A 57,671-nucleotide genomic window follows, 5' to 3' on the forward strand; every position below is an offset into this window, starting at 1 on the left:
TAGCCGCAGCCTAAGTCACGGTACGTATCTTACGCATTGTGGACTGCGTGGCGGCGAATGAAAATCGCGGACATCAGTTCAACAAGAATCTCCCGATGATCTCTTCGTTTGCGAGTCCGTTTGCAAGTCCGTTTGCGATGCATGCCGGCGTGGTCGCCACGACTTTCGTGGTGGCCGGCTTCGTCAAGGGCGTGACCGGCATGGGTCTGCCGACCGTCGCAATGGGCGTGCTCGGCACGCTGATGCTGCCAGTGCAGGCGGCCGCCTTGCTGCTGTTGCCGTCGTTCGTCACGAACTTGTGGCAACTGTTCGCCGGTCCGAGCGTGAGCGCGCTTTGCAAGCGTTTGTGGCCGATGATGGTGGGCATCGTCGGCGGCACGCTTGCGGCGGCATCGTTCATTGCCGGGGCGGGCGGCGCTTGGGCAGTGGTCGGCCTCGGCGCCGCGCTGGCGCTCTACGCGGTGGCCGGTTTGCTGGCGTGGCACTTTGCTGTGCCGGCCCGGCACGAGCGCTGGCTGTCGCCGGCCATCGGCGCGCTCACTGGCGTGGTCACGGGCGGCACCGGTGTGTTCGTCGTGCCGGCGGTCCCTTATCTTCAGGGGCTCGCGTTGAAGAAAGAGGACCTGGTGCAGGCGCTCGGTCTGTCGTTCACCGTGTCCACCATCGCACTCGCAATCGGTCTCGCGAGCGAGCATGCGTTCGCCGCCGACGATCTCGGTGTATCGCTTGCCGCGGTGGTGCCGGCGCTGATCGGCATGTGGATCGGGCAGCGCGTGCGCGGACGCATCAGCGCGGAGAGCTTTCGCCGCTGGTTTTTTATCTGTCTGCTCGGACTTGGTATTCAATTGATGGCACGTGCGTTCGTCTAGTCGGAACGGGATGGCAGCGAGCAAAGGAGGACGACATCGTGTGGCACGTCATTCTGGATACCCTCGGTGCGCTGGCGGTGCTGGCGAGCGTGGCCGCGCAGATCGCGCTGCTGTGTAAGCGTTGAATTCATGAGCGGCGTTCGTCTGGTTGCATGAGGCTGTCAACCGTCTCGCGCGCGTGCGGACCTGCATTTGCGCCCTCGCTGTATTCGCCGGCGTGGCGCGCCGCGTCGTCCCATTCGCGATTGTTCGTCTCACCCGACGTATCTATTCGCCGTCTGCCGCTTTATCCGCACGGCTGAGATGCCTACATTGTGTCCAGTGACAGCGCCACTGCATTTCCGGCTTCATCGACGCGGCCTCGCGAATCTCCGCGGCAACGCGTCGGCGCAAAACCCATTTAAAGGACATGATCATGAGCAAGCTCACAGGTAAGGTTGCGGTTGTAACCGGCGGATCGAAAGGCATCGGCGCGGCCATTGCGAAAGCATTGGCGGCGCAGGGCGCATCGGTGGTGGTGAACTACGCGTCGAGCAAAGCGGGCGCGGACAGCGTGGTCGACGCGATCACCCGCGCGGGCGGCAAGGCGGTGGCGGTGGCGGGCGACGTCTCGAAGGCAGCGGACGCGAAACGCATCATCGATACGGCGGTCGAAACCTATGGCCGCCTCGACATTCTCGTCAACAACTCGGGCGTGTATGAATTCGCGCCGATCGAAGAGATCACCGAAGAGCATTTCCACAAGCACTTCAATGTGAACGTGCTGGGTCTGCTGTTGACCACGCAGGCAGGGGTCAAGCATCTCGGCGAAGGCGGCAGCGTCGTCAACGTCAGCTCGGTGGTGAGCCGCATCACGCCGCCGGGCAGCTCGGTCTACACGGCGACCAAAAGCGCGGTGGACGGCATCACGGGCGTGCTCGCGAAGGAACTCGGGCCGCGCAAGATTCGCGTGAACTCCGTGAATCCGGGCATGGTCGCGACCGAAGGCACGCATACCGCAGGCATCATCGGTTCGGATTTCGAAACGTGGGCGGTCAGCACGACGCCGCTCGGACGCGTGGGCCAGCCTGACGATATCGCGGATGTCGTCGTGTTCCTCGCCTCCGACGACTCGCGCTGGATGACCGGCGAAAGCCTGATTGCCAGCGGCGGATCGCGTTGAGCGCAGTGGTGTGTTCCCACGTGAACGCGAGCGGTACGGCGATGCGCTAGCAGCCCGTATCGCCCGGCTTGCAGCGCAACCCATCTAAACCGCGCAAACCGCACGAGCAAAGAGGTGAAGTAAACCGCCCCGCAGGCTCCGCCAGCGCCTGCGGGGCGGCTCGCGTTTCTATCCGGCAGGCGCCGTAACGGGGCCCGGCAACTGCACCGCGAACAACGCGTCCAGCAGATTCGATCCCGGCCGCTCGGCGAGCCGCGTCAGCGATTCGATCATCTGCACCTGGCAATCGTGCAGCGGAATCATCCTGATGCGCCGCGACTCGTTGAACTCGGCGCGCGCGATCACACCCACCCCCATGCCTTGCGCGACCGCTTCTTCCAACGCCTCGCGCCCGTCGACGTACATCACCGGTTCCACTTGCAGCGACTCGCGCACCAGTTCGATTTCGAGCAGCTGCTGCGTGACGGATTGCGACTCGCGGAAAATCATCGGCTGCCTGACCAGTTCCGCGTAGCTCAGCTTGCGTTTCTTCGCGACCGGATGGCCGGCCGGCACCATCGCCACCAGCGGATCGCGCCGGAGCACACGCGACACCAGCCGGCTGTGCACTTGCGGCGCGGCGGTGATGGCCACATCCACCGCGCTCGACAGCACGCGCTGCATGCAGTCCGCGGCGTTGGCGATCGACAGCGTCACGACGATCCCCGGATGCAGCTTGCGAAACGCGCCGATCAGCGCGACCGCCAGATCGGGCGCGTCCGCGGCGAGCGACAGCGAGCCGGTCTCCAGTCCGCCCGCCGACTCCAGCAGTTGCCGCGCGTCGCGCTCGCAACTGAGCATGTGCCGCGTCACGCCAAAGAGGCGCAAGCCCAGCTCGGTGGTCGTTACGCCGCGCGGCCCGCGCTCGAACAGCTTGACGCCGTAGTCCTGCTCCAGCCGCCGCACATGATCCGACACCGCTGGCTGGGTCAGCGACAACGCCTGGGCCGCTTTGGAAAACCCGCCATGCTCCGCGACCGCATGAAACGCCCGCAATTGCGCGTATTGCACGTATGCCTCGCCCTGAATAAGTTTTTACGATACCGGCATCGATTATATTGATTTTACCGATGCTCGTGCTTTCTGTACTGTGTTGCGCATCGACATTGCGAGATCGGAGTTTCGAACATGGAAAGCGCGCTCGGCCATTCAGCGGCAGCGTCTTCAATCGCGACGTGCGCCGCGCCGGCCGGCGGCGAGCCGTATCTGCTGACGCCGGGGCCGCTCACCACCGCGTTCTCGACCAAGCAGGCGATGCTGCGCGACTGGGGCTCGTGGGATGGCGACTTCCGCGCGATGACCGCGCAGTTGCGCGCGAGCCTGCTGGACATCGCGGGCGACAGCGCCGGCGAATACGACTGCGTGCCGCTGCAAGGCAGCGGCAGCTATTGTGTCGAAGCGATGCTGGGCAGCCTGCTGCCGCGCGACGGCCATGCGCTCGTGCTCGTCAACGGCGCGTACGGCAAGCGCATCGCTGCCACGCTCGGCTATTTGGGCCGTGCCTGCACGCTGCTCGACAAGGGCGACTACCTGCCGCCGCGCGGCGCCGAAGTGGAACGCATGCTGGACGCCGATCCGAGCATCACGCACGTGGTCGCGGTGCACTGCGAAACCAGCTCGGGGATTCTCAATCCGCTCGAAGAGATCGCCGCCGCCACCGCGAAGAAGGGCCGCAAGCTGCTGATCGATTCGATGAGCGCATTCGGCGCGGTGCCGCTCGACGTGCGCGAGATCGTCTGCGAGGCCTTCGTGTCGTCGGCGAACAAGTGCATCGAGGGCGTGCCCGGCTTCGGCTTCGTGATCGCCCGCAAGCGCGCGTTGCAGGAAGCGAAGGGCCGCAGCCACTCGCTCGCGCTCGATGTCTACGATCAATGGGAGGTGATGAACCGCACCGGGCAGTGGCGCTTCACGCCGCCGACCCACACGGTGGCCGCGTTCCTCGAAGCGCTGCGGCTCTATCGGCTCGAAGGCGGCCAGCCCGCCCGTCTCGCGCGTTACGCGAACAATCGCGACGTGCTGGTGGCGGGCATGCATGAACTCGGCTTCGAGCCGCTGCTCAATGCGCGCTGGCGCTCGCCGATCATCGTCACGTTCTTCGCGCCGGCGCATCCGTCGTTCGAATTCGCGCGCTTCTACGAGCTGATGAAGCAGCAGGGCTTCATCATCTATCCGGGCAAGCTGACGGTGGTGGACAGCTTCCGCATCGGCTGCATCGGTCAGGTGGACGAGCACGTGATGCGCCGCGTGGTGCAGGCGTGCGCGAGGTCGTTGCAGACGATGGGCGTCGCGCATGCGGCGCCGCCGGCGGCCGCGCTCGAAGAGCGCAAGGCGTTGGCGCAATCGTCCTGAGCAAAACGAACACGCATGGATTGAGCGCGCGGTTCGCACGCGCAGGCCTGCGGATAACCCTCGGATAGAAACGCGCGGCACGCCGCGCGAGCATTGCTTGAAAACCCACAGGACAGAAGTCGATGAAGCAGGCGAGGCAGGTGAAGCACGTCAAAGCGGTGATTTTCGATTGGGCCGGCACCGTGGTCGATTACGGTTCGTTGGCGCCGATGGGCGCGTTCGTCGAGACCTTCGCGCAGTTCGGCGTCTCGATCACGATCGACGAAGCGCGCGGCCCGATGGGCATGGCCAAGCGCCCGCATATCGCGGCGCTGATGGCGTTGCCGCGCGTCGCGCAGGCATGGGCCGACAAGTACGGCCGCAAACCGGACGAAGCGGATATCGACGCCGTGTACGACGTGTTCGTGCCGAAGAACATCGCGGTCGCGGCCAGCTATAGCTCGGTGATTCCGGGCGTGGCCGAAGTGGCGAGCGCATTGCGCCGCGACGGCATCCGCATCGGCACGACCACCGGCTACACGCGCGAGATCATCGACGAGATCGTGCCGGGCGCCGCGGCCCAGGGGTTCGCGCCGGACAGCATCGTTTGCACGGGCGATACGCCGGAAGGTCGGCCGTCGCCGTACATGATCTACAAGACACTGCCGGAGCTGGGCGTCTGGCGCGCGAAAGACGCGATCAAGGTCGACGACACCGAAGTCGGCATCGCCGAAGGGCTGAACGGCGGCACATGGGCGGTCGGCGTCGCGGTGAGCGGCAACGCGTTCGGGATGGCCGAAGCGGATGTCAAGGCGCTCGCGCCGGATGAGTTCGCGGTGCGTCGTCACGCCGCGATCGAGAAGTTGCGCGCGGCGGGCGCCCACTATGTGATCGACAGCGTCGCCGATCTGATGCCGGTGGTGTACGACATCGACGCGCGTCTCGCGCGCGGCGAGCAGCCGTGATGCAATGAACGCGGGACCGGGAGGTCCCGTTTTTCGGCGTCGTGCAACGCGCGCCGTCTGGCTCGAAAGCGGTGGCCGATATGCACGCGGCAATACAGCGCTATCAGAACAACCGCGAGCACAACCGCGCGTCCTTCAGTTACACACACTCACTTGAAATACCCCACCGCGAGATCGATAAACTCCCGCACCTTGCGCGGCACGAACTCGCGGCTCGGATAAACCAGCGAAACGGCGACGTCGCCATTGACCACGGTGTAGTCGCCGAGAATCCGCGCCAGCGTGCCGCCCCGCAATTCGTCGGCGACCATCTCCAGCGGCAGCAATGCAATGCCCATCGCGCCCAGCGCCGCCTGTTTCTGCATGATCATGCTGTTCACCGTGAACGACGCATCGAGCGCGATGCTCTCGTCGCCGCCATCGCGGCTGCTGAAGATCCAGTTCTGCGGACTGGTATCGAGCGGCGCGGCGATCACGCGGTGCCGGGCGAGATCGGCGGGCGCCTGTGGATGGCCGGCCTGCGCCAGATACGCGGGCGCCGCCACCGGCACCGCGTGCGAGTTCAGCAGACGCCGCACCACCAGTGACTCCGAGCGGATCATGTGCTCGGTCACGATCCCCACGTCGAAACCGCCTTCGAGCAGATCGACGCGTTTTTCCGTCAGCGTGACGCGCAGATTCACATGCGCAAACCTGGACTGATAGTCGGCGAAAAGCGGCGTGAGTCGAAACAGCGAGAAACTGCCCAGCGCCACGATGCGCAGATCGCCCGCAACTTCCTTCGAGGTCGTGGTCGCACGCGATTCCACTTCTTCCAGTTCGGCCAGCAGCACGCGACAACCGTCGGCGTACTCGGCGCCGGATTCGGTCAGCACGACTTTGCGCGTGGTGCGCTGGAAGAGGCGAATGCCCAGATGCTGTTCGAGACTCGATACATGGCGCGTCACGACCGAAGTCGAGACGCCGAGTTGCGCGGCGGCCTGCGCGAAGCTGCCCGCGTCGGCAACCTTGACGAAAGCCTGCATGGCCTGAAAGAGATTGATCATGTGAGAGCGGAAAACGGATTCGTTGTGGCGGGTGGCGCAAGGTCGGCTGCAGGGCGGGTTGCAAGACGGATTGCAAGACGGGTTGCCAAGCAGGGCGCGAGCCTGCCCGGCATGGAGGATTGCGCTGCGCCGGCGCTTCTCCGTGCGCGCCTTCCCGCGCGCTTCATGAACTCCGCAGGCGCTTCACGACCCGCATCAATGCTGCCCGAGCGCACCGTTGCGCGCCACGATCCGGCCGTTGGCCATGACCAGCTTGCGCGGCGGCCGCGCGACGATCGCATGCGCGAGCGTGTCGGCGTCGACCAGCACGAGGTCCGCGCGAGCGCCGGCTTGCAAGCCGTAGTGTGCGAAGCCACAACCGCGGGCAGCCGTGCTGCTCACGCAGTCGAACGCGAGCGCCAGGTCGTCGTCGCGACGCAGGCCGTAGCGCATCGCGATCAGCATCGCGCGTTCGAGCATGTCCGGCGAGCCGTAGGGCGTCCACGTATCGCGAATGCCGTCGTTGCCGCCAAACAGCGTGACGCCTCGTTCGATGCAAGTCTTCAGCGGCGGCACCGGCGTCGACGGCGGGGCGGTGGTCAGCAGCGCGACGCGCAGATCGGCGAGGCGCGCGAGCAAGGCGTCGCGCTCGCGTTCGGGCAGCGCGCCCAGACAGAACGCGTGGCTCACCACCACCTGGCCTTGCATGCCGAGCGCGGCGACGCGCTCGAGCAGCAGCCCGAGTGTCAACGCGCCGATCTCGCCGGGCTCGTGCAGATGGATATCGATCGGCTTCTGATGACGCTGCGCAAGACTGAACGTCAGGTCCAGCGAGGCCACCGGATCGCCGTCGATCAGCGCGGGGTCGAGCGCGCCGAGCACGTCGGCGCCCGCGCCCAGCGCACGGTCGAGCAACGTGTCGGTGCCAGGTCTGCCAAGCAGTCCCGATTGCGGGAATGCGACGATCTGCATGTCGAGCACATCGCGCAGCGCGGTGCGCGTCGCCAGCACGCCTTCGAGGTGGCGCAGGCCCGCCTCGGTGTCGATATCGACGTGCGTGCGCAGACGCGTGGTGCCCGCCGCGAGGAACGCGCGCGCCAGCGCGAGCGACTGTGCGCCGGCGTCGTGGCCGCTCTGCGCGCGCCAGCGCCGTTCGTTCTCGATCCGGTCGGTCAGCTTCGGGCCGACCTCGTTGCAATACCAGCTCATGCCCCAGTGGGTCTTGTCCAGATGCGTATGGCCTTCGACGAAACCGGGCAGCAGCAACGCGCCCGCGCCGTCCTCGAGCGGGATACCCGGCGCGCGCGGCAAGTCCGGGCCGATCGCCGCGACGCGGCCGTCGGCGATCGACACGTCGACGCGGGCGCCGTCGGTCCGGCGGACGTTCGTGATGAGCGTGGCGTTCGTCATGGAGCGAGTGGCGGTCGTGTTCATGGATGGGTGTCGACGCAGGCTTTGGCGCGCGACCGGTCGGCCGCATCGCGCAATGCGCATGCAATCATCAGTTGAATGGCGCGTGCCGCCTGTTTGACGGGAACAGCCACGGACAAACGAAAGCGGCGCGCGGCTGGCGTGTGATTGTACTTCGCGCTGCCGCATGCCGAGCCGCGCGGCCATGGCGGGCGCGGTGGCGCAGGCCGCGCCGCCCGAAACGTTCAGGGCACTCAAGTTTCGTGCGTTGATGCCGTTGACATTGGCTAATCACATTCTGGGACCGTGCCGTGCAACTCGCTTACAGTAACGATCGTCTGTCCAGCCGGATGGCTGCCGATCCGTCCGCCACTGGCGAACCTGAGGCGGAGTCTTCGGTTATAGAGTGGCTGCTGCATGACGATCAGGTGATGCGCGAGTGCTTCACGCACGCGGCCGAAATCCTGAAGAGCGTGACCGGCGCGGCGATCACCGCGATCACGCTGCTCGACGAGGAATACCAGCATTACCGCGCCGAAGTCGGCATGGCGATGCCGCTCGTCACGCGCGCCCGGTCGCTTGCCGATTACGCGGTGCGCGACGCTGAACTGTTCGTGATCGAGGACGCCCACGACGATAACCGCTTCGGCGAATGCATGCTGGTGCAACGCTATCCGTTCGTGCGCTTTTACGCGGCGATCGCGCTGCGCGCGCCGAACGGCGAGATCGTCGGCGCGTTGTGCGCGATGGACCCGTCGCCCGGCCGGCTCGACGCGGGGCAGCGCGGCGTGTTCTACCATCTGCGCGCGATGATCGAAAACGATCTGAAGATGCGCACGGCTACCGCGATCGATCCGCTCACGCAGCTGTACAACCGCCGCTTCCTGCTCGAGAGCATTGCGCGCCGCTGGAAGGAAGCGCAGGACGGCGACGTGATGGGCTCGGTCGTGGTCGACGTGGACTGGTTCAAGCAATACAACGATACCTACGGCCACCCGGCGGGCGACAGTTGCCTGCGCAAGGTGGCCTCGGTGATGCAGGCCGCGGCCGACGGCGAGCATATCGTCGCCGGGCGCATGGGCGGCGAGGAATTTGGGCTGCTGGTGCTGCAGGCGGAGTGCGCCGCGCTCGGGGATACGCTCGAAACGCTGCGGCAGGGCGTCGAGGAACTGGCCATCGAGCAGCGCGCTTCACCGCTCGGCGTGGTGACGGTCAGCGTGGGGGCATCGTTGACGCGCATCAGCGAAGGTTCGCGGCTTGCTCATCGCGACGGCTTGGCGAGCGCGGACCGCGCGTTATATCGCGCGAAGCATGGCGGCAGGAATCAGGGGACGATGGCGTAGTCTGGGCTATCGCGTGCTGTGGTGTTGTGATGCCTGCCACTCGCACGCATGTGAGACGGACATGTCTTCCGATCAGGTATCCTGAGGATCGATCTATTCTCCGGTTCGTGCCTACAGCAAAACCCGGGGAATAGCGGCCTTTTTTGCATGCGACCACCTGCGCACAATGCCGCAACGAGCAAAACATACTGGCTCGCCGGTCCTGCGAGATGCGTGAAAAAAATCCTGTGCACCTGAGGCCGTTGCGCCCACGCATAAGGTTTCCTTAAGGCATGACTGTTCAGATAGCCGGCGGAACCGCCAGGTAAAGGCAGGGGGCCCAGCGGCATGACGTGTACAACCAGACGGCTGAGAACAGGTAAAAATGCCCAGACCACGAAAACGCGCCGAACAGGCCGAAAAGAATATATACAGATCGGTGTATCTGATAGAACTGGCCAGAGGCAGTTCACACATTGCCAGCACGCTGAGTCCGCAGACGCAACGCATCGCGATTGCCGAGGTGCTGGACGAGTTTCATAGGCAATACGGCGCCGACAAGCTCATAATCTTTCGCGAGCTGCTGGCGGAGAGCCTGGAGAAACGCAATCAACCGATTGCCGCGCAAGCCGTATTGAATTTCAAGCCGGACCGGTTGCGAGCATGAAGATCCAAAGCTAACGGCCGCCGTCGCTTCAAAGCTGTCCCGAGGTATGTCATGCGAAACGAGACGACGCCCCGCGTGCGTCTCAATCCGCGATCAGCTTCAGCCCCACGGGCAAGGACTCGCCGAACACGCGGCCCTCGTCGGCGTTGTCGAGCTCCACGCTCTCGCTCACCATCGTGATCCAGGCGCGCGGCGCCGTGGCCGCTTCGAGCCTGCGCACGACCGTCTGGCGCACATCGTCGGGCAGGTCGCGCGAGCGGTCGCCGGTCATGCGGGCGATCTGCACGGCGGCGAACGCAGCGGGGTCGACCTTCCTCCAGTCGAGCACGAGTACCGCGTCAAGCCATTGGGCGGCGACCTCCGGCGGCACGACGCTATGGGCGCTGCCGTAAAAGGGCCGCCGCGCGCCGATGCGCCCGACCGCCCACCAGCCTTGATGGTTTTCGGCGGGCTTTTTCAGGCGCGTCAGCACCGACTCGCCGAGTTCGATCTTGCGTTCGACGGGAATCCGTTCGAGCGACGCGCTCAGCCGGACCATATCGGCGACGCCCGTTTTCGCGATGTCGAACGGCAGCTTGTGACGCGATTGCGCGGCCGTCTGCAGGTACGCCATCGCGTCGAGCACGCGCAATTGCGCGCTTTCGTCGAGGCCGCCCGCCGCGCGTCGCCAGAGCGTCCACCATTCGGACCACACCTGGCTTTCGTGCACGTATTGAATGCCGTCGTCGAATAGCGACCAGAGCTGTTCGACGCGCCATGCGTCGAGCGGATAGCCGAAGCCGGGCCGCACGCAGTAGCCGGCCAGATTCAGCCAGAGCCGCTCGTGATCCGCCGAGCGCCGGCGACGGCGCGCGCGTTCCCACAGCGCGCCGAACAGTTCGCGCAGCAACGCGCTGTTCCAGCTCTCACGCGGCCCGAGCAGCTGTTCGAGTTGCGAGCGCAGCCGTTTGACTTCTTTGGGGCCGACGTTTTGCGAGCGCGAACCGAAGCAGCGGTCGATCTGTTCGATCGCGCCGTCGAGTGCCGGGTGTCTCGCCGGCGCGGCGTCGGCCGGCAGATTCACCTGCGCGTGCTCGCGCCGCAGCTGGAATTCGAGCAGCCAGCGTTGCGCCGGATCGTCGAGTTCGATGCAATGCACGTCGAGGGTGCCCACTTCGGTGAGCGAGGTCGCGATCCGCACCGTGGTTTCGCGGGCGCTGCGCTCGCCGCGCGGCTGCACGACGGTCGCGAGCGGCGGCAGCCGGATGAAGTCGCCGCCCGCGAGATCGGTCAGCTCGCCGGCGCGATAAACCGTGTCCGCGCTCGACGACACCAGATAAAAGCGCACCGGATGTCCGAGCCGCAGCGCGAACGTGCGATCCGCGATCAGGATTTCGTGGCCTTCCTCGGTGCCGCGCGGCAGCAGACAGATGCCGCGTGGCGCGGCTTCGGCGTCGGGCTTGCTGTCGGCGGGGTCGTCGAGCACGAGGAAATAGCTGCGCGGCGAGCCGCCGCCGATTTTCGGCGCGTTGCCCGCGCGCGCGAGCGAATAGGCCACCGCGCCGCGAGCGACGGCCACATCGGGGTTGTCGTTGTGCAGTACGTTGAGCGGCGCGCCGCGCCACGCACCGAGCGTGTCCGCGAGCCGCTGCGTGAGCGCTTCGGCGCGGAAGACGCCGCCGTTGAGCAGCAGGGTGTCGGGCACGGGCAGGGCATCGTCGTTGCTCGCGCTGCTAGTGCCGTCCTCGCCCGCAGCATGGCTGTGGCCGGCCGCGGCACCGCTTGCGCCAGAAGCCTCGCTCTCACCGCCAGCACCCACACCCAGCGCCTTGCGCGACTGCGCCGCGAACCGGCTCAGAAACGCCGCGATATGCCGGGTGACCGCCGCGTCGGTCGCGTAGGGCAGGCCGAATTCGACGATCGCACCGCGCGCCCGGCCAGGCCGCTCATGCGACGCCACCGCCGGAAAAAAGCCATCGACGATCACGCGCTCCACTTCATCGCGCGTGACCTGCATCGTGCGTGCGCCGCCGACCAGTTTCGACCCCGCGCCGAGCAACGTGATCGACGCTGAATCAGGCGCCTGCGCGCCGAGCAGTTGTTCCTTCGCGCCCCGGCAGCGCTCGACCAGTTGCGACAGACTCGCCGCCGACAATCGCGAACGCTGAACGCCACCCGGCAGCCGCGCTTCGACCCGATGCGCGAGCGCGAGATCCATGTTGTCGCCGCCGAGCATCAGATGATTGCCCACGCCGATGCGCGTGAGCTGCGGCTCGCCGTCGCGCATGCTCACCTCGATCAGCGTGAGGTCGGTCGTGCCGCCGCCGACGTCGCAGATCAGCACGAGCCGCGTATGCGCCAGCTCGCTCGCCAGCCGCTCGCGATGATGGAACAGCCAGTCGTAGAACGCGGCCTGCGGCTCTTCGAGCAGCCGCAACGCGGGCAGACCGGCGAGGCGCGCGGCCGCCACGGTCAGCGCGCGCGCGCCTTCGTCGAACGAAGCGGGCACCGTGAGCACCACGTCCTGCTGTTCGAGCGGCGCGTCGGGGAAGCGCTGGTTCCACGCCGCGCGCACGTGGGCGAGGTAACTCGCGCTCGCGTCGACGGGTGAGACTTTGCGGACGTCGCCGGCGGCGCCCCACGGCAGGATCGGCGCGACGCGGTCGACCGATGCGTGCGACAGCCAGCTTTTCGCGCTCGTCACCAGCCGCCCCGGCACCTGCGCGCCGAGTAGGCGCGCGAGCCGGCCGATCACGACCGGCTGCCCCGCGTCGTCACCGGCCGCGTGATCGCGGGAGGACCACGGCAAGTGCAGATCGCCCGCGTTCAGTTCGCCCGCGGCTGCGTGATAGCGCACCGAGGGCAGCAGCGGCCGCGCCGCGACTTCGCCGGGACTGACCAGCTGGTCGATCTCGAAGACGCGGATGGGCGGTGAACCACTCAGCGGTCCACCCGACGGCGCCCTCGCCTCGGCATAGGCGAGCACCGTATTACTGGTGCCGAGATCGATGCCGACGCAGTACCGCTTCATCTCATTCACGCATTCGCGTTGCCGCGCACGTCGAACTCGACTTTCCAGCGTTCGTCGGAGCCGCGCGGGATGGCTTCCAGTTCGAGCGTGCCCGCTTCGGTGACGCGCGCATGCAGCTTCACCGGCACCACTTCACCGGCGGTGCGGTCGGCGGCGGTCAGCGTCGCCTGGATTTCATCGAGCTCCTGCAACTCCTCGGGGCCCCAGTAGTCGAGCAACGTGCCGACCTGATCCTGCCGACGCACCGACGACCCGAAGAAGCGGAAATGCACCGGCTCGCCGACCACGAGACCGAACTCCTGCGCGGGCAACTCGGCTTCGGTGCCTTCCTCCATGCCGAACGGCGCGATGCACAGCGCCTGCACGGGCGGTTCGAGCCCGGGCACGGCCGGCATCGCCGATTCGATCGCGATGTAGTACGCGCGCGCGGTGCCGCCGCGAATTCGCACCCCACGGCCGCGCCGCACGTAACCGTAGTAGGCGGCGCCGCGTGCGACCGCGAGGTCGAGGTCCGCGCCTTCGAGCAGCCGGGCCGGCGCCGCGCCTTCCGCGGCGAGCCAGTTGTTGAGCGTGCCCATCAGGCGCTCGACCAGCAGCGCCGACTTGAACACGCCGCCGTTGAACAGCACGGCGGTGGGGTGCAGGAAGCTCGCGCCTTGCGCGCCCACGTTGCCGCCCGCATCGCGCAGACCTTCCAGTTCGGCCAACGCGCCGACCTGACGGCCGAGGAACGCCGCCAGATGGCGCGTGATGCCCGCGTCCTGCGCATAGGGCAAGCCGAGCTGCGTCAGGCCGACGCGCGCACGGCTCACCGGGCGCGCCGCGCTGTCCACCTGCGGGAAGAAGCCTTCGAGGATCGTCTGCGTCAGTTCGGCGCGCGTCAGTTCCGTGCGGAGCGAGCCGCCGATCAGCTTCGAGCCGCGGCTCGGCACGACGAGCGGCACGGTGTCGGTGGCGGGGTCGCTGAGCAGCGTTTCCTTGGCCGAGCGGCACGCGTAGGTGAGGGCGCGCAGTTGCCACGCGTCGGCCTGGGTGCCCTCGGCCGCGAGCTTGCGCGCGACCACGTGCGCGAGCGCGAGGTCCATGTTGTCGCCGCCGAGCAGGATGTGTTCGCCGACCGCGACGCGGTGCAGTTCGAGATTGCCTTCGCGCTCGATCACCGCGATCAGCGACAGGTCGGTCGTGCCGCCGCCCACGTCGATCACGAGAATGATGTCGCCGACCTTGACCTGCTTGCGCCACTGGCCGCCGCTCTTCTGGATCCAGCTGTACAGCGCGGCTTGCGGCTCTTCCAGCAGCGTCATGCGGCCTAGGCCCGCTGCCTCGGCGGCTTCGGCGGTGAGTTCGCGCGCGGCCGGATCGAACGACGCGGGGATCGTCACCGTGATGTCCTGCTGGCCGAACGGCGCGTCCGGATGCGCGTGGTCCCAGGCTTCGCGCAGATGCGTCAGGTAGCGCACCGAGCTTTCGAGCGGCGACACGCGCGTGACTTCGGGCGGTGCGTCGTTGGGCAGGATCGCCGCGCGGCGGTCGACGCCCGGATGGCACAGCCAACTTTTCGCGCTCGACACCAGCCGGATCGGCGTGGCCGCGCCACGGCTGCGCGCGAACTCGCCGACCGCGAACTCGCGCTGGCCGGTCCACGGCAGGTACAGGTCGCCCGACGCCAGTTCGTCCGGATGCGGCAGGTAGAGGAACGAAGGCAGCAGAGCGAGATTGTCGATTGCGCCGGGGCCCGTGAGCTGGGCGATGGGCAGCACGTTCAGGACGGTTTTTTCGCCGTCGCTCGCGCTGGTGTCCACATAGGACAGCGCGCAGTGCGTGGTGCCCAGGTCGATACCGATGGAATAGCGTGCGTCGCTCATAGCTCCACCTCGGCCGGTGCGATCACGCTGGCGTTATGGCTGTCCGCGAGCTTCGGCAGACGCACTTCGTCGACGCGCCAGCCGCGATGGCTGATGCTGCCGTTAAACGGCGCGCGGCCGACGACGTTGCCGGTCAGGCGAACCAGGCTCGCGTCGAAACCGTCGGGCAGCGTGACGCGGCTGCCTTCGGCTTCGTCGCGCACCGGACGGATGGTGAAGTGCTCGCGCAGCGTCGCGCGGCAGCCGTCGTGCACGAGGCGCGCGGCGGCGCCGATGTCGGCGTCGCTGTAATTCTTGATGTCTTCCTCGACGAAATCGATGAAGCGCGCGTCGCGTTGCAACAGGCCGAGCAGTTGCAGCGCGGCGTCGGGGCTGGCTTCTTTCAGTGTGGGCGCGGGGGCCGGGGCTGAGGCGGCGACAGGTGCCGGAGCCGGGGTAGCCGCGGCTGCGGCGCTCGCCACGCCGCCTTTACGCAGACGCAGCACGTCGGCGGCGAATTGGCCATCGCCGAGAATGCTGAAAAACGTTCCCACGGCAAGCGAAATCCTGCCGAGGAAGGATGGGTTCGAATCGGTCATCAATGCTCCTGAGGTGCTCTGTTCAAGGACGAGCGGTCCTCGCTGCGTCGCTCGCGGCGGCCCGCGCGCTCAAGCTGGGCTTGAGCCGGCCGCCATCGGGCGGATTTGCCAAGGCCGGCGGCCTGTCAGCCGCCGACGCGCGATCCAGCGTACGCGGCGTTTGCGGCGCGCGCAAAACCCGTATTTTGCCTTGTGGCGAGGCCGAAGCGGGCAAAGCCGCGCATTCTAGCGGGCAATCGGGCGAGATTGGCGGGTTGTTGCGGCTTGTGCGCGGTGTGGCGAGGGCTGGCAGCGGGCGAATTGACGCGCCTTGCGGTTCAAACCCGACTGCCGGTCCATTACGCGTTGCCCGAATCGTCGTCATTGGTTTGCGCTGCACCCCAATTCATCCGGTGACGTTTGACGGTTTCCGTATGCCGCGCGTCGTCTTCAGTGTGCAGATAAAGGCTCGTCGTGTTCAGCGACACATGCCCGAGATTGTCGCGGATGGTGCGCAAATCGACGCCGCCGTCGGCCTGATGCGAACCGGCGGTGTGGCGAAGCCAGTGCGCCGACGCCCGTTCGAGTTCGTCGGCGCGGTCGGCGAATTCCGGGCCTCGCGCGCGCAGCCACGACGCCGCGCCACCGAAGACGCCCTTGATCGCATCGTGGATCGCGGAACGGGACAGGCAGCGGTGTCTGCCCTTGAACGGAATGACGAGCGGCGTCTCCTCGGACCGGGTCGGCAGGCCGGCGAGACCATTCTGCGTCCGGTAGCTGCGCAGTTCGTCGATCAGCTCGGTCGAAACGGGCACGATGCGCTCCTTGTTGCCCTTGCCCAGCGTTTCCAGCCACCACTGATCCTTGCCATCCGCACCGAGCCTGCGGAAAAAACTCCCCATCTGGCCAGCGGCAACTTCCGAAATCCGCATGCCCTGGAGATAGAACAGGGTGGTCAGCCATCGGCAACGGGCGTAGTACGCGCGTTGCGCGTCGGTTTCCTGGGGCAGTTGTTCGACGAACTGCTTGACTTCGTCCCACAGCGAGGTCGACAGATAGCGCGTGACCCGCGGCGCCGAGCGCCTCGCCCGTTGCCGCAACAGCGCCATCGGATTGCCGCGCAGGTACCCGGCGTTGACGAGCCACGTGAACATCGCGTTCAGGATGATCAGCGCCTGACGCTGGCTGGCCGGCGACAGCGGCCCGTTGAACGGCCGCCAGCGCTCGTCGCCGCGCCCATATTTGCCGCCGTTGATGGACACCCAGCGGCTGGCCGGCTGCGGATCGGCGAGAAACGACCTGAACACCAGCAGGTCCTCGTGCGTGAGCGACGACAGCGGCTTGCCCAGTTGCACGACGGCCCACAGCAGCAGGCGTTCGGCTTCCTTGCGGTAGTTGTCGAAGGTGGTTTTGGTGTCCGCGTAGTTCGAGAGCCAGGCGCGCACGGCATCCAGATCGTTGCGGGCCGAGAGCTGCGAACTTTCTATGGCGCCGCGATTGGTGCCGTCGCGGCCGTCCAGGCTTGCCGGAACGGCCAGCGATTCGACCGGCTGCACGGTGGCGAGTTGAGCATGGGACATGGTTCGCGCTCCAGATTGCGACGGAAACGCCAGACAAGGCGTCGATAGACTCTACACGACATTATACTACTAATGTCGTGTATATAGTTATATGCTGTAGCGTTACTTTCATATTACGTTGTATTATCAACACATCCATTCGTTCCAATCTTGTCCGCCACCCATGACACTCGAATCCGACATTGAAGCCGTCCGCGAACACGCGTCGGACACGCAGGCGTTGTATCGCGAGGTTTGTGCGCTGATGTTTTTCCGTTATGGCGAAACCCCGACCGCGAATCGTCTGTATCAACTGGTGCGCAAAGGCAGCATGAGCGCGCCGGCCAAGGCGTTGCGCGATTTCTGGGTCGAGGTGCGCGAAAAGACGCGGGTCGACGTTGGACGTCCGGACTTGCCGCCCGAAGTCGCCACGGCGGCCGGTGCGCTGGCGGCCAATCTCTGGCGCCTGTCGAGTGACGCCGCGACCGCCGCGTTGGACGTGTTCAGGCAGGATGCACAGGCGCAGATCGCCAATGCTCGCCAGCAGGCGCGGCAGTGGGAAGCGCAACGCGACGACGCGTCGCTGAAAGCCGAACACGCGGCGAGCACTGCCGCCGCGCTCGGCCAGCAGATTTGCGCGCTCGAAGCGCGCCTCGTCGAGTTGCAGACCGCAAACGAGATGCTGACCGGGCAACTGGCGGCGTCGAAAGACGAGATCACGGCGGGCGCGGTCGCGCTGGCTGACGCAAGACGCGATTTCGCCGATGAGCTGACCAAGCTGCGCCGGTCACACGATCAGAACGAGCAGCGGCTGGCCGCCGCCGAAAAACGCGCGCTGCTTGAAATCGAGAGCGAGCGGGCGGCGGCGAATCGCGTGCGCAAGGAGCTTCATGCCGCCAATGAGAGGATCGCGCTGCTGGAGACGGAACATCGCTCGGAACGCGACGCGCTGCGCGATGGGCTCGCTACTGCGAAGGCTGAACTCGCCGCGTCGACGGCACGATGTGCGGCGATCGACGCGCAACTGGCGCGGAAGGACGCGTTGCTCGCCGAGCGGCTGGCATCCACCGAACTGCTTCGGCAGCGTCTCGAAACGATGTCACGGCGACTGGAGATAGCGCGGACCGAACCGGCATCGGTGCGCCCGGCTCGCCGTTCCCGTTCGACTGCCGAGTCTCCTGGCCGCGCGTCGATTGATTTTTCGGGCAGCCCGTTCGTCAGACGCAAGCGGTGAGTTTCGCTGCCGCAGCCGGAAATCAGGGCCGTCAGTTGCGCGTCGCCGAAGTGGTCCGCCTGATCGACCACGGGCCAATGGCCGTGGTCCTATGCAATGCTTTGTTGAGTCGCGTAGGTCTGCGGGTGCGCCATCGGCTTGTCGCTCCAGATGCCGACGTTCGCGATCCAGCTGCCTGCCCGATTAACTGCGATCTTATTTTCTGATCTATCAGATAACTGGGTGAAAAAATCGCGGCCGGCATCCACTGCGCTGTCCGTCCGCGTGCGCGTTCGTTCACGTTGCGCCTACTCCGCGAGAAACTTGTTCAGCAAGCGGCGCAATTCTTCGAATTCGGCTTAAGTAAATTTTTTCAGACGCCGGTTCAGCACCGCCGGCGCGATCTGCGGAAGCTGCGCGGCGACCGCTTCGCCCTCCTTCGTCAGCTTCAGATTGACGACGCGGCGGTCCTCGATGTTGCGCGAGCGCGCCAGCAAACCCCGCGTTTCCAGCTTGTCGAGCATGCGTGTCATCAGGCCGGTGTCGATGCCGAGGAGCTTCGACAATTCGAACGGCGTGGTGGCGACGCCCCGCCGCATGGACAGCAGAATGCCCATCTGCTGGCTGGTGATGTCGAGCTCCTTGAGCGCGGCATCCATCTCGGTTACGAGCAGGTTGCGCGCTTTGTTGATCGAGAAGCCCACGCTCTGGGTCAGGCTGAAACTGTCGGGCGAGTAGTGGTTCATCGCGAATCTCCGGGTCGATGAGCGGAACTTTATCTGCAAAGTCAGATAAAGCCGAAAGATCGGTTCCGGCAGTTCGGTGTTGCATGGCGCGCCCTATTCCGAGGCTTTCGGGCCGCGCTGAAGTGGTTACCTCAAATCAGCAAAAATCGGTCATTTGATAAAGCCAGTCGAGCGTTTAATCTGCTTTCAGTCTAAAACGGTACCGCAAGAACGCAAATCATGAAGATCATGCACGTCGACGCCAGCGCGAAACGCGAGCGCTCCAACTCCCGCGCATTGAGCCGCTATTTTGTGGAACGTCTGCGCGAGGCGCGCGTGGACATCGAAGTGGACTACCTGGAGGTCACGGTCGATACCCCGCCGCACGTCAGCGAAGCGTTCGCGATTGCGACCTACACGCCCGCGCAGGAACGCACGGCGGCGATGAAGGCGACGCTGGCGTCGTCGGGTGCGCTGTGCGAGCGCCTGCTCGCCGCCGACGCGCTGGTGTTCGCAATGCCGATGTATAACTGGTCGATGCCTTCCGCGTTCAAGGCGTTCATCGATAGCGTCACGCGCACCGGCCTGACCTACGTGAATTCGGACGACGGCCGCGTCGTCGGGCAACTCGTACGGCAGAAGGTGCTGTTCATCACGAGCCGCGGGGCGGACCTGCGCGCGGGCTCGCCCTACGAGTCGATGGACGCGCTCACGCCGGCGCTGAAAGCGGCATTCGGGTTTCTCGGCGTCGCCGACGCCGACCTTCGTCGATGCGCAACCGCTGCAGTTTGCGAACCGCGAGGCGCGCGCCGAAGCGCTCGAACGGGCGCGCGCGGAACTGGGCGGGGTGGCGGCGAACTGGGCGAGTTGGGCGAAGCGCATTCCGCGCGCCTCCATTGCGACCACCGTCGATACGAACCATGAAGTCATCACGCTTGCTCAGGAGTAACGAGATGAATATCCGCACTCTTATCGCCGCTGCAACGTTGGCGGGATTGTCGATCACCGGAGCTTCGCAGTGCGCGTTCGCCGCCGACGCCACCGCCGCGCGCGAAACGGTCACGCCGGCTTTCGCGGAAGCGATCGCGAACGTGCCGGGCAAGACGATGACCGCGCTGGTGGTCGACTACGCGCCGGGCGGCAAGTCGCCGTCGCATCGGCATGGACAGGCTTTTGTGGTTGGCTACGTGCTGTCGGGGGCGATCCGCAGCCGCGTCAACGATGGCGAGGAACGCGTCTATCACTCGGGCGAACACTGGACCGAGAAGCCCGGCGTCCATCACACGGTCAGCGAAAACGCGAGCGCTACCGAACCGGCGAAGTTGCTAGCCATCTTCGTGGCGGATACGAAAGACAGGAACCTCGTGACGTTCGACAAGAAGTGATCGCGCGGGAGTGGCCGTCAATACCGGCCACGCAGGCGCCCGGCGCGGACGATGTGCCGGCGCTGCTTGCCGGCGTCGTTGCAAGCGGAGCGCGCCGGCTCGCTGCAAACGCGCATTCGTGATGGGCGGCGGACGCATTCCACGTCCCTGCCCGCTTCATGCTAGAACTTCGGATGGCATTCGAATTTGACTGACGATGCGTGCTCGGCCATCGCCTGCACGCCGCTGACGGTTTCCGTCGTCACACTGCTTTGCATGCCGCGACGCTCGCAATAGTCGCGTGCCTCGCTCACGGCGTGCTCATGCGCGCGCGCCCACGCCCACGCCATGCGCCCGCCCGCCGCGCTTGCCGCGACCGTATAGGTACCGGGTTTGTCGGCGGCGACGACGTCGGTCGTCGATGCGCATCCCGCGAGGCTCGCGCATGCGGCGACCACGGCAACGACGCCGCGCACGCGCGTCGAAAACGCCGCTCGGCTAAAGAGCATGACGGCCGCATCGTCCCGTTCGAGCATATGTTCCGAATGATGAATGACCATGTGATTACCTGCACTTTTTGAACCGATTACTAACCCGTAATTATCCGCAATCGAGTGCGTGAGATCAGTCGCTCCACTCGAAAACACTGTTGCGCGGGTTTGAACAATGCTTCGAGCGCGGCCGTGCGGGGTGGTTCACCGGTCGATCGGACCGATCTCGTGTCTTCCAATGCGTCAGCCGGAACGTCACCGGTTTGCGGCCTTGCATTGCGTCGACAGCTTCGCGAAAGACGCCATGCCGCGGCACGCTCCATGCTGCTCATCGATTCATCCGTCCGCCGCCACTCCCGCGTCCAGCATCTACCAGGCTTTCCCCGCAGCCGTTCGCAAACGCCTTTCGAAAACGCGCTCCAGCGACTAGCCTGTAACGACACCGTTCAAATGAACCGGATCCCAACCGGAGGAGACATTGATGGAACTTGAGGCACGCACCATAAAAAACGTGACGGTCCGGCTCGTGCCGTTCCTGATCCTCTGCTACTTCATCGCCTATCTGGATCGCGTCAATGTCGGCTTTGCCGCGCTGCAGATGAACAAGGCGCTCGACCTGTCGGCCAGCGCGTTCGGTTTCGGCGCGGGCATCTTCTTTATCGCGTACTTCTTCTTCGAAGTGCCGTCCAATCTTCTGCTCGAACGCTTCGGCGCGCGCCGCTGGATCGCGCGGATCATGTTCACGTGGGGCATTCTGGCCGGCGCGATGGCGTTCATCCCCGACATCTCGCGGTTCACCGGACTCTCGGCGGCGCACGTCTTTTACGGGCTGCGCATCCTGCTGGGCGTGGCGGAGGCCGGGTTCTTCCCCGGCATCATCTTCCTGCTCACCTTATGGTTCCCCGCCGCGTATCGCGGCCGCGTGGTCGGCTATTTCATGGCGGCGATTCCGCTGTCGACGGTGATCGGCGGGCCGATTTCCGGTGCGCTGCTGTCGCTGGACGGCCACGGCGGACTCGCCGGCTGGCAGTGGGTGTATCTGATCGAAGCGCTGCCCGCCGTGCTGCTGTCGTTCGTCGTGCTGTTCTATCTGACCGACAAGCCCGCCGACGCCACCTGGCTCGCCACCGAAGAGCGCGACTGGCTGGTCGCGCGCCAGAAGCAGGAGCGCGAGCATCGGGAGTCCGTGCGCGCGTTCAGCGTGAAGGAAGCGCTGATCAATCCGCGCGTGCTCGCGATCGCACTGATCTACTTCGGTGCGAACGCGACCAACTACGGGCTGAGCTTCTTCCTGCCGCAGATCGTCAAGTCGTTCGGGCTCACCAATCTGCAGACGGGGTTCGTGACGTCGCTGCCGTATGTGGTCGGCGTGATCAGCATGGTGCTGTGGGGGCGGCATTCGGACCGCAAGCTCGAACGCCGCTGGCACGTGGCGATCGCGCTGCTGGTCGCGGCCGGCGGCATCGCGGCGGCGGCCGGCCTCGACAATCCGGTGCAGAAGATGATCGCGCTGTCGATCGCCGGCTTCGGCATTTTCGGCTGCCTGCCGGTGATCTGGACCTTGCCGGCTTCTTTCCTGTCGGGCGCGGCTGCTGCGGGCGGCATCGCGGCGATCAACTCGCTCGGCAATCTGGCGGGATTCTTCGGACCGTTCGCGATGGGGTGGATCAAGGACAGCACGGGCGGCTTCGGCGCCGGGTTGCTCTGTCTGTCGGGCGCGGGGCTGGTTGGCGTCGCGGCCGTGTTGCTGCTGCATCACGATGCATCGCTTGAAGCGTCGTCGGCGGGGTTGCCCCATCCGCGCGCGCCGGGGGCTAAAGTGGCGCGATCCTAGCGGCGGGTGAAGTGAGGGCGCTGCGACGTGAGGATGGCATGACGCGGTGCGTGAGCTGGAGTCGCCACGGCGAGGAGCTAACGGCACGGTGTGCGAGCCGCGTGCGTCGCGCCGTGCGAACGCCATTGCGCGGTGCGTCAGCCAGAGCGGTCATGGCGAAGACGCAACCGCGCGCAGTGCGGGCCGCGAGGACGTCCCGGTGCGTGAGGGGGAGCAGCTACGCCATGATGGCGTAGCCGCGCGCAAACGCAGCCGGGGCAGCCACGCCGCGCACACGCGATCACGCGCAGCGCAAACCCAAGCCGCGCCCCCGCGCGCCCTCAACCGCCCCGCCCGCCTCCTCAGCCCTCAGCGCGTCGCACCGCCGTTCGCCCCACCCGCGTCGGCCGCACTACCGACATCAGGCGGCACGACATCATCCGGCGTCGGCGTCGGCGCGATGGCCGGTTCGCCGCCGCCCTGCGCTTGCCCATCGACCGCCCCGCCCGCTGCCGTCGCAGCCGACCCAGGCGCTGGCAGCAGAGGCGGCAGCGCGCGCGGCTCGATCACCGTTTCAGACCCGGCAGCCGACGCGGCGGACCCTGCCGACGCCCCGCCCCCGCCCTCGGCCGGCGCGACCGGCGCGGCCGGCGCCCTGCGCGCCGGACCGCGCGTCACCACCACCTTCTCCGGCTTGCCCGGCGCCGCCGCGAACAGCTGCTGGAACCACTCGCGCAAGCGCGCCGCGCGCCCGGCGAACCAGCCCGGCTCCTGCGTCGTATCGAACCTGACATGGCTGTCGACCAGCCTTGAACGCTGCGCGCGCTGGAAGAAATCGCCGACGATCGGCAGCGCGCTATGCGCCCCCTGCCCCCAGTAGTCGCTGCGCAACGTCACGCGGCTGTCGTTGAAGCCCACCCACGCGCCCGCCACCAGTTGCGGATGAATCAGGATGAACCAGCCGTCCGCGTTGCCCTGGGTCGTGCCCGTCTTGCCCGCGACATCGCCGCGCACGCCGAAGCGGCTGCGAATGCTCGACCCCGTGCCCCGGCTCACGACATCGCGCATCACGTCGATCAACGTACGGGCGGTGTCGGCGGGCAGTTCCTGCTGCGCCGGCGCCGGCGCGAACTCGGCCAGCACCTCGCCGTTGCGGTCCTCGATGCGCGTGACCATCACCGGCTCCACATAGCCGCCGAGATTGGCGATCGTGCCGTATGCCGACACCATCTCCTTCAGCGTGACCGGGCTCGTGCCGAGCGCGAGCGAGGGCACCGGGTCCAGTTCGCTGTCGCGCACGCCCATCGCGCGAGCGAGCCGCGCGACCTTGTTCGGGCCGACCGTCTCCATCACCTGCGCGGTGATGCGGTTGCGCGAATACGCGAGCGCGTCGCGCAGGCTGATCGCACGCGCGCTCGGCTCGTCCTCGTCGCTCGGACGCCAGACTTCGCCGCCCGCCAGCGGGATTTCGACCGGTTTGTCGACGAAAGTATCGGACGGTTTCGCCCCGGCCTCGAAAGCCGCTGCGTAGACGAACGGCTTGAAGGTCGAGCCCGGCTGACGGCGCGCCTGCTGCACGTGATCGAACGGATCCTGGCTGAAGTCGCGGCTGCCGACCCACGCCCTGATCTGGCCGCTGCGCGGGTCCATTGCGAGGAAATCCGCCTGCACCCGCGTTTTCGACTCGCAGACCGACCGCACCAGATCGCGGTCGGACGCGACGCGCTTGAGCGCGTCTTCATCGGACAGGCCCGTCTGTTTCGCGGCGCGGTAGTCCGGCGTCTCCCGCAGGAAGGTCTGCAGCAGATCCTTGTCGCCCGCGCAGCCCGCGCGCGCGCGCCACGCCGAGTTCGCAATGCCCTGCAACTGGTTGCCCTGCAGCGTGACCGCCTGAGTCGCCATGCTCTGCAGACGCGAATCGATGGTGGTGCGCACCACCAGGCCGTCGGAATAGATGTTGTAGTCGTTGCGATCGGCCCACGCCGCAAGCCACTTGCGCAGTTGCTGCGCGAAGTGCGGCGCGGGTCCGGGCGGCTCGGTCTGACGCTCGAAGTCGATGCGCAGCGCGCGGACCTTCAGCATGTCGTAAGCGGCGGGGGTCAGCTTGCCGTACTTGACCATCTGCTGGAGTACCGTGTTACGGCGCTGCAACGCGCGCTCCGGGTTGAGCACCGGGTTGTAGTAGCTGTTGCCCTTGAGCATGCCGGCGAGCGTCGCGGCTTCCAGCACGTTCAGCTCGGACGCCGATTTGTCGAAATAGGTGCGCGCGGCCATCTCGATGCCATACGCGTTGTAGAGAAACGGCACCGTGTTCAGGTAGGTCTCGAGAATCTCGTCCTTGGTGTAGAGCGCCTCGATCTTGAAGGCCGTGATCGCTTCCTTGAGCTTGCGAGTGAGCGTCGGCGCGCGGCCGATCTCGTCGGGATACAGATTGCGCGCGAGCTGCTGGGTGATGGTCGAGCCGCCCTGCCGGTCGCCGGAAAACGTATGCAGCGCGGCCGATGCCGTGCGCCGCCAGTCGAGGCCGAAATGCTGGTAGAAGCGGTGATCCTCGGTGGCGATCAGCGCGTTCACCACGTTCGGCGAGATGTCCTTGAGCTTGACCCATTCGCGGTTGGACGGCTTGAATTCGGCGAGCAGCTTGCCGTCGGCCGACAGAATCCGCGCGGGCTGCTCGATCTTCGCCTTGCGGATGTCGCCGATGCCCGGCGTGAACGGAATCAGCGCGAGCACATACAGAAGCAGCAGCACCGGCAGCGCGGCGCACGCCCACGCCACGCCGCGCCGGGTAGGATGGCGCAGGTGCCACATGGCCTGCGCGATGAGCGGATTCACGAAGGTCAGCCCTTTGTCGAGGGCCGCCAGAAACGAGGGGATGAGGCGCTTCACGCTTGCTACCGTCTGCCGGGAAAGGCGCAATCCTACCAAGATGCGCGGCGGCAGCCGAATTTTGCGGCGCGCGCGGCCAAACCGGCGCGGCGCGCCCGCGGCAATCGCGGGCCACTATAATGACGCCAAATTCCGACAAGAGGTGCTTCATGATCATCAAACCGCGCGTGCGTGGCTTCATCTGCGTTTCCACCCATCCGACCGGCTGCGCAGCCAACGTCAAGGAACAGATCGAGTACGTCGAAGCACGCGGCCCCATCGCCAATGGCCCGAAGAAAGTGCTCGTGATCGGCGCATCCACCGGCTACGGCCTGGCCGCGCGCATCAGCGCCGCGTTCGGTTGCGGCGCGGACACGCTCGGCGTGTTCTTCGAGCGCGCCGGCAGCGAAACCAAGGCGGGCACCGCCGGCTGGTATAACAGCGCCGCGTTCGAGAGATTCGCCACGGAAAAGGGTCTGTACGCGACCAGCATCAATGGCGATGCGTTCTCCGACGAAGTCAAGCAGCGCACCATCGAGGTCATCAAGCGCGATCTCGGTCAGGTCGACCTGGTGGTCTACAGCCTCGCCGCGCCCAAGCGCACGCATCCGAAAAGCGGCGAAGTGTTCAGCTCGACGCTCAAGCCGATCGGCCGCGCCGTGAATCTGCGCGGCATCGACACGGACAAGGAAGTCATCAAGGAAACGGTGCTCGAACCGGCAACCCAGACCGAGATCGACCACACCGTCGCGGTGATGGGCGGCGAAGACTGGCAGATGTGGATCGACGCGCTGCTCGAAGCCGGCGTGCTCGCGGACGGCGCGAAGACCACCGCGTTCACCTATCTCGGCGAAAAGATCACGCATGACATCTACTGGAACGGCTCGATCGGCGCGGCCAAGAAAGACCTCGACCAGAAAGTGCTGGGCATCCGCGCGAAGCTCGCGGCCAAGGGCGGCGACGCGCGCGTATCGGTGCTCAAGGCGGTCGTCACGCAGGCCAGCTCCGCGATTCCGATGATGCCGCTGTATCTGTCGCTGCTCTTCAAGGTAATGAAGGAGAAAGGCACGCACGAAGGCTGCATCGAGCAGGTCTATGGCCTGTACAAGGAGAGCCTCTATGGCGCCGCGCCGCATCTCGACGACGAAGGCCGGCTGCGCGCGGACTACAAGGAACTCGACCCCGAAGTGCAGCAGCGCGTGCAGGTGCTGTGGAGCCAGGTGACCAACGAGAATATCTACGAACTCACCGACTTCAGCGGCTACAAGACCGATTTTCTGCGGCTCTTCGGCTTCGAGATCGCCGGCGTGGACTATGACGCGGACGTCAATCCCGACGTGCAGATTCCGAAGCTCGTGCAGGTTTGAGGGGGTGCGGCGGCGGGCAAGTCTCGCGCGGGTTTGTCGCTTGACGGCGCAGTTCGCGTCGCGTTGACGGGCTGCCGCAACTCACAGCGCAAGTCGCGAAGGCGTGCGTGCGCTGACATTCGAAACAGCCGAAGCCACGCTGTGGCGGCTCGTGCAGCGCTACACGGGCCAAGTCGGATCCCGGCGCGGCGTGAAGGCCGAGGAATTGTCGGCGAGCCCGCCGGTCATCGGATGCTCGGGCTGGAGCGCCTTGCTGCTGTCGCGAGCGCTGCAAGCGCAAAACGAGGCGGCCGGGGGCACCCTCTTCGCCGCCGAAGACATCGATGCGCTGCACAGCTGGTCCGAGCGCATCATCGGCGAGATCGGGCAGCGCACGGGATTCATGCTGGAAGGAACCGCCATCACGGTGGGCCGTCGACGCATTCCGGCTGGCCGCCCGCGCCTCGGGTTAGCAGGGCCGGCGGGTCACGGGGTCAGCATGGAAACGCGCCCTGAAGCGAGCGGAGAATCGCGAGACCGATCGGAAAATCGTCCGAAATGCCCGGGTGGTTGGCGAAAAACGCGTCGAGCATCGGATAGACGGTCTGATTGCCGATGGCGAGCGTTTGCGGCGGGCAGAACAGCGGTGGACGCTTCTTCGCGATCAGGTCGCCGTTCGCCCAGCCGAGCGCGTTGATCGTGCCGGTAATGTATGCGGCGTAGACGGAGTTGTTATCCGTGTGCGCCCATTGCTTGTATTGCGAAGCCGTCATCTCGGCGCTCGCGCTCACCGTGAAAAACGCTGTCGCCAGAGCCAGCGCCAATTTCGATACCCGCATTCCTGAACCTTCAGACTGAGTCGCAAAGGCGGCCATTGTAGGTGAGTCGGCATGCCGTGCGCGCGAGCGTTGCGCGGGCATGAATCCATAAGCGCGGCGGAAGGATTTTCGCAGCCGGCACGGGCACTGCACAGCGCCCTGCGCGCACCGCTCACGGTGTGCCATTGCGGCAATACTCGCGGTAGCCTTCGCGCTCGCCAAGGCGCGCCATATACGCCGCAACCGCCGGAAATTCAGCGTGCTGAAGCGGCGTTTCGAGCCAGCGGTTGACGGACAGCGCGATCGGGATGTCCGCGAGCGAAAACGCCTGCCCCGCGATGAACGCGCCGGTCCGCGCCAGCTGCCCTTCGACGATCGCCATATGCTTCGTCCAGTTCGCGCACGACAGCGCGATCTGCTGCCGGTCCTGATGGGCCGGCGAATGCCGCACCAGCGCGAGAAACGCGTAACTCCACGAGCGATTCAGTTCGCTTGCCTGCCAGTCGATCCATTGATCGCAGCGCGCGCGCTCGCCCGGCTCGGCCGGGTAGAGCGCGTCGCCGTGATAGCGGCCCGCCAGGTAGCGGATGATCGAATTGGACTCCCACAGCACGAAGACGCCGTCGCGAATCACCGGGACCATCGCGTTCGGATTGAGCGCGCGAAATTCCGCGGTGTCCGTCGCGCGAAATCCGGAACCCCAGTCCTCCTGCTCGAAGGACAGCCCGAGTTCCGCGCAGGTCCACAGCACCTTGCGCACGTTGATGGATGACGTCTTGCCGAGTATCTGGAGCATGGGACGTGGGTGTCTCGATGGGTTGCGATGCCTGGATGAACCGGAACGGAACAGCTTGCGCGCACGGGTCCGCATGCGATCCGCGTTGCGCGGCACACGCGGTGCCCTTCAATGGTCTGCCGCTTTGAGCGTCGCCTGCTCGCCGATCATGTCGTACAGCGCCTGCGCGGCCGGCGACAGATGCGCGGTCTTGCGCGCGACCAGAACGAGCGTGCGGGACACGACCGGCTGCGTGAGTTCGATGGTGCAAACCGTAGGATACGCGCCCTTCTGAAGCGCGAGCGCCGGCACCACCGCCGCGCCGACGCCTTGCGCGACCAGCCCCACGGCGGTCGAGCTGCGCTGCACTTCGTAGAACGAGCGCAGCGCGAGGCCGCTCGTCTCCAGCGCGACATCGAGCAGCGCGCGGTTGCCGCTCACCTCGCCGGCAAAGATCAGCGGATACGCTTGCAGTTGCCGCCACGCAATCCGCCGGCGCTTCGCCAGTGCGTGATCCTGATGGCAAATCAGCACGTAACGGTCCTCCGTCAGCGGCAGGCTTGCCAGATCCGGATGGGGCTCCCCCGCGATGCTGATGCCGAATTCAACCTCCCGGCGCAGCACGGCCTCCTCCACCGCGGACGACGCGTGATCGAGAATCTTGATGCGGTTATGCGGATAACGCGTCGCATACGCCTGAAGAATGCGCGGCAGATACTGCACGCCGACGGTCGGCACGCACGCCATCGACACGTCGCCGCGGCGGGCCTCGCCCGTTTCGCGGATTTCGACCAGCGCGTCGGCGAGTTCGCCGAGCAGGCGGCGCGCCTGCGGCAAAAAACTGCGGCCGATCTCGGTCAGCGCCATCGAACGCGTGGTCCGTTCGATCAGCGTGACGCCGAGAAAAGTTTCGAGCTTGCGCAACCGCTGCGTGATCGCCGTTTGCGTGACGTGCAGCGAATCGGCCGCGCCCTGGAAGCTGCCGCGATCCGCGATGGCCACGAATGCCTGCACGCCGAGGGTGTCGATTTTCATTAGAAAAATGAAGGAATCGGAATGATAAATTCATTTTACTGCACCGGCCGGGCCGCCGAGAATGCACGCACTGGATCGGTTCGGCACGCCGTCAACACGCACGCCGACCACCGGTCCGGCTATTCAGCACACAAGGAGCAATCAGATGACAGCGACGACGGATTGGCAGGCGCAGCAGTACGTGCTGTTCGAAAACGAGCGCACGCGCCCGGTCAGGGATCTGCTGGCGGCGGTGCCGGCCACGGACGTGCGGATCGCCGTGGACCTCGGCTGCGGCCCCGGCAACTCCACCGAAACGCTGGCGGCGCACGCGCGGGGCGCGGCGATCAGCGGGCTGGACAGTTCCGCCGACATGATCGCCGCGGCCCGCCGGCGCCTGCCGCAATGCCAGTTCGACGTCGGCGATATTGCGACGTGGCAGGCCGCCGGACCGTACGACCTGATCCTCGCGAACGCGGTGATGCAATGGGTGCCCGACCATGAGCGGCTGTTTCCGTCGCTCGTGACAAAACTCGCGCCGGGCGGCAACCTCGCGGTGCAGATGCCCGACAACCTCGACGAACCCGCGCACCGTCTGCTACGCGAAGTCGCGGCGCACGGCCCGTGGGCGCATCGGCTCGCAGGCGTCGAGCGGACCATGCGCCACGGCGCCGCCTGGTACTACGGCTTGCTCAAGCCCCTGTGCGCGCGGGTCGACGTGTGGCGCACCGTCTACCATCACCCGCTCGCGGGCGGCGCCGACGCGGTGATCGAGTGGTTCAAGGGCAGCGCGCTGCGGCCGTTTCTCGCGAAGCTCGACGCGGCCGAACAATCGGCCTTTCTGCAGCGCTACCGCGACGAAATCGCTGCCGCCTATCCGGCGCTCGACGATGGCACGGTGCTGCTGCCGTTTCCGCGGCTTTTCATCGTCGCCACACGGTAGCCGCGCCAGCAGACCGGCAGGGTGCGTGTTTGTCGGCGACGCTTGCGGGGCAAGGTGCGCCAGGGTACGTAAGGAATTGCCGCGCTTGAATTTTGCGTGATATTGTTGCTGAAAGCGGAGGATGGCGGCCCGCCATCCTCACCGGGCAATTTACAGCAGCGAGCGTCGCCATGAGTGATGTACGCCAACATCTGAGTCCACGGGACCGCTTGGAGCTGTTGTGCTGGCTCACATGCGGAAGCCTTGGCGCCTATTACCTGAACGAGGACTGGCCCGACGCGGCGTTCCACGTGCAGTCCGCACACAAGTGGCTCGATCGCCGCGCCCGCGAAGCCGACTGGCTGAGCATCGCGAAGCTGTCGGCCACGGCGGTCCAGATCGCGCAGCGGCACGCCGGCTTCGTCGATACCGACTGGGCGCGCGACGCGGTCGAAGAAATCCTCGATACCGATGAACTCGACCCGCAAGCACGGCTGCTGCAGCAGGTGCTCGCGGATTGCCAGAACGCGCTGGCGGACCGGCGCCTCGCGGATTGAGGCTGGATGATTTTCCGGCTGCGGCTCGCTCAGAAATTGTGCCGCAACCCCACGATCACCGAGATCTGCTTGTCCGAGTCCGAATTGACGATATTCGGAATCTGCGCGAGATTCTCCGTCGCGCCGGTCGACGGATTGATCGCGAGCCCGGCGCCCGACGACTTCTGCCCGATCGCCACCGCGTACGCCGCCGTGCGCTTCGACAAGCTGTACACCGCCCCCAGATTCACCTGATGCACGCGCGTCGACGCACTGCCCGACGGTTTCGCGTCGTTGAAGATATAAGCGAAGCCTAGCTGCAAATCCGGCGCGAGCGCGTAGGTGGTGTTCAGCTCGGCGATATCGAACGAAATATCCGCGCCGTCGGGCCGCGCCGGACTGGCAAAGTACTGGCTCTGCGACAGCCGCGTATGCGTGTAGGTCAGCCCCACGCTCGCTTTGCCGAACGCATACGATCCCCCTGCCCCGAAAATCCGCAGCTTGCTCGCGTTCTGCAACTGGCAATACGACGCGCCCGGATTCGCGCAGCTGAAGTCGCCGATATAACCGTTGGCGCCGCCCAATGCCGCGTCGAGCGGCTGGTTCAACTCCAGATACCCCGCGCTCAGCGACAACGGCCCTTGCGCGTAATTCGCGGCGAGCGACCAACCCTTGTTGCGCGAAAAATCGCCCGCGACGCCGCCGAGACTGAACAGCCCGCCGACCGTGAAGCCGCCGAAATTCGGGCTGAGGTACTTGATCGAGTTGTTGAAGTTGAACGCTTCGTTCAGGTTGTCGACGTCGCCGACATGCGAACCGTACAGCGTCGCCCAGTTGTTGCTCGACACATACGCGCCGAGGAAATCGGAGAACGGGTCATATTGGCGGCCGAAAGTCAGCGCGCCATAACTGCCGTTGTTCAAACCGACCCACGCATTGCGGTTGAACAGCGTGTTCGATTGCAGCATCGCGCCATTGCCGATCAGCAAGCTGTTTTCCAACGTGAAGTTCACCGCGGTGCCCCCGCCGATGTCTTCGGTGCCCATCAAGCCCCAGCGCGACGGCGCCAGATTGCCGCCCGCCAGCTGGTAGTTCGCGTGCCCGTTGGTGCTGCCGTCGGCGAGCGTGGTCTGCTGGTTGTTCGTGTAGACGAGGCCGGCGTCGACCGTGCCGTACAGCGTGACCGAAGATTGCGCGTGTGCGCCCATCGCGAGGCCGAACGCAGCCAGCGCAAGCGCCGAGCGCTTGACGAATTTGTCTGCCATTTTTTTGCCGGAAAGTGAGGTGGGCTGTTTCGAGCGCGGAGTGCGCGGATCGCTTATTGGCCGAAACGTGCGTAGATGTCCGGGCGCTTCTTGCGCAGCACGAGACCGATCAGCACGCCGATCAGCGCGACGGCGAATACGATCCAGGGGAACGACTTGACGATCGGGCTATCGGAGCCGCTGAGCGCGTCGAGATTGCGCACCAGAATCGCGCCGATATACAACAGGCCGAGCCCGCCGATCAACGGCGCGATCAACGAGTGCCATACGCGCGTGTCCTTGCGCGTCTTGCGGAAGAACGCGATCACCGAAAAACTCGTCACTGCCTGCAGCATCACGACCCCGATCGTGCCGAGCGCCGAACTCCAGCTGAACACGATGTTGAACACGTCGCTGCCCGCCGCGATGAAGAGCCCGAGCAGCACGCACACGGACAGCGTTTGCAGATAGCTCGCGACGTACGGCGAGCGGTATTTGTCGTGCAGGCGGTTGAGCACTTGCGGCAGGATGCCCTCCATGCTGAGCGCGTGGATGTAACGCACCAGCGTGTTATGAAACGACAGCAAGCTAGCGAAAATACTGCTGAGAAGCAGGAAGCTCATCACCGTGGTCACCGCGCCACCCAGGTACTTGCCGGACTGAATGAACCAGAAATCGCCGGGCTGTTTGGTGGCGACGCCGACCACGTCCGCGAGACCGTAAGCGCAGACGATCGTCCACGTGATAAACGCGAAGAACACCAGGATCATCAGCACCGACACGTACGTTGCGCGCGGTACGGTCACTTTCGGATCGCGGCATTCCTTGCCGTAGATCGCGGTGGCCTCGAAGCCGATGAACGATGCAAACGCGAACATCACTGCAATGCCGAGGTGGCCGCTGAAAACATGTTGCGGCGAGAACGGCGCGAGCGTCAGACCGTTGGGGCCGCCGCCATGACTCACGATCCCGATGGCGAGCAGCAACAGGATGCCCAGTTCGAGACACATCAGCACGCCGAGCAGGCGGCTATTCAGATCGATGCCGCGAATGCCGGTGAATTGCACCACCGCCACGCAGATCAGTGAATACCCGTACCAGGGCAAAGCCGTATGTAGAAACGGCGACAGGATCACCGCGCAGAAGAATCCGAACAGCCCGTACAGCGCGATCTGGATGAAGGTGTACGACATCAGTGCGACGAGCGCGCCGGCCATGCCCAACGGCCGTCCGAGTCCGGCGGTGATGTACGCGTAGAACGCGCCGGCGCGCACCACGTGGCGGCTCATCGACGCAAAGCCCACGCTGAAAATCAGCAGCACCACGCCGGCAATCACGAACGCGCCGGGAATGCCCGCGCCATTGCCGAGGCTGATGGCGGGCGGCACCGCGCCGAGCATGCCGGTGAGCGGCGCCGCCGCGGAAATCACGAGAAACACGATCTGCCACAAGCCCAGCGTATTGCCCTTCAACTCCACGGGGTTCTCCGCGTCGACCAGATTGGTCGGCGAATAGGGTTCATTCATCGCTGCCTCTATGTTATTGGCTAGTCTGAAACTCGCCAGAACCCTTTCACTCTCAGGTCATGGCGCTCGCTTGACCGACGTCAAATGTTTCGGGCTGAACGCATGGTAGGTAGCTAAAAAATAAAACGACCTTGCGAAGCGCGCCAAATTTTCGATAAAGCGCGCCAATGCGGCGCCCACTTCGAACTCGCTGGTTCGCATGAAATACTTAGGAAGCCGGATTGGTTTTGTTCCGATGTAAACCTTGCTGCGCGGGGCTTTCGGAATGAAAGGTAGTGGACCGCTAGCGTGCGCGATTATTTTTCCAGTTGCGCATGGCGCGCCACAACACCGTCGCGTCGGCATAACCGACCGCGCGCGCGATCGCCGCATTGGTGAGCCCGTCGCGTTCGAGCAACCCTTCGACACTGCGTTGGCGCTCCTCGCGCAGAATCTGCCGGACGGACGTGCCCTCTTGCGCGAGATGCCGTTGCAACGAGCGATGCGACAGCCCGAGGTCTTTCGCAATGTCGGCGACGATCAGCTTTTCATGCGCGAGCCGCCGCGCGATCAGATCGCGAACCTGCTCGACGATGCTGTGCGGCACCGCATCGCTCGCGATCAGATCGGTCGCGTGGCGCTCCATCATGCGCGCCATTTGCGTGTCGGCGCTTTTGAGCGACGCGTCGAGATCTTGCGGACGCAGGATCACGCCGTTGAAAGGTTGTTGGAACCGCACCGGCACGCGAAAGATCCGCGCATACGGCTTGAGATCCGCCGGCGCGGCGTGCTCGAAATGCACTTCGACCGGATTCCATGCCGCGCCGCGCACGAGCCGGATCATGTTGCACATCGTAGACAGGCTGTATTCCGCATCCTGGCGACGCGGCCAGATTTGCGCGCTGGTGATCCGGTAAGTCCAGATCGGCCATTCTTCGTCGCGCAGCACTTCGCAGCTCGTGCTGCTCTGCCACGACGCAAGCGCGAGCGAGAACTTGCGCATCGCCGAATTCAGCGTCTGTGACGAAAGAAACACGAGGCCCGCCGGTCCGAGTTCCGTCAATTGCAATTCGCTGCCCAGGCGCAAGCCTAGCGACGCTTCTTCAAGCAATTCCGCCGCACGCTCGAATGCCGCCACATAACGCGTGAGCGGCAGGATTTCATAGGGATTGGACAGCAGCCGCCGGCTCATCCCGAACGCTTCCAGCAGCGAGTCGCAATCTGCGCCCGATTGATCGAGTGCGCGCACCACCGGTCCCATCACCGCCGCTCGAATCATCGGGAAACTGCCATTGAGCGTGACTTTTTTCATGTTGAGCGTCTCCTCTCCAGTCTGCGCTGTCGTGTTGCCCGAGTCGTTTCCTCTGGCGCACTTTATCGCCCAATTGGCGCGATAAGCAAGCGCGAAAATATTATTGGGTTCCTACGATTTGCCATCGACTCAGCGTGCACCGCGCGTCATCGAGGTTCAGAAGCACGCTGTGCGGTCCAGCAAACGTCCTTACGGGAATCTTATGAATACGAATGCCACGAAAGCTGCTCACGTCCCCGTTCATCCGCTCGATCCGCTGAGCGGCGAAGAAATGCAGCTTGCCTGCGATCTCGTGAAGGCCGCCGAACAACTCGATTCGCACGCCCGCTTTCCGATGGTCGAATTGCGCGAGCCGCCGAAAGCCGAAGTGGTCGCGTTCAAGAGGGGTTCGTATTTTTCGCGCACGGCCTTCGTGCTGGCGATCGACCGGTCGAATGGCGCGACGATCGAATTCGACGTGGACCTGAGAGAAAAACGCATCGCGTCGCGCCGTGTGCTGCCGTTCGATCAGGCGCCTTACGGCCAGCCGCCGATCATGATCGACGACTTCATGAACGCCGAGCAGATCGTCAAGAACGACGAAGCATGGCGCGTGGCCGTGATGAAGCGCGGCCTCAGCGAGCGAGACCTGGAGCGCGTGCAGGTCGATCCGTTCTCGGCCGGCTGCTTCGACCGCGACAACGAAAACGGCCGCCGTCTCGTGCGTTGTGTGAGCTACTACCGCGAGACCCTGACCGACAACGGTTACGCGCACCCGATCGAAGGCGTGCTCGCGGTGGTCGATCTGCTCGAAAGGAAAGTGATCGAACTGATCGACGACGGCCGCGTCATTCCGATTCCGCGCGCCAAGCACAACTACGATACGCCGAGCCTCGGCGAGCCGCGCGGCACGCTCAAGCCGCTGTCGATCAATCAGCCTGATGGCCCGAGCTTCAACATCGATGGCTGGCACGTGAGCTGGCAGAACTGGACTTTCCGCATCGGCTTCACGCCGCGCGAAGGACTCGTGCTGCATCAGCTGTCGTGGGACGACGGCAAGAGCGCGCGGCCGATCATCTACCGGGCGAGCGTCACGGAAATGTGCGTGCCCTACTCCGACCCGACCACCAACCACTACTGGAAAAGCGCATTCGACGCCGGCGAATACGGTCTCGGCAAGCTCGCGAACCAGCTCGAACTCGGTTGCGATTGCCTCGGCACGATCCGCTATTTCGACATTCCGTCCGCCGACGATTTCGGCAATGCGTTCGTGATGAAGAACGCCGTGTGCATGCACGAAGAGGACTACGGCACGCTGTGGAAGCACTATGAATTCCGCACCGGCGTGTTCGAAATGCGCCGCTCGCGCCGGCTCGTGATTTCGTTCTTCGCGACGGTCGGCAATTACGACTATGGCTTCTACTGGTATCTGTATCAGGACGGCACGATCCAGCTCGAATGCAAGCTGACCGGCATCGTGCAAACCTCGGCGGTGGCCGATGGCGAGTCGTATCCGTGGGGCGGCATGATCACGGACAACCTGGGCGGCCCGACCCATCAGCACTTCTTCAACGCGCGCATGCACATGATGGTCGACGGCGAGCGCAACACGGTCACGGAGCACGAATTCGTGCCGCGTCCGATGGGCGATACGAATCCGTACGGCAACGTGTTCGATACGACGAAGCGCGTGTTGAAGACGGAAAGCGAAGCCGCACGGCTCGCGAACGGCAGCACGGGACGCTACTGGAAAGTGAGCAACCCGAACGTGAAGAACGCAGTCGGTGCCAATCCGGGCTACAAGCTGGTCGTCAACGACTCGCCGCTGATGCTGGCCGACGAGCGTTCGAAGGTCCGTCAACGCGGCGGCTTCGCGACGCGCCACGTCTGGGTCACGCCGTTCGATCCGGCCGAGCGCTATGCGAGCGGCGACTATCCGAACCAGCATTCGGGCGGCGACGGCTTGCCGCGTTATGTCGAGGCGAACCGCAACATCGAGAATCAGGACCTCGTGTTGTGGCACAGCTTCGGCCACACGCATGTGTGCAAGCCCGAGGACTTCCCGGTGATGCCGGTGGAGTACGCCGGGTTCATGCTGAAGCCGAACAACTTCTTCTCGGGCAACCCGACGATGGACCTGCCGGCCGAGCGCGATCTGAACAGCGTCGAAGATGGCAAGTCCGCGGATCATGGCTGCTGCAAGCACTGACCCGGCGATGCGCGGCGCGCAACGCATGAGCACGGCGGCGAGCGTGGTTGCCGTGTGCGCGGCGGGCTCCGCCTGCGCGCTCATTGCGAGCGGCAGCGCTGCGCTGTCGATGCGAGCCGGCCTTGGTCAGCATGCGAGTTCGCTGTGGATGAGCGCGCTGGCGCTGGCGGCGATGACGAGCGTGCCGCTCCTGATGGCGCGCCCGGCGAGCCGGCACATGACGCTCGCGAGCGCTGCCACGCTGATCGTGACGATGAGCGCGATGAACGCATTGCCCGCGTATCTGAACGGTATGCAGCACGGCGGCGTCGTGGCTGCATTGATGGTCGCGGTCGGCGGCGCACTGCTGTGTTACTGGCGTCGCGCGTGTGCTTGCACCGCCAGCACGCGTGGCCATCCGGACATGCAGATCGAAGCGACTCGCCCTGTCGGCGCCGCCGCCCTGCTCGCGTTGTTCGCGGGACTGTCGAGCGGCACGCTCGCGCGCTTCCAGTTGTATGCGCTGTGCGGTTCGAGCGGCGCGCAATCGTGCTGGCAGATCGCGCTGTCGTTGATCGCGGTCTGCGCGTTGGCCTGCCTCGTCGACCGTTCGCGCAGCAGCAACAACAACAGCATGATGATCACTTTGTACATCGCGCGTGCTGCGTTGATCGGCGCACTCGCGACGCTGGACGATCCCGCGCTTGCCCCGCTCGCGGCCACGTTCTTTCTGCTGCTCGACTGCGTGACGATTCCGGCGCTCGCGACCCTGCGCGGCGGCTCGCAGCGCGTACTGAGCGCGAGTTGTCCCGGCATCGCGCATCACCTTGGCATGGTGACAGGCGCGGCGCTCGCGACGACACCCTACTTTTTCAACGACGGATTCGTCGTGCTGTTTGCACTGAGCGCGGCGGCGAACCTGATATGCGCGGCGTCGCTAGCCACCCATCGGCGCGCGAGGAAAACGCCGCGTCGCGTCGCCCAGCTTGACCACCGCTTTCACCGCCCGGCCCACTCTTCCAGCTAGCGCCACGCCGGTCTCACCCCAACACTCAACGGAGACGAAACACCATGAGCGAACACCACCTCGCAGCGGCGCTGCCGCAGACCATGTTCATCAACGGAGAGAAAACCCGCAGCGCCGCGGGCACAACCTTTCCGGTGTACAACCCGGCCACATCGGAAGAACTCGCGCAGATTCCCGACGCGTCGGAGTCGGACGTCGATCATGCAGTGAGAACATCGAAGGCCGCCTTCGAATCCGACACGTGGCGCAGAATGCCGCCGGCCGCCCGCGAGCGTTTGCTGCTCAAGCTGGCCGACCTCGTCGAACAGCACGCCGACGAACTCGCGACGCTGGAAACCCTGAACCAGGGCAAGCTGATCGGCTTCTCGAAGATGCTCGAAGTGACGGGCAGCGTGCAGTGGTTGCGCTACATGGCCGGTTGGGCCACCAAAGTCGAAGGAACCACTTTCGATCTGTCGATTCCGTTTCCGCCGGGCACGCGCTACAACGCGTCGACGCGGCGCGTGCCGGCCGGCGTGGTGGCCGCGATCGTGCCGTGGAATTTCCCGCTGCTGATGGCCGTATGGAAGATCGCGCCCGCGCTCGCGTGCGGCTGCGCCGTGGTGCTCAAGCCCGCGGAAGAAACGCCGCTGACCGCGATCCGTCTTGCCGAACTCGCGCATCAAGCAGGCTTCCCGGCCGGCGTATTCAACGTGATCACCGGCCGTGGCGAAACTGCTGGCGCGGCGCTGGTCAAGCATCCGTTGGTGAACAAGGTCACCTTCACGGGATCGACCGAAGTGGGCCGCATCATCGGCCGTCAATGCGCCGACGATCTGAAACGCGCGTCGCTGGAACTCGGCGGCAAGAGCCCGGTGATCGTGCTCGACGACTGCGACCCGCGCAAGGCGATCGAAGGCGCGGCTGGCGCGATCTTCTTCAATCACGGCCAGGTGTGCACGGCGGGCTCGCGTCTCTATGTCGCGCGCTCGATCTACGACGAAGTCGTGCAAGGCATCGCCGCCGTAGCCGACAGCATCGCGCTCGGTTCGGGCTTCGATGCGGCGACGCAGATGGGACCGATGGTCTCCGCGCGGCATCGCGACAAGGTGGTCGGCATGGTCGCGCAAGGCGGCCAGGAAGGCGGCGAAATTCTGTCGCGCGAGGCGCGCGTGGACGGCGACGGCTACTTCGTGCGTCCCACCGTGATTGCCAACCGCGCAGGCAAGCCGCTGACGGTGGTCAAGGAAGAGGTGTTCGGTCCGGTGCTCGTCGCGATGCCTTATGACGAGCTGGATGAAGTGCTGACCCTCGCGAACGCGTCCGAATACGGACTCGGTGCCAGCGTGTGGACGAACCAGCTCGACAAGGCACTGCGTCTCGTCGATGGGATCGAAGCGGGCACGGTGTGGGTCAACACGCACAACATGGTGGACCCGGCGATGCCGTTCGGCGGCTTCAAGGCATCGGGAATCGGCCGCGAACATGGGAAGGCGATCATCGACGCTTATACGGAAAGCAAGTCGGTGTGTATCGCGTATTGATGGACTGACGATCAGTTGCACATGAGCGGGCTGGCGCTGTTGAAGGCGCGAGCCCCCGTGTTCAACGCACCATGCGCTCACGTTCCGCAAGTCAGCGACCCGGCTCAACGCATGCAACGCGTCACTCACTCCTCCACCATCGCCTTCAACCTCGACAACGCCTGATCCCACTGCTGCGAGATCGCATCGAGCGCGCGGCGCGCTTCGTCGACGTGCGCCGGCTCGAACGCCCACAAGCGCTCACGCCCCACCTTCACGTCACGCACGAGCCCCGCGTTGGCGAGCACCTGCAGATGCTGGGTCACGGACTGCCGCGTGATCGCCGTGCCCGCGGTCAATTGAGCGATCGACATCGCGCTGCCCGCGCACAAAACCGCGATCAGGCGCAGCCGTGTCTCGTCGCCGAGCGCCGCGAAAACCGGTGCGGCGCTTCGCAGCACGGACGCCTTCAGACCCGTGCTTGCCGAAGCCGTTCTAACCCTTGGCGACATGCTGTTCGATGTTGACCAGCTGATGTTCCCATCCGCCGGTGTTCATGCGGAAGGCTTCATCGCGGCGCGCGGCGGGGATCCGGTCGAAACCCGATTCGACGACGCGCAGCAACGTGCCCCCGTCAACCTCGCTCAGTTCGAACTCGACCAGCGTGGTCGGCTCCGGCGAGTAGTCGACCGACGCATCGATCGCGGCAGGATGCCAGCGCCACGACATATGATGCTCGGGCTCGACGCGCTCGATCTGCAGGTCGATGACGAGATGCTCATAGCCGGGATAGGTCAGATTGCCTTGCACGGTCTTGCCGGCGATGAACTGCTTGCCGGTCAGATTCATGCCGAACCATTTGCCGAATTCCTCGGCACTGGACAACGCGCGCCAGACCCGCGAGCGTGGCGCCTTGAGCAGAATCTGCTTTTCGATACGATCGGTCGATGGGTTCATATGCAGCCTCCTGACTGCATATTAGAAACGTTGTTCACAACATGCAAGTATTTGCCTGCCTATTTTCATAACGGCTTTTCGTAGGATCGGTCACGGCTCGTCGTGCTCGCCAGGCTCCCGGCGAAGTCCGCGTTCGGCGCAGTCTTGTGCGCGAACTCCGCGCCGCGCAGCGCTGTGGACTCGCGTCCCTGCGCTGCGGTGGCGTCCGCGCCGTCGCCCATTCGTATGCCCGCGTCCGTCGTGAACCCACGCGCTTTCAGGTGCGGCCGTATCGCGCCGGTCTCGTGACATCATTCGGTCGCGTGCGCGTGCATCACGCCGGCATGCATCGACCACGCCATCCACGGACGGCGCAGCGCGACGATCGCGACGAACGCACAGGCGGCCAGTGCGCCGAAGGTCGCAAAGCCCATCTGATAGCTGCCCGTGCTTTCCTTCGCGATGCCCATCACGACCGGCAGATAGAAGCCGCCAATGCCGCCCGCCGCGCCGACGATACCCGACATCAGGCCCGTGCGCCCCGCCCAGCGATGCGGCACGAGTTGGAACGTAGCGCCGTTGCCCAGACCGAAGGCCACGTACAGGCACAACAGCAACGCAATGCCGCCCACGATCGAAGGCATCGCGGCAGCGAACACGAAGTCGCACAGTGAGATGATCGCGAGCAACACGGTCAGTGCGCGCACGCCGGACACCTTGTCGGCGATCAGGCCGCCGAGCGGGCGCACCATCGCGCCGGTGGCGGCGAGCAGCGCCATGAACAGACCCGCGTCGATTTTCGAAAGCTGATAGAGGTTGGTGAGCAGCAGCGAAACATACGACGACATCCCGACGAATCCACCGAACGTGATGCTGTACACCAGCATGATCACCCAGGTGTCGCGCTCACCGAGCACCGAGCGATAACGCCTGGGCAGCACCGCGATCGCCAGCAGCGCGCCGATCACCGGCAACAGCAGCACGCCGGTCTTGCCCGACCCGAACAGGCCCGCTTCGACCAGCAGCACGAGCACGATCAAACCGGCCAGCGTCACCGCGAAGCTGCCGAATGCGCGCAGCACGCTGCCCGACTTCACACCTGAGTCATTGGCCCAGCAATACAGCATGATCGCGGCGATCGCGAGCAACGGCAGCGCGCCGCCGGTGGCCATTTGCCAACCGTAGTGCGTCGCCAGTTGCGGAAACAGGAAACCGTCGAGCACCGCGCCGATATTGCCGGCCGCGGCAAGACCCAGCACCAGGCCCTGCACTTTTGGCGGATAGTTGCTGCCGGCCATCGGCAGCGCCACCGCGAAGCTCGCACCGCCGACGCCGAGGAACACGCCGAGCACCAGCAGCATTTCGTACGACGGCACCGACTGCAACAGCGGCAGCACGATGGTCGGCACCGCCGAGAGCAGCACGCCCATCAACGCAATGCGCTTGCCGTGCGCCGACTGATACAGATTGCCGAGCGTCACGCGCAGAATCGCCGCCGAGAGCACCGGCACCGCGACCAGCAAACCTTGTTGCGCGGGCGTCATCGCAATGCTCTTGCTGATGAACGGCGCGAGCGGCCCATACAGCACCCACACGGTAAAGCCGGTGTCGAAATAGAGGAAACACGCCACCAGCGCGCGCCAGTCTCCGCTCTTAAGCGAACTCATCACGTTTTTCATCAGATATCCTCACAAAACTGATTTCTCGACCATCCAGCGTTGGCACTGCGCCAGGCACCAGTCAGCCACGATGTTGAAAGCCGTTCTGAACATGCGACCTCCATGCCATCCGGCTCCGTTTTTCAAAACTTCACTGCATACTCTTTGAATCCTTGCGTTCGTGGTTGCACGAGTTGTGTTCGCGCGCCTCGCCGCTCAATACACGTCGCGCGCATAACGCTTTTCGCGCGCTAGACGGCTCACGTATTCGGCGGCCTTTTCGTGGCTCATGCCGCCGTGCGTGCTGATCACATCCTTGAGCGCCGTGTCCACATCGCGCGCCATCCGGTTCGCGTCGCCGCACACATAGAAATGCGCACCGTCTTCGAGCCATGACCACAGTTGCGCACCTTGTTCGCGCATGCGGTCCTGCACATAAATCTTGTCGGCTTGATCGCGCGAAAACGCCACGTCGAGCCGGGTCAGGAAGCCGCTGTCGCGCATCGCTTCGAGTTCGTCGCGATAGTAGAAATCGGTGGCCGCATGCTGTTCGCCGAAGAACAGCCAGTTGCGTCCGCGCTCGCCGCGCGCCTGCCGTTCGTGCAGAAAGCCGCGAAACGGCGCAATGCCGGTGCCGGGGCCGACCATGATCATCGACGCGTCGGTTTGAAGAGGAGGACGAAAGTGTGCTGACTTCTGCACGAACACGGGCACATCGGTCTCGTTCGCGCGGTCGGCGAGAAACGTCGAGGACACGCCTTTGCGATGACGCCGGCCATTGCTGTATCGCACGGCCGCCACCGTCAGATGCACTTCGCCCGGATGCGCTGTCGGGCTCGACGCGATCGAGTACAGGCGCGGTTGCAGACGCTTGAGCATGCCGGTCAGTTCGGTCGCCGTGAGGCGCACCGGAAATTCGTGCAGCACGTCGGCAAGCTGCTGGCCCCACAGCCATTGCTTGAGGTCGCCCTTGCGCTCGGGCGTCAGCAGATCGCGCAGCCCACCGTTGCCGCTGCGCGCGGCGATGAACGCGAGCGCGTCCGCGCCCGGCCGCGCGATTTCGTAGTGCTTGCCGAGGGCATCGGCCAGACGCATGTCGCCTGCGCCCGCCACCTGCACCGGCTCGTCAGCGCTGAGGCCGCTCAAACCGATCAGTTCATCGACCAGTTCGGGGCAGTTGCTCGGCCATACGCCGAGCGCGTCGCCCGCTTCGTATTCGAGGCCCGAGGCGCCGGTGTTCAGCGAGAAGTAACGCGTGTCCTTCGCCGCACCCCGGCGGTTCAGGCGCAGATTGCTGACGAGCCGCGAGGCGGCCGGTCGCGCCTTGGTCGGCACCGCGCCCGGCACCACCGCGTTGATCATGCCGCCCGGCGGCACCGCATGCAGCGCCGCGTCTTCTTCGTTGATGCGCACGATCACGCGTTCGAGCCACGCATCGGCGCTTTCCTGGTACTCGCCGTCGCAATCGACACGATCCATCAGACGCAGCGCGCCTTGTGCGGCGAGACGCTCGTCGAGGCGGCGGCCGTGGCCGCAGAACTGATCGTAGTTGCGGTCGCCGAGCGCGAGCACCGCGAAGCGCACGCCTTCGAGACGCGGCGCATCGTCGGCGCTCAATTGCGTCCAGAAGCTTTGCGCGTTGTCGGGCGGAGCGCCGTCGCCGAACGTGCTCGTCATCAGCAACACGTATTGCGATCTGGCGAGCGACGAGACCTGATAGTCCGCCATGCACGAGGTGCGGATTTCGAAACGCGACTCCATCAGACGTGTGGCATAACGCTCGGTGAGCGATTCGGTATTGCCCGTTTGCGAGGCCCACAGCAGCGTCACCTTCGGACGCACGCGCACGATGCGCACGCCGGAGGCTTGCGCCGTGTCTGCCTGCGCACCCGGGAACGCGGCGGCGGCGGCCACGCCCGCGATGGCCGCGCTGCGGCTATAAAGTCCGGCCAGCAGACCGTCCACGTGCAAACGGCTCGCCGTATCGAACGGTGCGCTGCGCGGCAGAACCGGCACGCTGTCCAGACCTTGTGCTTCGGCCGAACGCAAACCATCGACGAAGCCGGCCAGATACGCACGCTCGGCGTCGGTGAGGGACGGCGCGGGCGTGGGCGGCAATTGCAACAGGCTGGTGAGTGCTTCGATACGGGGCATGTCCTGATCCTTGACGCTGGGGGTAACGGCAACCTCGTCGGTGGGGACTTCGTCATGGCCATGCTCAAGCGGCTCGAGCGGTTCGGCGGCGCCGACTGTCACCGGACTCAGCGCGACCGCGCAGAACTTCAGTTCGGGCTGCTGGGAAACCGGGTCGATCGCGTCGCTCGTCACCGCGTTGATGCACAGGTCGTCGCCGAATACATCGTTCCAGTGCATCGGTGCAAAGCAGTTGCCGGCGCTCACGCGCTCGGTCACCACAGCGGGCAGCACCGCGCGGCCACGGCGCGAACGGATCTCGACCGCGTCCTGCGCCTTGATGCCGAGCGTGGCGGCGTCTTCGGGATGAATCTCGACGAACGGTCCGGGGTTCAGCTTGTTGAGCATCGCGACCTTGCCGGTCTTGGTCATCGTGTGCCATTGATGCTGCAAGCGGCCGGTGTTCAGCACGATCGGGAATTCGCGATCGGGCAATTCAGCCGGGGCCGCATAGGCGCGGGCGAAGAACATCGCCTTGCCGCTCGCGGTCGGAAACACGAGGCGCGGACGGCTGCCGTCGGGTAGCTCCCTCAGCGTCTGGCTCACGCCGTCGTTCAGGTAGCGAACCGGGTTGCGGTCGGCTGAATCGGCTCCTGCGAGCGGCCATTGCAGCGTTGTTTCCTTCAGCCGGCGATGGCTCGCGCCACGCAAGTCATAGCCGGTTTTCGGATTCGACGCGCGCGTGATTTCGGCGAACACTTCTTCGGCGCTCGCATAGCTGAACGCATCAGCGAAGCCCATTTCGCACGCGACCCGCGCGATGATCTGCCAGTCCGGCAACGCCGCGCCCGGCGGCTCGATGCCCTTTTGCATCAGCGTGAGATTGCGCTCGGAGTTGATCATCACGCCTTCCGCTTCGGCCCATAGGGCGCCGGGAAGCAGCACGTCGGCGTAGCGGTTGGTCTCGGTGTCGAGGAACGCGTCCTGCGCGATCACGAGTTCCGCCGCGCGCAATCCGGCAATCGCGTTCTGGCGGTTGGCGACGCTCGCCACCGGATTCGTGCAGATGATCCAGCACGCCTTGATCTCGCCTGCGGCCATGCGCGAGAACATGTCGATCGTGCCGTTGCCGACTTCGGTCTTCAGCGTGCCGGGCGCAATGCCCCACAGGTTTTCGACGAACGCACGGTCCGCGTCGACCAGCACCGAGCGCTGGCCCGGCAAGCCCGGACCCATGTAGCCCATTTCGCGGCCGCCCATCGCATTGGGCTGGCCCGTCAGCGAAAACGGCCCGCTGCCGCGCCGGCAGATCTTGCCGGTCGCCAGATGCAGATTGCAGATCGCGTTGGTGTGCCACGTGCCGCGCGTGCTCTGATTCAGGCCCATGGTCCAGCAGCTGATCCACTCCAGCGCGGTGCCGATCATCCGCGCGGCACGGCGGATGTCGGCGGCGGCGAGGCCCGTGATCCCCGCGACGCGCTCCGGTGTGTAGTCCGCCAGAAACGCCGGCAGCGCCTCCCACCCTTCGGTGGCCTCGGCGATAAAAGCGGCATCCGTGTGGCCGTTTTCGTGCAGCAGATGCAACAGGCCGTTGAGCAGCGCGAGGTCGGTGCCCGGCTTGATCTGCATGAACAGGTCGGCCTTGTCCGCGGTCGCGTTGCGGCGCGGATCGACGACGATCAGCTTCGCGCCCGCCTTCACGCGGTCCATCATCCGCAGGAACAGAATCGGATGACAGTCGGCCATGTTCGCGCCGATCACGAAGAACAGGTCGGCATGATCGATGTCTTCGTACGATCCCGGCGGGCCGTCCGCGCCGAGCGAAAGCTTGTAGCCGCTGCCCGCGCTCGCCATGCACAGACGCGAGTTCGACTCGATGTGGTTGGTGCCGACGAAGCCCTTCGCCAGCTTGTTGACGAGGTACTGCGCCTCGATCGACATCTGGCCGGACACATAGAACGACAACGCGTCCGGTCCATGTTCGTCGAGCAGGCCGCGCAGACGCGCGGCGGTGCTGCTGATCGCCTGCGCCATCGGCAGCGGCACCGGGTCTTCGTCGCGTGCATGGCGCACGAACGCGCTTTCCAGGCGGCCGGACTTGCGCAACGCGACGTGCGCCGACTGCCCCTTCGTGCACAGCCGCCCGAAGTTGGACGGATGCTCCTTGTCGCCGGCGATCTTCACGACCTGGCCGTCCTCGACGTGCAGCACCATTCCGCAGCCAACGCCGCAGTAGGGGCACACGGTTTTTACGCTAGTGGAGGACATAAGGGGCGTCGTGATTGGCAAGAGGTTTCAGGATTTCAACGGCTCACACCGCAACCCACACGTGACCGTCTTCGACCCGCGTCTCGAACGCGCCGACCGAATACGACGGGGTCTCCAGACATTCGCCGGTGCGCAGATCGAAGTGATGCTTGTAGATCGGCGACGCCACCACGACGCGTTCGCCGAGGCTGCCGATCAGTCCGCGCGACAGCACGGCCGCCTGCGAGCCCGGATCGAAGTTTTCGATCGCATACACGATGTTGTCGCTGCCGTCGTTCACGTGGAAAACCGCCACCTGTTCGCCGTTGACCAGCGCGCAGACGCCGGTGTTCGGCACGATGTCATCGAGCGGGCAGATGGCTGTCCAGGCGCGTGGCAGGCGGTCGTTGTTCATGGCAGTAGTCCTCGCAAGGTGAGCAATGAATGGGGCAATGGGTGACGCAAGCCGGTGAGACAAAAAAAGATGCAAGCAATCAGACCGTCTCGGCGGCGACAGGAATCGCGGCGAGCCTCGAATGCCGCTCGGCAGGCGTCGCGGGCCGGATCTGCCCGCGTTCCTCGACGAAGCGCACGTTGCTGTCGGGCTCGCCGCTGTTGACGAAATGACGGAAGCGCTTGCGCGTTTCGGGATCGGTAACGGCCTTCTTCCATTCGCACTCGTAGGTGTCGATCACGTGCTGCATTTCCGTTTCGAGTTCGGCGGCCACGTTCAGGTGATCGTTGACCACCACGTCGATCAGGTACGCCAGACCGCCTTCGAGGTTGTCGCGCCACACGCTGGTGCGTTGCAGACGGTCGGCGGTGCGCACATAGAACATCAGGAAGCGGTCGATGTAGCGGATCAGCGTGTCCTTATCGAGGTCCGAGGCGAGCAGTTCGGCATGACGCGGCTTCATGCCGCCGTTGCCGCACACGTACAGATTCCAGCCCTTCTCGGTCGCGATCACGCCGACATCCTTGCCCTGCGCTTCCGCGCATTCGCGCGTGCAGCCCGACACGCCGAACTTGATCTTGTGCGGCGTGCGCAAGCCCTTGTAACGGTTCTCGAGTTCGACCGCGAGGCCCACCGAATCGCCGACGCCGTAGCGGCACCACGTCGAACCGACGCAAGACTTCACAGTGCGCAGCGACTTGCCGTACGCGTGACCGGATTCGAAGCCGGCTGCGATCAGTTCCTCCCAGATCGACGGCAGTTGCTCGACGCGCGCACCGAACAGGTCGACCCGCTGACCGCCGGTGATCTTCGTATAGAGGCCGTATTTCTTCGCGATCTGGCCGACCGCGATCAGGCCGTCGGGCGTCACTTCGCCGCCCGCCATGCGCGGCACGACCGAGTAGGTGCCGTCGCGCTGGATGTTGGCGAGGTAGTAATCGTTGGTGTCCTGCAAGGACGCATGCTCTTTCTTCAGCACGAATTCGTTCCAGCACGACGCGAGAATGCTCGCCACCGCCGGCTTGCAGATTTCGCAACCGAGTCCGTGGCCGTGCCTCGCGAGCAGTTCGCCGAAGCTGCGCACGCCCTCGACACGCACGATGTGATACAACTCCTGGCGCGAATACGCGAAGTGTTCGCAGACGTGGTTGTTGACCGCGAGGCCCTGCTTCTTCATCTCGGCCTTCATGACCTGCGTGACGAGCGGCACGCAACCCCCGCACGAAGTGCCGGCACTGGTCGCGCACTTGAGCGCGCCGATGTCGGTGGCGCCCGCGCACACGGCCGCGCACAGATCGCCCTTCGACACGTTGTTGCACGAGCAGATCTGCGCGGCGGCGGGCAGCGCTTCGACGCCGAGCGCGGGTTTCGCGCTGCCGTCCGCTTGCGGCAGGATCAGGAATTCGGGTGCTTCCGGCAGCTCGATGCGGTTCAGCATCATCTGCAACAGCGCGCCGTATTCGCTCGCATCGCCGACCATCACGCCGCCGAGCAGATACTTGCCGCACTCGGACACCACCAGCTTCTTGTAGACCCGCTTGCGTTCGTCGCTGAACTGGTACGCGCGGCTGCCCGGCGTGTTGCCATGCGCGTCGCCGATGCTCGCCACGTCGACGCCCATCAGCTTGAGCTTGGTGCTCATGTCGGCGCCGCCGAATTCCGCCACGTCGCCGAGCAGTTGCTTCGCGACCGCGCGCGCCATGTCGTAACCCGGCGCGACGAGCCCGAACAACTGGCCGTTCCACAGCGCGCATTCGCCGATCGCGTAGATGTGCGGATCGCTCGTGCGGCACGCATTGTCGATCACGATGCCGCCGCGCGGGCCCAGCGTCAGACCGCATTCGCGCGCGAGATCGTCGCGCGGACGAATGCCGGCGGAGAACACGATCATGTCGGTATCGAGGTGGCTGCCGTCCGCGAACTGCATGCGGTGCGTGCCCGCCTCGCCGTCGACGATCGCCGTGGTGTTCTTCTGCGTGTGCACCGTCACGCCCAGTTCTTCGATCTTCGTGCGCAGCACGCGGCCACCGCCGTCGTCCACCTGCACGGCCATCAGGCGCGGCGCGAATTCGACCACGTGTGTTTGCAGGCCCAGGTCGCGCAACGCCTTGGCGCATTCGAGACCCAGCAAGCCGCCGCCGACCACCGTGCCCGTTGTCGAGCGCGCGCCGCATTCCTGCATGGCTTCGAGATCGTCGATGGTTCGGTACACGAAGCAATCGGCGCGCTCGCGCCCCGGCACCGGCGGCACGAACGGATAGGAACCGGTCGCGAACACCAGCTTGTCGTACGGCAGCGTTTCGCCGTCCGCCAGCGTCACGGTGCGCGCGTCGCGCTCGACCGCGACGGCCTTCGCGTTCAGCTTGAGTCGCACGTTCTGACGCTCGAAGAAGCCCGGCGCGACGAGCGACAAGTCATCCGCCGTCTTGCCCCCGAAGAATTCGGACAGATGCACGCGATCGTAGGCGGGCCGCGATTCCTCGCACAGCACCGTGATGTCCAGGCCGTGCGCGGCATCTTGCGCGAGGCTCTCGACCAGTTTGTGGCCGACCATCCCGTGACCGATAACGATGATTTTCATGAGCGCGGTGTCCTCGATGTGCTTGGGCTTCGGGCGTCGCCGTCGGGTGTGTGGCGAAGCGGTTCCGGAAATAAAAACGGCGTCCCGCGAACCCAGTCGATGACTGAATTCGGGGGACGCCGTTGTCCTGACCTTGGTCCTGCGGCGAGCACTTTGTGTTGCACTCGCGGCGGATCCACGTTGATCCGCTGGCAACGTTTAATGCAAAGCCTGTGCCAATCGTGCGAAATGGACGCTACGAGGCCGTCGCGCGGGCCTTTGCGGGTAATCGCCCACGCTGACGGCGGGCTCCGCGGGCGTTGTGTTTTGATGCGACGAGGCACAGGGATGGTGCGACGCAGCACCTTGCGCGTGCGGGACATGGGCACGCGCAAGGTGCGCTCACCGTGCTCGTTTAGCGCGGATTTTTAGGTTTGGCGTGGTGAACAAGAACATCGGCAAGGTCACGATACTCAGCGCCGGCCCGGGCGATCTCGATCTGCTCACGCTCAAAGCCGCCAAAGCGCTCGCGGCCGCCGATGTCGTGCTGCTCGACGACCTTGCGAATCCCGACATCGTGACGCTCGCGCCGCAAGCCCGCGTGATCCGCGTCGGCATGCGCGGCGGCTGCCGCTCGACGCCGCAAGCGTTCGTCTGATGCGGCGTTATGCGCTCAAGGGCTTGCACGTGGTGTGGGTGAAAGGCGGCGAGGCGCTGCTGTTCGGCCGCGCCGGCGAAGAACTCGCGGTGTTGCGCGAGGCGCGGCGCATCCGCTACGTGGCCGACACGCCCGCGCCGACCCTGGTCGCGCTCAGCGGTCTCGAACGCGCGGAAGAGGCAAGCGAGTCGTTGCGCTCGGGCTTCAACCATCATTTCGTCAAGCCGGCGCCGATGCCGGTGATTCTTGCGGCGCTGACCGGACGCATCCGGCATTAAACGGTGACCGCGCTCAATGCGCGCGGACTCGCTCGTCCAACGCGGGTCCCACCAGCGACCCAACTTCCCGATTGGCAAAAACAGGCGCCGGTCGAATCAATCCCCGAAACGCAGTTCCGCTTCAACCGTCTGCCCGACCCGCAGCCATGCTCCGGCGCCGCTCGCGACCAGCGCATTCGTGCCAAATGCGAGCACGCCATCGAGTTGCTGCTTCGCCCGATAGACGCTCATCGTGTCGGTCGGTTCATTCGGCCACTCGGGATCGGGCGCGCCCTTCGCCTGATCGATGGTCGGCATCGGACAACGCGCGCATAGCTTGACGAGCCGCAGTTGCACGCGCGGCTGCGCGTGCGCGTCGCCGTCGATGCTGAGCGTTTCCACATAGTCCTCTTCGAACGCATCGAGCCCGCTCAGCACGACATTGGGACGAAACCGGTCGATCGGAATCGACGGCGCGCCTTTGCTGTTCAGTCGCGCGTTCAGATCGTCGAGCGATGCCTGGCCCGCCACCAGCAGCGGGAAGCCGTCGGCGAACAGCGTGGTGGCACCGTCGGTGCTGCTGGTGTAGTCCGGATCGACGATCCGCGCGTGCTCGGGGTTAAAGCGCAGGAGCCGCGCCGGCATGCCGAGAAAGGTCGAAAACCAGCCGGCGGTTGCTTCGCCGGTGTCGATGCCGTAGGCTGCGTCGCGCCACACCGAGGTCTGCACCTTGCGTGCGCCGTCGAGCCGCGCGGCGTCGAGCGGCGTGCGCAACTCGCGCATGCCGGGCGCGCGCAGCACCAGCTCTTGTGCGCCAAGCTCGACCTTGATCAGCGCCATGCGCGGATACGCGCGCTGCGTGAACATCGCGCCGTCCGGATCGGTGACCATCCAGCTGCGATCGTATTCGAGGCCGGTTGCGAGCAGCCGCGCTTCGCGCAGCGCGATGCCCGCGCAGGATTTGACCGGATAGACGAACAGTTCGCTGATGGTAGGCATGGTGTGCGGGCGCGTGGCGCGTTCGAATGTGGGCACGAGGCTCGATTGTAAATGCCGCCAATCGAGTCCACTAGTCACCTCTGCCAGTCAAGCCACTACTCCCACCCTTCCAGTCTCAACGTGGCCCGCACGAGCCGCTGCTCTTCCTGTTCGATTTCCCGTAGATTCGCGCACACGCTCGCAATGTGATCGGCCGCCGCCTTGCGCGCCTGTTCGGGCAGCTTGCCGGTGACGGCGTTATAGAGCCGCGCATGCTGACGGTCGATCACGCGCTTTTGCGGCTCGCGGTGATAGAGATTGTTGACCGACGCGAACACGGAACTCAGCAGCAGATCGGTCAGCGAACTCAGCGTATGCACGAGCACGGGGTTATGCGAGGCCTCGCAGATCGCCAGATGAAACGCGTGATCGAGCCGCGCGTGCGTCGAGGCGCTGGTCTCCTCGCCGTGCGCCGCGAGCATTTCCTCGTAGCGGCGCGTGATCAGCACGAAGTCGGCGGCCGTGCCGCGCAATGCCGCGAGCCGCGCGGATTCGGCCTCCAGCAGCGCGCGCACTTCGAACAGATCGTAGAGCGTGCGCGGCTGCGAACCGAGCAGATGCATCAGCGGCGAGAGCGCGGGTGGCGAGGTGAGGCTCGCGACGAACGAGCCCCTGCCATGCGAAGTCTCGATGATGCCGCGCGCCCGCAACAGCTTCAGTCCTTCGCGCAGCGCGGTGCGCGACACGCCGAGCTTGTCGGTGAGGCGCCGCTCGGACGGCAGCGCCTGCCCGGTTTTCAGCACGCCGTCGACGATCAGCCGCTCGATCCGCTCGGCGACCACGTCCGCGACCTGCCGGGGGTTGTCCAGCTCCGCTGTCTGCATCGTGTATCCCAACTGGTGTGACCAGTTTGGAATGCTAGCACGTAGCGTCGAGAGATGCGCCCCCTGCGCTTCGTACAGCAAGCACTTGGCCGCAACGCGAGACAAAACGCCCACGCAAAAACCGGTACGACCACTTGCCGCGGCCATCGACAGCCGCGCGCCCAGCCGCAACAATCCCGCCAGAGCCATGTTCGCGCGCCCGTACCCACGGGCATTTCCCCCCGCGCGACGCCAGGAGATTCCCCATGAGCTATCACTACGACGAGACCATCGACGGCCCGCTCGCGACGCATGACAAAGCCACCGTCGTTGCGCAGTTGCAGGCGTTGATCCCCGGCTTGCAGCTGCTGCACGAGCAGGAAGACCTGCGGCCGTTCGAATGCGACGGGCTCGCCGCCTATCGCGCGACGCCGATGCTGGTCGCGCTGCCCGATGCGGTCGACCAGGTCGAGGCGCTGCTGAAATACGCGAACGCGCACAAGATTCCGGTGGTCGCGCGTGGAGCCGGCACCGGTTTGTCGGGCGGCGCGCTGCCGCTCGACAAAGGCATTCTGCTGGTGATGGCGCGCTTCAACCGGATTCTCGACGTCGACCCCGAAGCCTGCACCGCGCGCGTGCAACCCGGCGTGCGCAACCTCGCGATCTCGCAGGCCGCCGCGCCGCACGGTCTGTACTACGCGCCGGACCCGTCTTCGCAGATCGCCTGTTCGATCGGCGGCAATGTCGCGGAGAACGCGGGCGGCGTGCATTGCCTGAAGTACGGGCTGACCGTCAACAACATCCTCAAGCTCGAGATCCTCACCATCGACGGCGAGCGCATCACACTCGGCTCGGATGCGCTCGACGCCCCCGGCTTCGATTACCTGGCACTGTTCACCGGCTCGGAAGGCATGCTCGGCATCGTCACCGAAGTCACGGTTAAGCTGCTCACGAAGCCGCCAATCGCGAAGGTGCTGCTCGCCAGTTTCGACGACGTCGAAGTGGCCGGCGCGGCGGTCGCGCGGATCATCGGCGCGGGCGTGATTCCGGGCGGCCTCGAAATGATGGACAACCTCGCGATCCGCGCGGCGGAAGACTTCGTCCACGCGGGCTATCCGGTCGATGCCGCGGCGATCCTGCTGTGCGAAGTCGACGGTGTGGAGAGCGACGTGCAGGAAGACGTCGAGCGTGTTCAAGCGCTGCTGCGCGCGGCGGGCGCGACCGACATCCGCGTCGCGCGAGACGAAGCCGAACGCCAGCGCTTCTGGGCCGGCCGCAAGAATGCGTTCGGCGCGGTGGGCCGCATCTCGCCCGACTACTACTGCATGGACGGCACGATTCCGCGCCGCGAATTGCCGCGCGTGCTCAAGGGCATCGAAGCGCTGTCGAACGAATACGGGCTGAAGGTCGCCAACGTGTTTCATGCCGGCGACGGCAACATGCATCCGCTGATCCTGTTCGACGCGAATGCGCCCGGCGAAGCCGAGCGCGCCGAAGCGCTCGGCGCGCGCATCCTCGAACTGTGCGTGGCGGTGGGCGGCAGCATTACCGGCGAGCATGGCGTGGGCCGCGAAAAGATCAACCAGATGTGCGCGCAATTCAACAGCGACGAGCTGACGTTCTTCCACGCGCTGAAAGCCGCGTTCGACCCCGCCGGCCTGCTCAATCCCGGCAAGAACGTGCCGACCTTGCACCGTTGCGCCGAATTCGGCTCGATGCACGTTCACCACGGCGCGTTGCCTTTTCCCGAACTGGAGCGTTTCTGATGCGCATCGAACCCGTCTCGATGGACGACAGCGAGCGGCTCGTCGCCGAAGTCTCGCAAGCACTGGCGAGCGGCACGCCGCTGGCGATTCGCGGTGGCAACAGCAAGGCGTTTCTAGGCCGTCCGGTGCAAGGCGCGCTGCTCGACACGCGCTCGCATCGCGGCGTGGTCAGCTACGACCCGACCGAACTCGTGATTACCGCGCGCGCCGGCACGCCGCTCGCGGAGCTGACCGCCACGCTCGACGCCGCCGGGCAGATGCTGCCGTGCGAGCCGCCGGCCTTTGGTGACGCGGCCACCGTCGGCGGCATGGTGGCGGCGGGGCTCGCCGGACCACGCCGGCCGTGGTCCGGCTCGGTGCGCGATCTGGTGCTCGGCTGCCGCGTGATCACAGGCCACGCGAAGCATCTGCGCTTCGGCGGCGAGGTGATGAAGAACGTGGCCGGCTATGACGTGTCGCGTCTGCTCGCGGGCAGCTTCGGCTGCCTCGGGCTGCTCACGGAAGTGTCGCTGAAGGTGCTGCCCAAGCCGCGCGCAACCGCCTGCCTGTCGCTCGAACTCGGCGCGCAAGAAGCGCTGCGCGAACTGTCGGCATGGCGGCGCGCGGTGCTGCCGGTGAGCGCCGCGTGTCATGTCGACGGGCGCCTGCATGTGCGGCTCGAAGGCGGCGCGGGATCGGTGGCGTCGGCGCTGGAGCGGATTGGCGGCGAGCCGTTGGAGCCGCGTTTCTGGGACGACCTGCGCGAACACCGCCTGGCGTTTTTCGACGACCCGCGTCCGCTGTGGCGTCTGTCGCTGCCGAACGCGTCGCCGCTGCTCGACTTGCCAGGTGCCACGCTGCTCGATTGGGGCGGCGCGCAACGCTGGCTGAAAAGCGAGGCGCCGGCCGCGACGCTGCGCCGGATCGCGCACGCGGCGGGCGGCCACGCGAGCTGCTTCACGCCGCACCCGGACGCCGAACCGTTCACGCCGCTGCCGCCCGCGTTGCTGCGCTTTCATCGGCAACTGAAGCAGCAGCTCGATCCGCGCGGCCTCTTCAATCCCGGCCGCCTGTATGCCGGGCTATGAAAACCTGAAGGCGATCCACCGAAGGGAACACCAGCATGCAAACCAACCTCAGCGATGCCGCCCAAACCCTGTCGCGCGCGGACGAAGCCGAACGGATCCTGCGCTCGTGCGTGCACTGCGGGTTCTGCAACGCGACCTGCCCGACCTATCAATTGCTCGGCAACGAACTCGACGGTCCGCGCGGGCGCATCTATCTGATCAAGCAGATGCTCGAAGGCGAGCCGGTCACGCGGAAAACCCAGCTGCACCTGGACCGCTGCCTGACCTGCCGCAACTGCGAAACCACCTGCCCGTCCGGCGTCAACTATCATGCGCTGCTCGACATCGGCCGCGCGGAACTGGAGCGGCGAGTGCCACGGCCCGCCGCCGAACGCCTGCTGCGCGAGGGTTTGCGCCGCGCGATCCCGCATCCCGCGGTGTTCGACGCGCTGCTGAAGACCGGCCGCGCGCTGCGGCCGTTTCTTCCGGCCGCGCTTGGACGTAAAATCCCCAAGCGGGGCGACCGCCCGAAAGCGCGGCCGGCGCCGCGGCATCCGCGCACCATGCTGATGCTGGAAGGCTGCGTGCAACCCGCGCTGTCGCCGAACACCAACGCGGCCGCGGCGCGCGTGCTCGACCGGCTCGGCATCAGCATCGTGAATGCCGAGCGGGCCGGCTGCTGCGGCGCGACCGATTATCATCTGAACGCGCAGGACGCCGGCCTCGCGCGCGCACGGCGCAATATCGACGCGTGGTGGCCCGCCATCGAGGCCGGCGCCGAAGCGGTCGTGCAAACGGCGAGCGGCTGTGGCGCGTTCGTCAAGGAATACGGGCATCTGTTGCGCGACGACCCGCGCTATGCGGCGAAAGCGCAGCGGGTCAGCGAACTGGCGCAGGACCTCGTCGAGGTGCTGGCTCGCGAGCCGCTCGACGGCTTGCAAACGGACTCACAGGCGGATTCAGCAATGAATTCACCAGCGGCATCGCCGGCCGAACCGCCGGCGCAGAAGCAGCGGCGCATCGCGTTTCACTGCCCCTGCACGTTGCAGCATGCGCAGAAGCTGGGCGGCGCGGTCGAATCGATCCTGCAACGGCTCGGCTTCGATCTGACGACGGTGCCCGATGCCCATCTGTGCTGCGGATCGGCGGGCACGTATTCGATCACCCAGCCCGAGCTTGCGCAGAGGCTGCGCAACAACCGGCTCGATGCGCTGGAGAGCGGCAACCCGGAGCTGATCGTCACGGCCAACATCGGCTGCCAGACGCATCTGGACAGCGCCGGGCGCACGCCGGTGCGTCACTGGATAGAACTTGTAGAAGCATCCTTACCATAACCGAGACAGGACATTCATCATGCTGAGCAAACCCGTGTTGACCATTGCCGAAACGACCCGCATCCTCGAAGCCGCCCGCGCGGAGGCCGGCAAGCATCAGTGGGCCGTCGCGATCGTCGTGGCCGACGACGGCGGTCATCCGCTCGGCATGCTGCGCCTCGACGGCAGCGCGCCGGCCAGCGCGTATATCGCAACCGAAAAGGCGCGCACCGCGGCGATCGGCCGCCGCGAAACCAAGGTCTACGAGGACATGATCAACAACGGCCGCACAGCATTCCTGAGCGCCCCGCTGCAAGGCACGCTCGAAGGCGGCGTGCCGCTGATCGTCGACGGCCACGTGGTCGGCGCGGTCGGCGTGTCGGGCGTCAAGTCGGATCAGGACGCGCAGATCGCCAAGGCCGGCATCGCGGCGCTTGCCGTTTAAGACCGCATGCCGTTCGCAACGGCGCTCCCTTATCCATTCAAGTAAACCGTTGCAACCCCGCGGACCGATGCCCCCTCCTCGGTCCCATTCAGACAGATGGAGCAGTCGATGACTCAGATGAACCCGCGCGGCGGATTGCAGGTCGCCGCCAATCTCGACCAGTTCGTCGAAACCGAAGCCCTGCCCGGCACCGGAATCGACAGCGCCGCATTCTGGTCGGGCTTCGACGCCCTCGTGCACGAGCTGGCGCCCAAAAATCGCGCGCTGCTCGCCGAGCGCGACCGGTTGCAAACCGAACTCGACAACTGGCATCGCGCCAATCCAGGGCCGGTGCGGGATCTGCGCGCGTACCGCGCGTTTCTCGAAAGCATCGGCTATATCGTGCCGGCGCCGGGCCGCGTCAAAGCCACCACCGACCACGTGGACACCGAGATCGCCGAACAGGCCGGCCCGCAACTGGTGGTGCCGCTGTCGAACCAGCGCTATGCGCTGAACGCGGCGAACGCGCGCTGGGGCAGCCTGTACGACGCGCTGTACGGCACCGACGCGATTCCCGAAGCCAACGGCGCGGAAAAGCAGAAGGCGTTCAACCCGGTGCGCGGCGCGGCGGTGATCGCCTACGCACGCAAGTTTCTCGATCAGGCCGCACCGCTCGCAAACGGTTCGCATGCCGACGCGACGCGCTACAGCGTCGCGGACGGCAAGCTGGTCGTCGCGCTGAAGAGCGGCACGAGCGCGCTGCAAACGCCCGCGCAATTCATCGGCTATCAGGGCGACGAGAGCGCGCCGTCCGCGGTGCTGTTCAAACACAACGGCCTGCACTTCGAGATCCAGATCGACGCGAACGATCCGATCGGCAAGACGGATGCGGCCCATGTGAAGGACGTGGTGGTCGAAGCGGCGGTGAGCACGATCATCGATTGCGAGGACTCGGTCG

At 65.6% G+C, this 57,671-nt stretch carries 45 protein-coding genes and 2 pseudogenes (1 of these 47 running past the window's edge); 22 read left to right on the forward strand and 25 right to left on the reverse strand.

Annotated features, from left to right (window positions below; translation table 11 throughout):
• The first annotated feature begins 95 nt into the window (after positions 1–95).
• Positions 96–869: a sulfite exporter TauE/SafE family protein gene (locus tag PQR02_RS07010; protein WP_408227482.1), complete on the forward strand. Its 774-nt coding sequence runs from the start codon at positions 96–98 to the stop codon at positions 867–869.
• A 415-nt stretch (positions 870–1,284) separates the two neighbouring features.
• Complete coding sequence (locus PQR02_RS07015; protein ID WP_408227485.1) at positions 1,285–2,031, forward strand: glucose 1-dehydrogenase; 747 nt, start codon at positions 1,285–1,287, stop codon at positions 2,029–2,031.
• 168 nt (positions 2,032–2,199) lie between these two features.
• Here the strand turns inward: PQR02_RS07015 and PQR02_RS07020 are convergent, their stop codons facing one another.
• Positions 2,200–3,081: a LysR substrate-binding domain-containing protein gene (locus PQR02_RS07020; RefSeq protein ID WP_408227488.1), complete on the reverse strand. Its 882-nt coding sequence runs from the start codon at positions 3,079–3,081 to the stop codon at positions 2,200–2,202.
• 117 nt (positions 3,082–3,198) lie between these two features.
• Between PQR02_RS07020 and PQR02_RS07025 the strand changes: the two genes are divergently transcribed.
• On the forward strand, positions 3,199–4,419 hold the full coding sequence (locus PQR02_RS07025) for a 2-aminoethylphosphonate--pyruvate transaminase (RefSeq protein WP_408227491.1): 1,221 nt from the start codon (positions 3,199–3,201) through the stop codon (positions 4,417–4,419).
• 140 nt (positions 4,420–4,559) lie between these two features.
• Complete coding sequence (gene phnX, locus PQR02_RS07030; RefSeq protein WP_408227494.1) at positions 4,560–5,363, forward strand: phosphonoacetaldehyde hydrolase; 804 nt, start codon at positions 4,560–4,562, stop codon at positions 5,361–5,363.
• A 149-nt stretch (positions 5,364–5,512) separates the two neighbouring features.
• Here phnX and PQR02_RS07035 read toward each other — a convergent pair whose 3' ends face one another.
• Entirely contained in the window at positions 5,513–6,409 is an 897-nt protein-coding gene (locus PQR02_RS07035) for a LysR family transcriptional regulator (RefSeq protein ID WP_408227497.1), read from the reverse strand.
• Between the two features lie 195 nt (positions 6,410–6,604).
• The gene (locus PQR02_RS07040) at positions 6,605–7,822 is read right to left on the reverse strand and encodes an amidohydrolase family protein (protein ID WP_408227500.1); all 1,218 of its coding nucleotides are present in this window, start codon (positions 7,820–7,822) and stop codon (positions 6,605–6,607) included.
• Positions 7,823–8,109: 287 nt separating this feature from the next.
• Between PQR02_RS07040 and PQR02_RS07045 the strand changes: the two genes are divergently transcribed.
• Both PQR02_RS07045 and PQR02_RS07050 read left to right on the forward strand, forming a co-directional pair.
• The gene (locus PQR02_RS07045; protein ID WP_408227503.1) at positions 8,110–9,141 is read left to right on the forward strand and encodes a sensor domain-containing diguanylate cyclase; all 1,032 of its coding nucleotides are present in this window, start codon (positions 8,110–8,112) and stop codon (positions 9,139–9,141) included.
• Positions 9,142–9,505: 364 nt separating this feature from the next.
• Positions 9,506–9,787: a hypothetical protein gene (locus PQR02_RS07050; protein ID WP_408227506.1), complete on the forward strand. Its 282-nt coding sequence runs from the start codon at positions 9,506–9,508 to the stop codon at positions 9,785–9,787.
• An 82-nt stretch (positions 9,788–9,869) separates the two neighbouring features.
• Here the strand turns inward: PQR02_RS07050 and PQR02_RS07055 are convergent, their stop codons facing one another.
• From PQR02_RS07055 to PQR02_RS07070, 4 genes are all read right to left on the reverse strand, one after another.
• Positions 9,870–12,806, reverse strand: coding sequence for an Hsp70 family protein (locus PQR02_RS07055; RefSeq protein WP_408227509.1), 2,937 nt, complete (start codon positions 12,804–12,806; stop codon positions 9,870–9,872).
• The gene (locus tag PQR02_RS07060) at positions 12,803–14,662 is read right to left on the reverse strand and encodes an Hsp70 family protein (protein WP_408227512.1); all 1,860 of its coding nucleotides are present in this window, start codon (positions 14,660–14,662) and stop codon (positions 12,803–12,805) included. The genes PQR02_RS07055 and PQR02_RS07060 overlap by 4 nt, the downstream gene beginning before the upstream one ends.
• Positions 14,659–15,240, reverse strand: coding sequence for a DUF2760 domain-containing protein (locus PQR02_RS07065; protein WP_408227515.1), 582 nt, complete (start codon positions 15,238–15,240; stop codon positions 14,659–14,661). The genes PQR02_RS07060 and PQR02_RS07065 overlap by 4 nt, the downstream gene beginning before the upstream one ends.
• A gap of 338 nt (positions 15,241–15,578) precedes the next feature.
• Positions 15,579–16,799 (reverse strand): tyrosine-type recombinase/integrase, encoded by a 1,221-nt coding sequence (locus PQR02_RS07070; protein WP_408227518.1) that lies wholly within the window; start codon positions 16,797–16,799, stop codon positions 15,579–15,581.
• Positions 16,800–16,962: 163 nt separating this feature from the next.
• Between PQR02_RS07070 and PQR02_RS07075 the strand changes: the two genes are divergently transcribed.
• Positions 16,963–18,012 carry a DNA-binding protein gene (locus PQR02_RS07075; RefSeq protein ID WP_408227521.1) on the forward strand — a complete coding sequence of 350 codons (1,050 nt, stop codon included), beginning with the start codon at positions 16,963–16,965 and terminating at the stop codon, positions 18,010–18,012.
• Positions 18,013–18,101: 89 nt separating this feature from the next.
• Here PQR02_RS07075 and PQR02_RS07080 read toward each other — a convergent pair whose 3' ends face one another.
• Together PQR02_RS07080 and PQR02_RS07085 are read right to left on the reverse strand one after the other, a co-directional pair.
• The gene (locus tag PQR02_RS07080; protein ID WP_408227524.1) at positions 18,102–18,260 is read right to left on the reverse strand and encodes a hypothetical protein; all 159 of its coding nucleotides are present in this window, start codon (positions 18,258–18,260) and stop codon (positions 18,102–18,104) included.
• 90 nt (positions 18,261–18,350) lie between these two features.
• Positions 18,351–18,737 carry a MarR family winged helix-turn-helix transcriptional regulator gene (locus PQR02_RS07085; RefSeq protein ID WP_408227527.1) on the reverse strand — a complete coding sequence of 129 codons (387 nt, stop codon included), beginning with the start codon at positions 18,735–18,737 and terminating at the stop codon, positions 18,351–18,353.
• Positions 18,738–18,956: 219 nt separating this feature from the next.
• Here PQR02_RS07085 and PQR02_RS07090 point away from each other — a divergent pair.
• A pseudogene (locus PQR02_RS07090) lies at positions 18,957–19,665 on the forward strand (FMN-dependent NADH-azoreductase).
• A 4-nt stretch (positions 19,666–19,669) separates the two neighbouring features.
• Positions 19,670–20,101 (forward strand): cupin domain-containing protein, encoded by a 432-nt coding sequence (locus PQR02_RS07095; RefSeq protein ID WP_408227530.1) that lies wholly within the window; start codon positions 19,670–19,672, stop codon positions 20,099–20,101.
• Positions 20,102–20,262: 161 nt separating this feature from the next.
• On the opposite strand, the gene PQR02_RS07100 is transcribed toward PQR02_RS07095, so the two are convergent.
• Positions 20,263–20,589 (reverse strand): hypothetical protein, encoded by a 327-nt coding sequence (locus PQR02_RS07100; RefSeq protein WP_408227919.1) that lies wholly within the window; start codon positions 20,587–20,589, stop codon positions 20,263–20,265.
• 463 nt (positions 20,590–21,052) lie between these two features.
• Here PQR02_RS07100 and PQR02_RS07105 point away from each other — a divergent pair, with 463 nt between their 5' ends.
• Positions 21,053–22,405 carry an MFS transporter gene (locus PQR02_RS07105; RefSeq protein ID WP_408227533.1) on the forward strand — a complete coding sequence of 451 codons (1,353 nt, stop codon included), beginning with the start codon at positions 21,053–21,055 and terminating at the stop codon, positions 22,403–22,405.
• A gap of 348 nt (positions 22,406–22,753) precedes the next feature.
• Here PQR02_RS07105 and PQR02_RS07110 read toward each other — a convergent pair whose 3' ends face one another.
• The gene (locus tag PQR02_RS07110) at positions 22,754–25,273 is read right to left on the reverse strand and encodes a penicillin-binding protein 1A (protein WP_408227536.1); all 2,520 of its coding nucleotides are present in this window, start codon (positions 25,271–25,273) and stop codon (positions 22,754–22,756) included.
• 149 nt (positions 25,274–25,422) lie between these two features.
• On the opposite strand from PQR02_RS07110, the gene fabV reads away from it, so the two are divergent.
• The gene (gene fabV, locus PQR02_RS07115; protein WP_408227539.1) at positions 25,423–26,619 is read left to right on the forward strand and encodes an enoyl-ACP reductase FabV; all 1,197 of its coding nucleotides are present in this window, start codon (positions 25,423–25,425) and stop codon (positions 26,617–26,619) included.
• A 473-nt stretch (positions 26,620–27,092) separates the two neighbouring features.
• Here fabV and PQR02_RS07120 read toward each other — a convergent pair whose 3' ends face one another.
• From PQR02_RS07120 to PQR02_RS07130, 3 genes are all read right to left on the reverse strand, one after another.
• Positions 27,093–27,437: a hypothetical protein gene (locus PQR02_RS07120; protein WP_408227542.1), complete on the reverse strand. Its 345-nt coding sequence runs from the start codon at positions 27,435–27,437 to the stop codon at positions 27,093–27,095.
• 151 nt (positions 27,438–27,588) lie between these two features.
• Positions 27,589–28,212 (reverse strand): glutathione S-transferase family protein, encoded by a 624-nt coding sequence (locus PQR02_RS07125; RefSeq protein ID WP_408227545.1) that lies wholly within the window; start codon positions 28,210–28,212, stop codon positions 27,589–27,591.
• Between the two features lie 108 nt (positions 28,213–28,320).
• Positions 28,321–29,226 (reverse strand): LysR family transcriptional regulator, encoded by a 906-nt coding sequence (locus PQR02_RS07130; RefSeq protein WP_408227548.1) that lies wholly within the window; start codon positions 29,224–29,226, stop codon positions 28,321–28,323.
• 145 nt (positions 29,227–29,371) lie between these two features.
• Here PQR02_RS07130 and tam point away from each other — a divergent pair, with 145 nt between their 5' ends.
• A complete protein-coding gene (gene tam, locus PQR02_RS07135) occupies positions 29,372–30,148 on the forward strand; it encodes a trans-aconitate 2-methyltransferase (RefSeq protein WP_408227550.1) in 777 nt (258 codons plus the stop codon).
• Between the two features lie 170 nt (positions 30,149–30,318).
• Positions 30,319–30,684 (forward strand): hypothetical protein, encoded by a 366-nt coding sequence (locus PQR02_RS07140; protein ID WP_408227553.1) that lies wholly within the window; start codon positions 30,319–30,321, stop codon positions 30,682–30,684.
• 29 nt (positions 30,685–30,713) lie between these two features.
• On the opposite strand, the gene PQR02_RS07145 is transcribed toward PQR02_RS07140, so the two are convergent.
• From PQR02_RS07145 to PQR02_RS07155, 3 genes are all read right to left on the reverse strand, one after another.
• A complete protein-coding gene (locus tag PQR02_RS07145; protein WP_408227556.1) occupies positions 30,714–31,928 on the reverse strand; it encodes a porin in 1,215 nt (404 codons plus the stop codon).
• 53 nt (positions 31,929–31,981) lie between these two features.
• On the reverse strand, positions 31,982–33,433 hold the full coding sequence (locus PQR02_RS07150) for an APC family permease (RefSeq protein WP_408227559.1): 1,452 nt from the start codon (positions 33,431–33,433) through the stop codon (positions 31,982–31,984).
• Positions 33,434–33,716: 283 nt separating this feature from the next.
• Positions 33,717–34,724, reverse strand: coding sequence for an AraC family transcriptional regulator (locus PQR02_RS07155; protein ID WP_408227562.1), 1,008 nt, complete (start codon positions 34,722–34,724; stop codon positions 33,717–33,719).
• Positions 34,725–34,926: 202 nt separating this feature from the next.
• Here PQR02_RS07155 and PQR02_RS07160 point away from each other — a divergent pair, with 202 nt between their 5' ends.
• Genes PQR02_RS07160 through styD form a run of 3 tightly spaced genes read left to right on the forward strand, consistent with a single transcriptional unit; the run spans position 34,927 to position 39,441 of the window.
• Positions 34,927–36,912, forward strand: coding sequence for a primary-amine oxidase (locus tag PQR02_RS07160; protein ID WP_408227565.1), 1,986 nt, complete (start codon positions 34,927–34,929; stop codon positions 36,910–36,912).
• A complete protein-coding gene (locus tag PQR02_RS07165) occupies positions 36,893–37,918 on the forward strand; it encodes an MFS transporter (protein WP_408227568.1) in 1,026 nt (341 codons plus the stop codon). The genes PQR02_RS07160 and PQR02_RS07165 overlap by 20 nt, the downstream gene beginning before the upstream one ends.
• A gap of 44 nt (positions 37,919–37,962) precedes the next feature.
• A complete protein-coding gene (gene styD / locus PQR02_RS07170) occupies positions 37,963–39,441 on the forward strand; it encodes a phenylacetaldehyde dehydrogenase StyD (RefSeq protein ID WP_408227571.1) in 1,479 nt (492 codons plus the stop codon).
• A gap of 125 nt (positions 39,442–39,566) precedes the next feature.
• Here the strand turns inward: styD and PQR02_RS07175 are convergent, their stop codons facing one another.
• The 6 genes from PQR02_RS07175 to nirB all read right to left on the reverse strand — a co-directional run bounded on the left by PQR02_RS07175 (position 39,567) and on the right by nirB (position 49,429).
• Positions 39,567–39,932, reverse strand: a complete 366-nt coding sequence (locus PQR02_RS07175) for an ArsR/SmtB family transcription factor (RefSeq protein WP_408227574.1) — start codon at positions 39,930–39,932, stop codon at positions 39,567–39,569.
• The gene (locus tag PQR02_RS07180) at positions 39,916–40,377 is read right to left on the reverse strand and encodes an SRPBCC family protein (protein ID WP_408227577.1); all 462 of its coding nucleotides are present in this window, start codon (positions 40,375–40,377) and stop codon (positions 39,916–39,918) included. Before PQR02_RS07180 ends, PQR02_RS07175 begins: the two co-directional genes overlap by 17 nt.
• 290 nt (positions 40,378–40,667) lie before the next feature.
• Complete coding sequence (locus PQR02_RS07185) at positions 40,668–42,035, reverse strand: MFS transporter (RefSeq protein ID WP_408227580.1); 1,368 nt, start codon at positions 42,033–42,035, stop codon at positions 40,668–40,670.
• A gap of 195 nt (positions 42,036–42,230) precedes the next feature.
• The gene (locus PQR02_RS07190; protein ID WP_408227583.1) at positions 42,231–46,415 is read right to left on the reverse strand and encodes a bifunctional nitrate reductase/sulfite reductase flavoprotein subunit alpha; all 4,185 of its coding nucleotides are present in this window, start codon (positions 46,413–46,415) and stop codon (positions 42,231–42,233) included.
• Positions 46,416–46,458: 43 nt separating this feature from the next.
• A complete protein-coding gene (nirD, locus tag PQR02_RS07195) occupies positions 46,459–46,809 on the reverse strand; it encodes a nitrite reductase small subunit NirD (RefSeq protein ID WP_408227586.1) in 351 nt (116 codons plus the stop codon).
• Positions 46,810–46,888: 79 nt separating this feature from the next.
• Complete coding sequence (gene nirB / locus PQR02_RS07200; protein WP_408227589.1) at positions 46,889–49,429, reverse strand: nitrite reductase large subunit NirB; 2,541 nt, start codon at positions 49,427–49,429, stop codon at positions 46,889–46,891.
• A gap of 421 nt (positions 49,430–49,850) precedes the next feature.
• Between nirB and PQR02_RS07205 the strand changes: the two are divergent.
• Positions 49,851–50,170 (forward strand): annotated as a pseudogene (locus PQR02_RS07205) (SAM-dependent methyltransferase); the annotation flags it as partial.
• A gap of 270 nt (positions 50,171–50,440) precedes the next feature.
• Here PQR02_RS07205 and PQR02_RS07210 read toward each other — a convergent pair.
• Entirely contained in the window at positions 50,441–51,322 is an 882-nt protein-coding gene (locus PQR02_RS07210; RefSeq protein ID WP_408227592.1) for an MOSC domain-containing protein, read from the reverse strand.
• A 95-nt stretch (positions 51,323–51,417) separates the two neighbouring features.
• On the reverse strand, positions 51,418–52,185 hold the full coding sequence (glcC, locus tag PQR02_RS07215; protein WP_408227595.1) for a transcriptional regulator GlcC: 768 nt from the start codon (positions 52,183–52,185) through the stop codon (positions 51,418–51,420).
• A 245-nt stretch (positions 52,186–52,430) separates the two neighbouring features.
• Between glcC and glcD the strand changes: the two genes are divergently transcribed.
• From glcD to PQR02_RS07240, 5 genes are all read left to right on the forward strand, one after another.
• A complete protein-coding gene (gene glcD / locus PQR02_RS07220; protein WP_408227598.1) occupies positions 52,431–53,930 on the forward strand; it encodes a glycolate oxidase subunit GlcD in 1,500 nt (499 codons plus the stop codon).
• Positions 53,930–54,997 (forward strand): glycolate oxidase subunit GlcE, encoded by a 1,068-nt coding sequence (gene glcE / locus PQR02_RS07225; protein ID WP_408227601.1) that lies wholly within the window; start codon positions 53,930–53,932, stop codon positions 54,995–54,997. Before glcD ends, glcE begins: the two co-directional genes overlap by 1 nt.
• Before the next feature lie 35 nt (positions 54,998–55,032).
• Positions 55,033–56,310, forward strand: coding sequence for a glycolate oxidase subunit GlcF (gene glcF / locus PQR02_RS07230; protein WP_408227604.1), 1,278 nt, complete (start codon positions 55,033–55,035; stop codon positions 56,308–56,310).
• A 19-nt stretch (positions 56,311–56,329) separates the two neighbouring features.
• Positions 56,330–56,734 carry a heme-binding protein gene (locus PQR02_RS07235; protein WP_408227607.1) on the forward strand — a complete coding sequence of 135 codons (405 nt, stop codon included), beginning with the start codon at positions 56,330–56,332 and terminating at the stop codon, positions 56,732–56,734.
• 108 nt (positions 56,735–56,842) lie between these two features.
• Positions 56,843–57,671, forward strand: partial view of a malate synthase G gene (locus tag PQR02_RS07240; protein WP_408227610.1) — the 5' portion only. The gene runs 1,346 nt beyond the window's last position; only the first 829 of its 2,175 coding nucleotides appear in the window; it begins with the start codon at positions 56,843–56,845; its stop codon lies beyond the right edge, outside the window.

Origin of the sequence: Paraburkholderia sediminicola (assembly GCF_046026895.1) — a bacterium.
GTDB classification, from domain to species: Bacteria; Pseudomonadota; Gammaproteobacteria; order Burkholderiales; family Burkholderiaceae; genus Paraburkholderia; species Paraburkholderia sediminicola_C.

Bases quoted from the DNA above. Each gene is read 5' to 3' on its own strand.
- PQR02_RS07015 (WP_408227485.1), top strand. From the start codon at position 1,285: ATGAGCAAGCTCACAGGTAAGGTTGCGGTTGTAACCGGCGGATCGAAA.
- PQR02_RS07235 (WP_408227607.1), top strand. From the start codon at position 56,330: ATGCTGAGCAAACCCGTGTTGACCATTGCCGAAACGACCCGCATCCTC.
- PQR02_RS07010 (WP_408227482.1), top strand. From the start codon at position 96: ATGATCTCTTCGTTTGCGAGTCCGTTTGCAAGTCCGTTTGCGATGCAT.
- glcE (WP_408227601.1), top strand. From the start codon at position 53,930: ATGCGCATCGAACCCGTCTCGATGGACGACAGCGAGCGGCTCGTCGCC.
- PQR02_RS07100 (WP_408227919.1), bottom strand. From the start codon at position 20,589: ATGCTCTTTAGCCGAGCGGCGTTTTCGACGCGCGTGCGCGGCGTCGTT.
- PQR02_RS07050 (WP_408227506.1), top strand. From the start codon at position 9,506: ATGCCCAGACCACGAAAACGCGCCGAACAGGCCGAAAAGAATATATAC.
- PQR02_RS07210 (WP_408227592.1), bottom strand. From the start codon at position 51,322: ATGCCTACCATCAGCGAACTGTTCGTCTATCCGGTCAAATCCTGCGCG.
- PQR02_RS07040 (WP_408227500.1), bottom strand. From the start codon at position 7,822: ATGAACACGACCGCCACTCGCTCCATGACGAACGCCACGCTCATCACG.
- glcD (WP_408227598.1), top strand. From the start codon at position 52,431: ATGAGCTATCACTACGACGAGACCATCGACGGCCCGCTCGCGACGCAT.
- PQR02_RS07140 (WP_408227553.1), top strand. From the start codon at position 30,319: ATGAGTGATGTACGCCAACATCTGAGTCCACGGGACCGCTTGGAGCTG.
- PQR02_RS07150 (WP_408227559.1), bottom strand. From the start codon at position 33,433: ATGAATGAACCCTATTCGCCGACCAATCTGGTCGACGCGGAGAACCCC.
- nirD (WP_408227586.1), bottom strand. From the start codon at position 46,809: ATGAACAACGACCGCCTGCCACGCGCCTGGACAGCCATCTGCCCGCTC.
- PQR02_RS07060 (WP_408227512.1), bottom strand. From the start codon at position 14,662: ATGAGCGACGCACGCTATTCCATCGGTATCGACCTGGGCACCACGCAC.
- PQR02_RS07065 (WP_408227515.1), bottom strand. From the start codon at position 15,240: ATGACCGATTCGAACCCATCCTTCCTCGGCAGGATTTCGCTTGCCGTG.
- PQR02_RS07155 (WP_408227562.1), bottom strand. From the start codon at position 34,724: ATGAAAAAAGTCACGCTCAATGGCAGTTTCCCGATGATTCGAGCGGCG.
- PQR02_RS07070 (WP_408227518.1), bottom strand. From the start codon at position 16,799: ATGTCCCATGCTCAACTCGCCACCGTGCAGCCGGTCGAATCGCTGGCC.
- glcC (WP_408227595.1), bottom strand. From the start codon at position 52,185: ATGCAGACAGCGGAGCTGGACAACCCCCGGCAGGTCGCGGACGTGGTC.
- PQR02_RS07175 (WP_408227574.1), bottom strand. From the start codon at position 39,932: ATGTCGCCAAGGGTTAGAACGGCTTCGGCAAGCACGGGTCTGAAGGCG.
- PQR02_RS07180 (WP_408227577.1), bottom strand. From the start codon at position 40,377: ATGAACCCATCGACCGATCGTATCGAAAAGCAGATTCTGCTCAAGGCG.
- tam (WP_408227550.1), top strand. From the start codon at position 29,372: ATGACAGCGACGACGGATTGGCAGGCGCAGCAGTACGTGCTGTTCGAA.
- PQR02_RS07130 (WP_408227548.1), bottom strand. From the start codon at position 29,226: ATGAAAATCGACACCCTCGGCGTGCAGGCATTCGTGGCCATCGCGGAT.
- PQR02_RS07160 (WP_408227565.1), top strand. From the start codon at position 34,927: ATGAATACGAATGCCACGAAAGCTGCTCACGTCCCCGTTCATCCGCTC.
- PQR02_RS07035 (WP_408227497.1), bottom strand. From the start codon at position 6,409: ATGATCAATCTCTTTCAGGCCATGCAGGCTTTCGTCAAGGTTGCCGAC.
- PQR02_RS07075 (WP_408227521.1), top strand. From the start codon at position 16,963: ATGACACTCGAATCCGACATTGAAGCCGTCCGCGAACACGCGTCGGAC.
- PQR02_RS07145 (WP_408227556.1), bottom strand. From the start codon at position 31,928: ATGGCAGACAAATTCGTCAAGCGCTCGGCGCTTGCGCTGGCTGCGTTC.
- PQR02_RS07190 (WP_408227583.1), bottom strand. From the start codon at position 46,415: ATGTCCTCCACTAGCGTAAAAACCGTGTGCCCCTACTGCGGCGTTGGC.
- glcF (WP_408227604.1), top strand. From the start codon at position 55,033: ATGCAAACCAACCTCAGCGATGCCGCCCAAACCCTGTCGCGCGCGGAC.
- PQR02_RS07185 (WP_408227580.1), bottom strand. From the start codon at position 42,035: ATGAAAAACGTGATGAGTTCGCTTAAGAGCGGAGACTGGCGCGCGCTG.
- fabV (WP_408227539.1), top strand. From the start codon at position 25,423: ATGATCATCAAACCGCGCGTGCGTGGCTTCATCTGCGTTTCCACCCAT.
- PQR02_RS07025 (WP_408227491.1), top strand. From the start codon at position 3,199: ATGGAAAGCGCGCTCGGCCATTCAGCGGCAGCGTCTTCAATCGCGACG.
- PQR02_RS07095 (WP_408227530.1), top strand. From the start codon at position 19,670: ATGAATATCCGCACTCTTATCGCCGCTGCAACGTTGGCGGGATTGTCG.
- nirB (WP_408227589.1), bottom strand. From the start codon at position 49,429: ATGAAAATCATCGTTATCGGTCACGGGATGGTCGGCCACAAACTGGTC.
- PQR02_RS07120 (WP_408227542.1), bottom strand. From the start codon at position 27,437: ATGCGGGTATCGAAATTGGCGCTGGCTCTGGCGACAGCGTTTTTCACG.
- PQR02_RS07105 (WP_408227533.1), top strand. From the start codon at position 21,053: ATGGAACTTGAGGCACGCACCATAAAAAACGTGACGGTCCGGCTCGTG.
- PQR02_RS07125 (WP_408227545.1), bottom strand. From the start codon at position 28,212: ATGCTCCAGATACTCGGCAAGACGTCATCCATCAACGTGCGCAAGGTG.
- styD (WP_408227571.1), top strand. From the start codon at position 37,963: ATGAGCGAACACCACCTCGCAGCGGCGCTGCCGCAGACCATGTTCATC.
- PQR02_RS07085 (WP_408227527.1), bottom strand. From the start codon at position 18,737: ATGAACCACTACTCGCCCGACAGTTTCAGCCTGACCCAGAGCGTGGGC.
- PQR02_RS07165 (WP_408227568.1), top strand. From the start codon at position 36,893: ATGGCTGCTGCAAGCACTGACCCGGCGATGCGCGGCGCGCAACGCATG.